Below are 54,814 nucleotides of genomic sequence, written 5' to 3' on the forward strand. Positions count from 1 at the left end.
CCATAATCTGGCCCACCATATTTCTGTATATAAATACAGTGTAGACACAGTTAACTCATACATAGCCAATGTAATTGGTATAATGCCTAAAATCAGCCCGCTACCGCCTGTGCCCGGACGGCGGGGAAATCACCCGATAACCACGCTGATAGGAACGATAGTAATTACCGCCGTGATAGTAGTAAGGGTCTCCACCCAGGCTGAAGCTGACATAACCACCGGGCAGGCCATGCACTATGGTACCCAGCGGCAGGGTCACCGAGATATGTGCTCGCGAAGAATGCTGCTCACGATAATAGTGACGAGGCGGCTGATAATAATACTGCTCCACCACCCTTGCCCTGCGCGGAGCGTACCGATAGTGACGATGATGCCTGTGATGCCGAGCGTGTTTACGGTGCTTGAAATGCTTGCCGTAGTGCTTGCCATAGTGCTGATTCTGGTGCCTGTCGTAGCCCTGCTTATATCCTCGGCCATCACCGCGCCCCTCTCTGTCTGCCAGCACCTGCGGTGCCATCAGGCCAAAGGTCAGCGCCCCGAGCAGAGGCAACAGCCAGCGACGACGTTTGAAAAGTTGCAGTGTCATGGGTGTCTCCTCCTCTTGACAACTATCGGCATGGGGTAACCGATGAGTGTGGAGATACCTTGATTATGGGCCAGATCCAAAGATAACGACAGCCCGGCCTGACCTTGATGGTCAGCCTGTATCAGGAGTAATCGAGAGCTATTGCCCCGTTTGACTCACGTTGTGCTTATTGATCGAGAAAACGTCCCTGCAGCATTTCACGCTCACGCTGACATTCGGCCAGATAAATGGCGGCAACAACGGCAGAGTGAGTGTGATAATCATCAACGGCTTTGGATACCATTAATTCCAGTGTCTTGTCATTCTTGGCCATGCGAAATTTACGCAGCCAGTAAAGCTTGTCGGTCAATTCCCGATCAAGGGTGTTTTCTTCTATCATAGATGGGAAATAATCCAGTGAAGTTATCGAACCGGTGAGACTGTCGGTTCGGCAAAATAATCGAAACAATGAAACCGTCGAAAAAGGAGCCTTGACGGCTCCCTTAAGTATTAACGGCTTTTGGGTACAAAGCCAATCACATCATATACCTTTTCCAGGGTCTGTACAGCTTTCGCCCGGGCCTTGTCGGCACCCAGCGTCAGTATTCTGCACAGCTCTGCCTCGTCTTCCCGCAGCTCGTGAAAGCGGCGCTGAATCGGCTCCAGCATGGCCAGCACCGCTTCGGCCGTCTCGGTTTTGAGGTGGCCGTACATCTTGCCTTCGAAGTGCTGTTCCAGCTCGGGAATGGAGCGACCGCTGGCGCCGGCCATCAGCGTCAGCAGGTTGGAAACCCCCGGCTTGTTTTCCACATCGAAACGTACCACTGGCGGATCTTCGGAATCGGTGACCGCCCGCTTGAGTTTCTTGGCGATGACCTTGGGGTCTTCCAGCAGTCCGATGAAGTTGTTGACGTTATCGTCGGACTTGGACATCTTTTTGGTCGGCTCCTGCAGGCTCATGATGCGCGCGCCGTCTGCGGGAATGAAAGGCTCGGGCACGGTGAACACCTCACCGTAAAGCTGATTGAAACGGTAGGCCACGTCCCGGGTCAGCTCCAGGTGCTGCTTTTGATCGTTACCTACCGGCACCTGGCTGGTCTGGTACAGCAGTATGTCCGCCGCCATCAGCGCCGGATAGGTGAACAGGCCGGCGTTGATGTTTTCGGCATAGCGGCTGGACTTGTCCTTGAACTGGGTCATGCGCGACAGCTCGCCGAACTGGGTATAACAGTTCAGAATCCAGGAAAGCTCCGCATGCTCGGGCACATGCGACTGCACGAAAATGGTGCTCTGGGCCGGATCCAGGCCGATGGCCATATAAAGTGCCGCCGCATCCAGACAGGCCGAGCGCAGTGCTTGTGGGTCCTGACGTACGGTAATGGCATGCATGTCCACGATGCAGTACAGGCAGTCGTAGTCCTGCTGCATCTTCACCCACTGGCGCAGGGCGCCCATGTAGTTGCCGATGGTCAACTGCCCGGAAGGCTGGGCGCCGCTGAAAACAATTGGTTTAGCCATGATTATCCTTTCTGTGTTCATTTTTTAGCAACAGGTCGAGCAGCCCGCGAATATCGCTCATCACCCAGTCCGGGTGGCTTTCGGCGATATCCCGGCCATAGTTGTAACCATAAGTCAGACCCACCACCGCCATGCCGGCCGCCTTGGCCGCCAGCACATCATTTTCGGAATCGCCGATCATCAAAGAGCGCGCCGGCGTAATATTCAGCTCACGACACACATGCAGCAGCGGGGCCGGATCGGGCTTTTTCTGCGCCAGGCTGTCACCGCCCAGCACCAGGGAGAAGTAATCGCTCAGATCCGCCGCCGCCAGAATGGCAGGAACAAAGCGGTAGGGCTTGTTGGTGACGATAGCCAGCGTCTTGCCGGCCTGGTGCAACTGATGCAGGGTATCCAGCACACCGGGATAAAACACCAGCTCGTGCTCGGCTACCCCTTCATAGGCAACGTCGAACGCCGCTCGCGCTTCTTGCTGCTGTGTGGCGTCCGGCTCGCACTCGAGCGCATTGATGAGGGCGCGACGCACCAGCATGTCGGCCCCGTTACCCACCCAGTGGCGCACCGCCAGCTCGTCTGCCGACGCATGGCCCAGCTGTTCCAGCATGCGGTTTACCGCCAACGCCAGCTGGGGCACGCTGTCGATCAGGGTGCCGTCCAGATCGAACTGGATAAGCTCGATGTTATCCACGAACGCTGGCCAGTTCATTGCGCATTCGGTCGATCACCGTCTTGTAGTCGGGCTGGCTGAAGATGGCGGAGCCGGCCACAAACATGTCGGCACCGGCCTCGGCGATGGCACGAATATTGTCGACCTTGACGCCACCGTCGATTTCCAGCCGAATGTTGCGACCGCTTTCATCGATGCGACGACGAGCCTGGCGCAGCTTGTCGAGGGTGCCGTCGATAAAGGACTGGCCGCCAAAACCGGGGTTGACCGACATCAGCAGGATCACGTCCACCTTGTCCATCACGTAATCCAGGTAGCTCAGCGGTGTAGCCGGGTTGAACACCAGGCCGGCCTGACAGCCCTGCTCCTTGATCAGCCCCAGGGTGCGGTCGATATGATCGGACGCCTCGGGGTGAAAGGTGATAATGGAGGCGCCGGCCTCGGCAAACTGGGGCACCAGGCTGTCTACCGGCTTGACCATCAGATGAACATCGATGGGCGCCTGAATGCCGTAGTCGCGCAGCGCCTTGCACACCATGGGGCCTATGGTCAGGTTGGGCACATAATGGTTATCCATCACATCGAAGTGCACCACGTCGGCGCCCGCTTGCAGCACCTGGGCCACGTCGTCACCCAGGCGGGCAAAGTCGGCAGAAAGAATAGAGGGGGCAATCAGGTAATCGGTCATCAAAGTTCCCTTGAGCGCAAAAAACCGTCCAATTCTACCCCAGTGCCCGGTGATTCTCTAGCAAGCCGTCTATGCTTGGCTGACATTCGCCAGGACGAGGAAATGATGAGCTGGAAACACAGGCTACAGGCGGTGGCGGCGGCGCTGTTCGGGGTGCAGTCACAAAAGAACCGGCAGCAACAGTTCAGCGGCAGCCCCTGGCCCTATCTGGGCCTGGGGGCACTGGCCATCGTCGGGCTGGTGCTTGTCTTGCTGCTGGTGGTACGGCTGGTGCTTGATACCTGAGGAGTGAAGCGTGAGGGATAAAGGCTGAAGAGCGAGGGGTGAGGGATTGTCACCTCACGCCTGTTTCTCACTCCGATTCCTCACCGCCGCCGGGTGCGAACAGGGCCAGCAGTTCGTCTACTTTCTTGCGATTGTGCGCATGGCGGCTAATGGTACGCTTGACCGCCACCACTTCCAGATCCGCATCTCGATACAGTTCCCGCGTCAGCGGAATATCATGGTTGCTGATCAGCACCGGTACGCCACGGGTGGCGGTTTCCCGCGCCAGCCGGGCCAGAATCGCCTGATCATCCAGCGTAAAGCCGTTGGCGGCGTAGGTGGTAAAGCTGGCGGTGGACGACAGCGGCGCATAGGGCGGGTCGCAGTAAAACACCTGATCCGCATCGGCCCGGGCAAACACCTCGGTATAGCTCTGGCAGACGAAGGTGGCCCTCTGTGCTTTCTCGGCAAAGAACCACAGCTCCCGTTCGGGGAAATAGGGTTTTTTATAGGCGCCGAAGGGCACGTTGAAACCGCCTTTCTTGTTATAGCGGCACAGGCCGTTATAACCATGCCGGTTCAGGTACAGGAACAACAAGGCTCGCCGGTAGTGATCCCGTTCCTGATTAAAATCGACCCGAAAGTCGTAATAGGTGGTCTTGTCGTTGTTGGCGGCGGTAAACAGGGCGGCGGCATCGCGGATAAAGGCGTCCGGCCGGGTCTTGAGCAGCTGATACAGATGGATCAAGTCCGCATTGATATCGGCCAGTACATAGGCTTCAAAGTCGGAATTCAAAAATACCGAACCTGCGCCTACAAAGGGTTCCACCAGCACTCGGCCTTCGGGTAGACGCCGATTGATGCTGTCTACCAGGCCGTATTTACCGCCGGCCCATTTCAGGAATGCCCGAGTTTTAGTCATTGTCGTCATCAAAGCCTAACCGGTGAAGGGCGCGCATTGTAACCTCAAGCCAACCCCATGACTATGGTTTGACTTCTTTTTGCACCTGAGCGAAGGGTTTGGGCCAGGGTTTGGCCGCCTGCAGCTCGGATGGCAGAGAGCCGATACCGCGACGCGCCAGCTCCGGTGACACAAAATCGCCAAATACCAGTACAAACCAGGGCTGTCCGTTGATGCTGCGGGGATACACCCAGCTCGGGGCCAGGCGATGGCGCGTGGCCACTTTCTCCAGTGCCGTCCGATCACGACTGGCCATCAGCTGCAGCGTATAACGGCCACCGGACTTTTGCATCAGCGCCGACAGGGGGCTCAGCCCCCCGGTGTTGGCCGACTGCCGAGCGGCAGGTGCAGGCTGCGCCGAACCTGCCGAGGTATCCGGTCTGGCCGTCGGCTCGGGGGTCGCCTTGCGCTGCATCAGCTTGCTGACCACCTTGTCTTCGATCACCACCCGCTCCTTGTCGCTGTCGTCCGGTGTTTCGGCAACGCGCGTACTGATGGCCGGGGTATCGGGCAAGGATTCGACCGGCCATTCCCGCACCACGCTATCACCCGCAGGCTCGGGTGTAGACGTTTCGGTATCGGGTACCGGAGTCGGTATCGGCGGCGGTAACGCCAGCTCTTGCTCCTGCTCGAAAGGCTGAACCAGTTCGGGCGCAGACGACTCGGAGTCATCCAGCAGACTGACGATAATAATCAACAGCACCACCACGATCAGCGCGGTGAGCAGTATCTTGACGGACTTCTGCTCCACCAGCTGGCGATAACCTTGTGTTTTCATCTGCGGCTCCACGGTGTCAATCACATCGCCGGGATATTGAATATCATGCGATGTGGCGGGGGGGGATTGGTATCCCAAAGCGTGCCATAAGTCCTGCTTGTCCGTCGTGGTCAACGGCGGCACTTCCACTTCAAGCACCCGGGATCTCATCGTATCATCAAGCTGATGACACACCTGCCCGGCCCAGCCGGCCGAGCCGATCAGCACCATGAAAGGCCTGACCGAAGCCGGCAACGCCAGATACAGCTCCACTAGCTCCTGTAACAGTATATCGGTCAGCCACTCGGCATTGTCCACCACCAGCAAGCGTTTGTGCAGACTGGCCGGCAACAGCCTGGCCATGGAGTCCGATAACGAGTCTTCGGAGTCGAACACGGTTCCCGGAAACCAGCGGCCAAGCAGTGCATCACGAAAACGGGCATGACTGTCGAGCGCTTCGGCATCCAGCAGCACCGGCAGCATCAAGGCCGTTTCTTCGGTCAGCCGGTGGGCCAGGTAGGACTTGCCGGCACCTTCGGGCCCGGTGAGCAGAATAAAATCGGTATCGAGGCGGGAAAGGTGCAGCAGCCGCGCCAGCAGCTGCTGCTGAGAGGAGAAGGGAAGATTAACCGCGTCGGTCACGGTGTCCGTTCCGACGCCACCACCTGCGCCAGCTGCTGCTCGGTGACATCATCCACCACCTGAGCGCGGCCGATGCCGACCGGCAGCACCAGGCGCAACTTGCCGGCCAGCACTTTCTTGTCACGCAGCATATGCGGCAGATAATGGTCGAGTGTCATCTCGGCAGGCCCCAGCACCGGCAGATGCGCCTTGATCAACAGGCTTTCTACCCGGGTAACCTCGGCAGCACTCATTTCACCGCGCAGGTGGGCGGTATGGCAGGCCTGCATGGTGCCGGCGGCGACCGCCTCGCCATGCAACCAATTGCCATAACCCATTTCCGCTTCGATGGCATGGCCGAAGGTATGCCCCAGATTGAGCAGGGCACGAACGCCATGTTCCCGTTCATCAGAGGCCACCATGTCCGCCTTGATTTCACAACAACGACGAATGGCATAGCTCAGCGCATCCGCCTCGAGCCGTTGCAGGCGCGGCAGATTCTGCTCCAGCCAGTCGAAGAAGTCGGCGTCCCAGATAATGCCGTACTTGATCACCTCGGCCAGGCCGGCGGCAAATTCCCGCTCCGGCAGCGTTTGCAGGCACAGGGTATCAATCAACACCATTTGGGGCTGATAGAAGGCACCGATCATGTTTTTGCCCAGCGGGTGGTTCACCGCTGTCTTGCCACCGACGGAAGAGTCAACCTGCGCCAGCAGGGTGGTCGGCACCTGAATAAAGGGTACCCCGCGCTGGTAACAGGCGGCGGCAAAGCCGGTCAGATCACCAATTACGCCGCCACCGAGGGCAATCAGGGTGGTATCTCGCCCGTGATTACCGGCCAGCAAGGTTCCCATCACCTGATTGAAGGTGTCCAGGGTCTTGAACTGCTCGCCGTCGGGTAACACCAGTGACTCGACCTGCAGCGGCGCCAGCGCCGTCAGCAGGGTATCGAGATACAGGGGTGCCACCACTTCGTTGGTCACGACCAGCACCTTGTTGCCCTTGACCATGTCCCGCAGCAGCGAGCCCTGTGACAGGGTGCCTTCGGCAATAACAATGGGGTAGCTGCGCTCACCCAGATTGACGGTTAACCTTTCCATGGAGCTCCTGTCCGTTACAGGCCGATCAATTCGGCTATCTGATTGGCGACCAGTTTGGCGCCCTGTTCGTCGGTGCGCACCACATAATCGGCAATTTCCAGATACAGGGCGTTGCGCTCGGCAGCCAGTCGCTCCAGCACTTCCTGCGGCGGCTCTTCGGTTTGCAGCAGCGGACGGCGCTTGTCTTTCTGTACCCGGGCCAGCTGCTTCTCGACCGGCGTTTCCAGATACACGACGATGCCACGAGCCGACAGCCGGTTACGGCTCTCTTTGCTCTTGATGGAACCACCGCCGGTAGCCAGCACTATGCCCTGCAGTTCGCTCAGATCGTTGATCACCTTTTCTTCGCGTTGGCGGAAGCCTTCTTCGCCTTCGACATCAAATACCCAGCTGATATCGGCACCGGTACGATGCTCGATCTCATGATCGGAGTCATAAAACTCCATATGCAGTTGCTGCGCCAGGTATTTACCGATGGTGCTCTTGCCCGCACCCATAGGCCCTACAAGGAAGATATTGCGTTTCTCAGCCATGTTACACGAAATTCTCACAAACAAATGCGCCCCACGAACACCGCAGGGTCGACGATGGACCTGACCTTAACTTTCTGAAATTGGACGCCGAATTATCGCAACTGCGCCGGTCGCTGGCAAGGGTAATACCCGCCACGGGGCCAAAGAAGCCCGGAGCGAGACACGGCTCCATGCAGTTGCCCTTGCGCCCAAGTTCCCGTTTCTGGTCTGTTTGATGACGGCTTTGCCCCGGCTTGCAGGGGCAAAGCGTCCTGGAGTTCAAATACTGTCGTGCACAATACGGGGGGTGACGAAGATAATCAACTCGCGTTTCTTGTTGCTGTCACTGGTGGTTTTAAACAACCGGCCCACCACCGGGATGTCGCCAAGCCAAGGCACCTTGGTCACACTACGCAGGATATTTTGCTGAAATATTCCCCCCAGCACCAGGGTTTCACCGTCGTTCACCAGCACCTGGGTAGTGATCGACTGGGTATTGATCGCCACCGCCTCTCCCCCCGTCGCCTGGGGAATGCGCTCTCCAATAGAGTCCTGAGTAATGGTCAAATCCAGTACCACCCGGTTATCGGGGGTGATTTGCGGCGTGACCTTGAGGCTGAGCACCGCATCCTGAAACTCGACTTGAGTGCCACCGTCACTGGCAGAGGAAAACGGTACCTGGGTCCCCTGCTCGATCAACGCCGGCTTCTGACTGGAGGTGGTGACCCTTGGACTGGCAATAATCTCTGCCCGGTTCTCCCGCTCCAGCGCCGACAATTCCAGATCGAGCAACCGGCCGCCGCCGAGCTTGGCAACCTGAAAGGCGATGTTACCCGCCGCTCCCGCCGCCGGCAGATTCACGTTCAGCGAGTTGTCATCATCACCGGCACGAATGCCCTCCAGGGTACCGCTCACCGACTGTTCATTACGGCCGGAACTGCTGTCGTTGCTGTAGCCCCAGCGCACCCCGAACGCCTCCTCGAAACCGTCGTCGATGGTCACCATGCGCGCTTCGATCACCACCTGCTTGATGGGAATGTCGAGCAGAGAAAGCATGCGCTTTATGCTGTCGATGCTTTGCCGGGTATCCTTGATCACCAGCATGTTGGTTCTGTCATCGACCGCGATGGCGCCCCGCTCGGTCAGTAAACCGGTGCTTTCATTGGTCAGCAAGGCCACCACATCCACCGCCTTGGCATAATTCACCTGCAAAAACTCGGTGACCAGCGGTGCCAGCACTTCCTTGGCCTGACGATTCTCGAGCTGTTGCTGCTCTTGTTGCGCCAGCTCTGTCGCCGGCGCCACCAGCAGAATATTGCCGTCCAGCCGCTTGTCCAGCCCTCGCACCTGCAATATGGTGTCCAGCGCCTGCTCCCAAGGCACCCCATCGAGCCGCAGGGTCAGGTTGCCCTGTACCGAGTCGGTGGTGACCAGGTTGAAGTTATTGAAATCGGCGATCAGCTGCAGCACGGTGCGTACCGGAATATCCTGAAAATTCATCGAGATCGGCTTGCCGGTATAGTGTCGGCCCGATTTCACCGAGGACTTAGCCTCGGTCGGTCTGGCCAGCTCCAGCACAAACAGACGCGCCGATTGATCGTAGCGATAATCGAAGCGGCCAGAGGTCTCGACCATCACCAGCACATCGCTCCCTTCACGGCGGCTGCGAATACGGTTGACCAGGGTGCCGAAATCGTTGACATCCAGCACCTGCAGCAGGGCATCGTCAATATGGGTGTTGTGAAATTTGGCGGTCAGCCGGTTTCCCTTGACCTGCATGTCGACTGCGGCGGTGGACTTGTCCAGTTGCACCAGCACCTGCCCCTGACCATCGCGACCACGACGAAAATCGATACCGGTAATGACATTGATCGCCCCCGGCGGCAGAACAGAACCCTGGTTGTCGACACCGCTGACGCCCTCGCCCAGCAGCAGCAACACGCGATTATCCTCGCGTTGTAACCGGTATGGCTGCATGGACTCCATCATCAGGGCCACCTCCAGATTGGAGCCAACCCGGCGCACATCCACGGAGCTGACCCCCTGCCGTTCGATAGGCAGCAGGTTATCCGGTAATGCGGAGAAACCATCGGGAATTTGCAGCACCAGTCGATCCGGGTTCTGGCGCACCACATCGGTCAGCAGTGACGGAGGAGCATCAAACTCCAGCTCCAGCATCAACTGATTTCCAGCCAGAGGATTGACCCGCAGGCTTTCCAGGCTAACGGCGGCCAGTAGCTGGCCAAATGGAACCAGGCTGAGTGCCAGGCTGCACATCAGCTTTATCACCATCTGTCTTGTCATAGCGCACTCCATGCCTATTGTTTTTATTTTGCTTCGGATAACACCAGCCGGGTTGTCCTGGTTTCCCAACAGCCTTCGCCATCGGGAATATATTCTTTAAGCGTTAACTCGTTGGTGGTGATCCCCACCACCTCACCGAGATTCAGCCCCATGCGTTGTCCTGTCTTTACCCGATGCGTCACCCCGTCCTGGGTACGGATCAGTGCCGACAGACCTCGCTTGTCACCCAGGGTACCGCGCAGTGACAGATTATCGAGCGAATAACGTTCCAGTACCTCTGCCGGTCGCTCATGATCGGGCAGATCGCAATCGGCCGTTGAATTGTCCGGTTTTTTGATGTTCTCCGGTTGTGGGTGTCCAAAGGGGCTGCGTTGCGAGTCGGGCTGATAGGTCTCGGGTACAAACGCCTCGGTCTTGGGCTCTGGCTCCGGTGGCGCGACGGGACGCGCTTTCACCTCGGCCACGTAGTGATTCAGATCCTGATCATCGATGCACGCCGTCAACAGCAGCCCGGCCAACAGGAGGAAGATTCTCATTTGGCCTCCTGCTCGTTATATTTGTAGGTCTTGGCCAGCATCGACATGCTCAGCTGATCGGCCCCGGCCCGGGACAAATTGAAGCTGTCGATGATCACGATGCGGGGCAAGGCCGCCACATCGGCCACAAAATGCCCCAACTGATGATAATCACCGCTGACAATAATGCGCATCGGCAACTCGGTTGAAAACTCGCTCGGTTTTTCCGCCTCCCAGTTGATGCGCTCCAGGCGCAGACCATTGTCGGTCGCCATAAAGCTGATGTCATCAAGCAGGCCGGCTATTTCCAGCGTGTTGGGCAGCTTGCGTAACTGGGCGTTCAACTCCGCCTGCAACTCCTCCAGTTGCAGCCTGGAGCCGGGCAAACCACCCGCCTGCTGTGCTTTTTCCTCGAAGGTCAGCTTCAGCTTTTGCTCCTGCGCCTTGCTCCGGTCCAACCGGGCGAGGCTGTCGGTAATCAGAAAATAACCGACCGCACCGGCCAGCAGCGCACACGCAAGAGCAATGGCAATGATCTTGGCCAGCCGCGGCCACTGGCCGATATTCTCGAAGTCCAGTTCATTCAGCTGTTGCCAGTTCATTGGATGACTCCCGGTGTTTGCGCCTGCACCCTGAGCTGCATCGAAAACTGGCTCAGGGCAATAGGCTGCCTGTCGCTGGCAAAAATGGAGCTGATACGGGGTTCATACAGCCAGTCACGGCGCTCTACCTGTCGAATCATGTTGGCCACCCGAGGATAGGCTTCGGTTTTGCCGACAATATCGATACGATTGTCGACCACATTGAGCGAACTGAGATAAACCCCGGGCGGCACCAGCTCGGGCAACTGATTGAACAGCCGCACCGAGAGGTTACGTCGCTGCTGAAAACTGTCGATCAGACTCATTCGCTCCAGCAGTTTGATACGCTGCTCCCTGATATCGTGCATCTCTCCCAGTATCAGATCCAGTTTGGCCGTCTCGTTCTGTAGAAACTGATTTCGCTGCTGCTGTCGGGCGGTCTGCTGATTAATCCACATGTTCACCATCAGCATCACCGACACCGTGATCAGGGAAGCGACCGCCAGTGCCACCATGAATTGTTTTTTCTGTGCCGCACGAACGCTTTCGCGCCAAGGTAACAGGTTTATATTGGACATGGGGTAAAACTCCTCAGGGCCAGCCCCAGCGCCGTGGTAAAGGCCGCCGCATCGGGGGAGTGCTGCGGCATACCGTGAAACAGCCGCTCAAAGTCCGGCAGCAGTACCGGCAGGCTCAGCTCCTGTTGCAGTATCTGCGCCAGCTCCGCCAACTGGCTCCCGCCGCCGCTGAGAAACAGGGCTGAAGGGGGCTTATTACCGGAGCTGCTGCAAAACAGCTGAATATTCCGGCGAATGTGCTGCAGCAAGACATTGATATACAGCTGTTCGATATCTTCCCGCAGTTCGGCGGGAAAGGTGTTGTCTACCTTGGCCTGCTCCACACGCTCTGCCGGCATATCACTCATTCTGGCCAGATCCCGGCTCAGCTGGGCGCCCCCGAAGTTTTGCAAGCGACTATGAATGACTTCGCCCTCGTCCATCACCGCAAAGGTCAGGCATTCGGCGCCGATGTCCACCACGGCCAGCAGACTGGCTTCGGTCTTTTCTGCCGCCAGACAGGCATTGACTCCTCGCGCCAGGGCATGCACACCGATATCCACCACCCGAGTGTTCCAGCCTGCCAGCTCCAGGGCACTGACGCGACTGTTGATGCTTTCGGTACGGGCGGCACTCAACAGAATATTATCCCGGTCCGGGTGGTTGTCATTGATGCCAAGGCGTTCGTAATCCAGGCTGATCTCGTCGAGCGGAAAGGGAATATGCTGTTCCGCTTCCAGTAATATCTGGGTTTCCAGCTCTTCGTGCGACAGACTGCGCGGCACCAGAATCGTCTTGGTGGTCACACTGCTGCCGGTCACCGCGGTTGCAACCTGGTCACAACGGCTGTTCAGTTTTCGCCGTAACAGCTTGAGCGCCATCACTACCTGCTCCATATCCTGTAACTGGTGATCGACGATACTGCCCTTGGGCGTGGGAACACTGGCCATGGCTTCGAGCTCATACTGACCCGGTTTTCCTTTCAGGGCCAGTGCCTTGATGCTGTTCATCCCGAAATCGATTCCAATCATTCCCTGGAAGCCTTTGCGTCTGTTCAGGTTCAACATAATCATCCATGTGGTTGTTATGATGGGTCTTGATAATAATATATAGACTCAAATAAATCGCTAAGGTTAACGCAGTATAAAAACAAAGCACTCGAACAATACCGCCGACACAGGATATACTTGCTCACTATTTGATTAAAAAATGATTATCGGGTGTTATCTTCATGCTCAAATGGCTCATTCGCCTGTTTTTATTCGGTCTCTTTCTGGCTCTGAGCGGCGTGGCCGCCGTGTTTGTACTTTATCAACAGATCAAGCCCGAACTTCCCGATGTGTCCGCGCTCAAGGACATACGCCTGGAAACGCCGATGCGTATCTTCAGTCAGGACGGCGAACTCATCTCTCAATATGGCGAACAGCGCCGCTATCCCCTTACCGTGGCACAGATGCCCCCCTTGCTGATCGACGCCTTTCTGGCCACCGAAGACGACCGCTTCTATGAACACCCGGGCATCGATCCCATCGGCATCAGCCGGGCAGCATTCGTCTGGCTGACCACCGGCGAAAAACGCCAGGGCGCCAGCACCATTACCCAGCAGGTGGCGAGAAACTTCTTCCTCACCCGGGAAAAGACCGTGATCCGCAAGATCAAGGAAATTTTCATTGCCCTGCATATCGAATCGCTGCTCAGCAAAAACGAAATCCTCGAGCTCTATCTCAATAAAATTCCGCTCGGCCATCGCTCTCATGGGGTCGGTGCCGCCGCCCAGGTGTATTACGGCAAGGAAGTCGGCGACCTGACGCTGGCGGAAATGGCGATGATCGCCGGTCTGCCCAAGGGGCCGTCCATCTTCAACCCCATCAGCAACCCCCGTCGCGCCGAAGAGCGCCGGGCCGTGGTACTGGGTCGCATGCTGGACACCGGCAAGATCAACCGCTCGCAATATAACGAGGCGATGGCAACGCCGGCGGCGGCCCGCTATCACGGTGCCGAAATCACCCTCAAAGCCCCCTATCTGGCAGAGATGGCGCATCAATTTGCCCTGACAATGTTCGGTAAAGAGGCCTACACCCGCGGCCTGAGCGTGTACACCACGGTGCAGTCAAATGAGCAGATGGCCGCCAATACCGCTTTGGTCGATGGCCTGCTGGCCTATGATCTGCGCCATGGTTATCGTGGCCCGGTGGCCAGCCTGTGGCAAAACAGTCCCTGGAGCCTGGAGCAGATTGAACAGCATCTTGAGCAACAGCCGAGCTACTGGCCGCTGGAGCCGGCGGTAGTGACCGCCGTGGCCGAGCGCAGCGCCACCCTGATCATCAAGGACAGGGGCGAGGTGCAACTCGACTGGGATGGCATTAAATGGGCTCGTCGTTACATCACCGACAAGCGTCAGGGCCATGCCCTGCGCCAGGCCAAAGAGGCGCTCAGTCCGGGCGATCAAATCTGGGTGCGCCCGCGGGAAGAGCAACAGTGGATGCTGACCCAGGTGCCCGAGGTCAACGGTGCCCTGGTGGCACTGGAGCCGTCCAGCGGCGCGGTCACGGCGCTGGTGGGCGGCTTCAACTTCACCCTCAACAAGTTCAACCGCGCCCAGCAAGCCGAGCGCCAGATGGGCTCCAACATCAAGCCCTTTATCTATTCGGCGGCACTGGACAGCGGCTTCACCCTGGCCAGCATGATCAACGATGCGCCCATCAACCACTGGGACGCGGGCAGCGGCAATGCCTGGAAACCGCGCAATTCGCCCAATGTCTATGATGGCCCGATCCGCATTCGGGAAGCGCTGGCCCGCTCCAAGAACGTGGTGTCCATTCGCCTGCTGCGGGATACCGGCATTCCGGTGGCCATGCAGCGGCTGAATGACTTTGGCTTCGACACCAGCAAGATTCCCGCCACCGAAAGTCTGGCGCTGGGCTCGCCTTCCGCCACCCCGCTGCAGATGGTGACCGGCTATGCGGCCTTTGCCAATGGTGGCGCGCGGGTGACGCCCTTCGTGGTACAGCGCATCGAAGATGCCCAGGGCATTGTGCTGTATGAGGCCGAACCCGGCCGAGTGCCGGTGATCAGCGAAGAAAATGCCTTTCTGGTCAGCCAGGCACTGAACTCCGCCATTCTGGGCGGAACCAGTAACGGCCGACGCTGGAACGGCACCGGCTGGCGTGCCGGTCGGGCGCTGCAACGCCGGGACATCTCCGGCAAGACCGGTACTACCAACGACTCGCGCGACGCCTGGTTTTCCGGCTTTACCCCCGATAGGGTAGCCACCGCCTGGGTCGGGTTCGACGATTTCGGTCGTCCGCTGGGCCGCACCGCGCACAATCCCAATCTGGGCGCGAAGCAAACGGCCGGAGGCGAGTTTGGCGGCAGTACCGCCCTGCCCATCTGGGTTGATTACATGAAGGTGGCGCTGAAAGAGCATCCGGAGCAGCCACGCCCGGTGCCGGAACATCTGGTGACCGCCACCATCGACACCGGCAGCGGCCTGCTCAGCCATGGCGATGGCATGACCGAGTACTTTATCGAAGGCACGGAGCCAAAGCGTTACGGTCGTCCGGAGAACCGGCAACAGTTTGGCGGCACCAGCCTGACCGACGAGCTGTTCTGAACTACCGGCATATGATCAGATGGGTATTATACCAAACAGATTAAATAACTGATCTATTTGGTGGCTCTGTACAAGTCGGATAAAAGACCCGCTCCTCCGACACGCCGTGAATACCTCCATGTAGGCTCCGCCGCGCCGTCCTTGGCGCGGAGGGTCGGCGGAGCAGATCCCTTTATCCTCCCTGATGCCAGCGAGTTGCCTGTTGGCACCGTCTACAGACAACTCGGTATTTGAGAAGAGGCAACAGAGATCGACTCCCACGACCGTGAAATGCCAGGGACGGCATTTCCGAGCTTACAGGGAAGTACTTGTAGCGTGTCGTGGGAGGTGGCTGTGTTGCCTCTGATCTCAGATTTAAATTAATGATCAGATCTTTATGCAAATTGGTATTACAACAGCCCCTTGATCAACTGCCTGATCACCTTGGCCATTTCGTTGAAACAGGGTCGTCGCACCGAATGAATGCGATACAGCAGGGAGATGGTGCGGTGGGGCTCGGGATTCACTACCGGCAGGTAATTCACCCCCAGATTGCCATTGTGCAAACCAACCGCCAGCTGCGGGATCAGGGTCAGCCCCGACCCTGCCGCCACCATGTTGCGCAGGGTTTCCAGGCTGGTGGCCTGAAAATGGTTATCTTCACCGATACCGGCGGCAAAGCAGAAACCCATGGCCTGATCCCGCAGGCAATGGCCGTCTTCCAGCATCAGCAACTTTTCTCCCTGCAGCTCGTTCAATGCAATCTGTTCACGACCGGCCCAGGCATGCTCGGTCGGCAACGCCAGCATCATTGGCTCGTCATATAATGGCAAGGAGCCGAAGTTATCCATGCTATCAAGCTGAGCCAGGATCAGGCAGTCCAGATCGCCGTCGGCCAGTTGCTTCAGCAGGGTATGGGTCTGGGCTTCGTACAGGTAGATGTGCAGCTCGGGGAAATGCTGTTTCAGTACCGGAATGATATGGGGCAGCAGATAAGGGCCGACGGTCGGGATCAGGCCGATGTGCAACTCGCCCGACATCGGCTCGGTAAAGGTGCGGGCGGTATCGCGCAGTTCCTTGGTTTCTGCCAGTACCCGGCGGGCCTGGGCGGTAATGGCGTCACCGGCCGGGGTAAACAGCACCTTGCGCGAGGTGCGTTCCATCAGCACCACGCCCAGCTCGTCTTCCAGCTTGCGCAGCTGGCCGCTCAGGGTCGGTTGACTGACAAAACATTTTTCCGCCGCCTTGCGAAAGTGGCGCTCTTCGGCCAGCGCCACCAGATATTCCAGATCCCTTAAATTCACGTCTTCCCCGTTATCAGCATGCGCGTTTGCGGCCATCATTACCGATTTAACCGCAAATGAAAAGCCGGCCCGGGGCTAGCTCCCCACCCCGCACTCCATGCAGGGATCCCCCATGGCGGCTCCCTGCCGCAGGCTGGTGTGCAGATCCCGCAGTGCGGTTCTGAGTCCCTCTTCCACGACCGGGTGATAAAACGGCATGGTCAGCATTTGCGCTACCGTCATTCGACTCTGATGCGCCCAGGCCAGCAGGTGAGCCAGGTGCTCCGCATCCGGCGCCGTCATTTCGGCACCGAGAAACAAGCCGCTGCCCGGCTCGCCATAGAGCCGCAGCAATCCCTGATTACGCCGCATCACCCGGCTGCGGCCCTGATCCTCAAAGCTCGCCTGACCGATGGCGAAACCGCCATCCCCGTAACGCCGCTCAAGCTCAGCGAAACTGTTGCCTACCATGGCGATTTGCGGCGCGGTAAACACCACCGACAGAGTGCTGTGGCGCAAACCGGCCCGCACCTCGGGATAACGACCCGCGTTATCCCCGGCGATGCGTCCCTGATCGCTGGCCTCGTGCAACAGCGGCAACAGGTTACTGGCGTCACCGGCCACAAAAATATGCGCCACACTGGTCTGCATGGTGCAGGGATCCACCACCGGCACGCCCCTGTCGTCCCGCTTGATGTTCAGCGACTCAAGGTCCAGGCGGTCAACATTGGGCTGCCGACCGGTGGCGGCAATCACATAGTCCACCGTAATGCCTTCGGTCACGCCTTCGGCATTGCAAAAGTCGATGTCCACCTGCTCGCCGTTGCGCTCCATGCGCTGCACCTCGGCATCCGCATCGAGAAAGAATTCCTGCTGTAAATGATGTTCGGCGCAGGCCATCACCCGAGGATCGGTAAAGGGGCCAGTCTTGCCTCCCATGCCAAACATCCAGACGCGAACGCCCAGCCGGTGCAGCGCCTGCCCCAGCTCCAGGCCGATAACGCCGGGGCCGAACACCGCCACCGAGCTCGGCAACCTGTCCCACTCGAACACATCGTCGTTGATCAGCAGTCGATCACCGAGACGACGCCAGTCATCCGGATAGACGGGCCGGGATCCGGTGGCGATCACCACGGTTTTCGCCTCGATTCGAGTATGATCATCCACCAGCAGTGTGTGTTCATCCTGGAAACGTGCATGACCGACGATCTTGTGCTCGTCCGCTATCGAGGCCACCGAGTCGAGCACAAAGCCGACGAAGCGATCCCGCTCGGCCTTGAGCCGGGACATGACCGCATGCCCATCGATGACCAACTCGCCCGGATAAATGCCAAAACCGGGTGCCTGACGCACCTGATGCGCGCTGTCGGCGGCGGCAATCAACAACTTGGAAGGCATGCAGCCCACCCGGGCACAGGTGGTGCCATAGGGACCGTTTTCAATCATGATCACATGCTTATGATGGGCACGGGCGGCACGCCAGGCCGCCAGCCCGGCGGTACCGCTACCAATAATGGCGACCTCGGCGCTGATATGCTTGAGCACGACGAACCTCCGGGATGGAAAGCGGGAATGGGAATAACCGGAACAGGAAAAAGGGGCTTTCGCCCCTTTACTCTAGTTTATGCCAGATGCTCTGCCAGCTCGTCGCTGCCGCCGATATGTCGGCCATCGATGAAGATTTGTGGCACCGTGCTGCGGCCCGATACCGCCTTCAGGCTTATGCTGGTGGCATCCTGACCCAATATCACTTCTTCATAGCGCATGCCCTTCTCCAGCAGCAGTTGCTTGGCGCGGGCACAGAAGGGACAACCCGGCTTGCTGAACAGGGTAATGGCAGATGGCTTGGCCGCCTGCGGGTTGATGTGCGCCAGCATGGTATCGGCGTCCGATACTTCGAAGGGGTCACCCGGCTTGTTGGGCTCGATGAACATTTGCTCTATGATGCCGTTTTTCACCAGCATGGAATAACGCCAGGAGCGCTTGCCGAAGCCCAGATCCTGCTTGTCGACCAGCATGCCCATGCCATCGGTGAACTCGCCATTACCATCGGGAATTACCCGAATGTGCTCCGCCTCCTGATCCTTGAGCCAGGCGTTCATGACAAAGGTATCGTTGACGCTGATACAGATAATGTCGTCCACGCCGTTTTCAAACAACACCGGCGCCAGCTCGTTGTAACGCGGCAGGTGAGTGGAAGAGCAGGTCGGGGTAAAGGCGCCGGGCAAAGAGAACACCACCACCGTCTTGTCCTTGAAGAGCTCGTCAGAGGTCACGTCGACCCAATGCTCGCCCTGACGGGTTCTGAAGGTAACCTGGGGAATGGCCTGGCCGGTTTTATCAGTCAACATAGAGTGATCCTTATTCGGTACGTTTCGCTTGAGTAGGGTCATTATGCCTACAACCAACCCATTGCTGAAATCGTTATAACCAACAACTTTGATAATCTTTAGCTATCAACAACCATAAAAAGCGGGAACCCTGTGCGACCAGGGTTCCCGCTTAAATACCTCACGCCTCTATGTCGGCATGGGAGAGCATTATGCTCAGCCGGCAACACCCAGGCCAGGTTCCGGCATGGTCTCGGGTACCGACTCCGGCACCCTGGCCATGGCCGCTTCTACCACCTCCGGGCCGGCACCGGGTTTATGGGCGTTTTCACTCAGGTGACGTCGCCAGGCCCGCGCGCCCGGCAATCCCTGAAAGATGCCCAGGGTATGGCGGGTAACATTGCCAAGATAGGTGCCCCGGGTCAGCTGCTGCTCTATGTAGGGCAGCAGGTTGCGCACCACCTGATGGCGGCTGGGCACCTCATGCCGGTCACCGAACAGCGCCGCATCCACCTGCGCCAGCAGGTAGGGGTTTTGATAGGCTTCGCGGCCCAGCATAACGCCATCCAGATGCGTCAGATGCTGTTTCGCCTCTTCCAACGTCTTGATGCCACCGTTCACGGCGATGGTCAGCGCGGGATAGTCGCGCTTGAGCCGATACACCCGTTCGTAGTCGAGCGGCGGGATTTCGCGGTTTTCCTTGGGGCTAAGGCCCTTGAGCCAGGCCTTGCGGGCATGTACCACCAGCGCATCGACTCCGGCGTCCACCAGTCCGTCGACCAGAGTACAGAGAAACGCGTAGCTGTCCTGTTCATCGATGCCGATGCGGGTTTTCACCGTCACCGGAATCGCCACCGCCGCTTTCATGGCGGCCACGCTGTCGGCCACCCGCCGGGGCTCGGCCATCAGGCAGGCACCAAACATGCCGTTTTGCACCCGATCCGAGGGGCAACCCACATTGAGGTTGATTTCGTCATAGCCGCGCTGTTCGGCAAGCTCCGCACAACGGGCCAGCGCTTGCGGATCACTGCCACCCAGTTGCAGCACCAGTGGATGCTCCTGCTCGCTGAATGCCAGATAATCACCCTTGCCGTGAATAATGGCGCCGGTGGTCACCATTTCGGTGTACAGCTGGGCATGGCGGCTGAGCAGGCGATGAAAATAACGGCAATGACGATCCGTCCAGTCGAGCATGGGAGCAACGGAAAAACGGGCGCTGGGATAATGACTCATGAAGGTGACGACTTTTTGACCAAAGAGCCGGGCATTATACCCAAGCTGGCTCACAGACCCAACCTTGATCGGGTGAAGGCGGATCCGGCTGTGGTAAGATGCGACCAGAAGTCATTAAAGGTCATCATCATTCATGTCGATTCAACACCAGCTTGAGCGTGCCGAGCAATTGTGTCAGCAGCGTGGCGTGCGTTTTACCCCCACCCGCCGCCACGTTTTTACCCTGATGGCCGGGCACAAGGGTGCGGTCAGCGCCTACGATTTGCTGGACCGGCTCAAGGAGCTGGAGCCCAACGCCAAGCCGCCCACCGTGTACCGGGCGCTGGACTTTTTGCTGGCGCAGGGGTTCGTACACAAGGTGGAATCGCTCAATGCTTTTTTGTTCTGTGATCATTTTGCCGAGCATCATCCCATGCAATTGCTGATTTGCACCCACTGCGGCCAGGTGGTCGAGCTGCACGACGAAGCCATCAACAATGCGTTCGAGCATCAGGCCCGACTACACGGCTTTGCCATCACCAGCCAATCCATCGAGGCGCATGGTCATTGCCAACAGTGCCAGGCGGAACATTCGAACTGCTGATATAGTTAATGTATTCCATCTCGACAAGGATGCACGATGGGTACGCTAATCAAAGGACTGTTACTGCTGCTGGTCGCCTTTTTACTGGCGAGCGAGGTCAACATGAGTACCTCGCTCTACCGCTACCAAGATAACCAGATTGAAATCACCTTCCCGGTCTGGCAGACCGATACTCCCTGGTATTATCTGAAATGGAACCCGGCCAAGAACGAGTTTATTCATCGTCGTGGATCCGAATCATGATCCGGATCAGCCCATAAAACACCGGCCATGCTACCCTCGCCTGTTGTTCATCAACAACTGTCGAGGCCATGGCCCCTGTGCTGACCATACTGTTGCCCCTGATGCTGGCGCTGATGACCCTGGTGATGGGCATGACGCTGGAAACTCACCACTTCAGCCGTTTACGGCAAAAACCTCGGCCCCTGATACTGGGGCTGGCCATGCAATGGGGATTGCTGCCACTGCTGGCTTGGTTATTGATTGTGGCTCTGGATCTGCCTACCACCACCGCGGCGGCACTGATCCTGATTAGCGCCGCGCCCGGCGGCGCCACCTCCAATATGTTCAGCTTTCTGGCCGACGGCGACACCGCCCTTTCCATCAGCCTGACCGCATGTGTCGGCCTGCTGGCCCCACTGTGGATGCCGGTGGCCATCATGATCCAGTTACCCTGGCTCGGCATCGACAACGGCACCCTGGCGCTGCCACTGGGGCCGACCATGACGCAGCTGGCCTTGATCTGCATCGTGCCGGTGGTGGTTGGCATGATGATTCGCCGCTACCACCGCACCTGGGTGGATCGGCATCAACCTCGCTTGAAACAGCTGGTCGGGTTTCTGTTCATGCTGCTGCTGCTGGCGCTGGTGGCCCGCAACCTGCAGCAGCTGCCGTCGCTGCTGGGTCGCTCGGCGCTGGCCATGTTGCTGTTGTGCGCCCTGGCGCTGAGTGCCGGGTATCTGCTGGCCAGGCTGGCCCGCTGCCCGGCGGCAAGCTGCCGCAGTCTGGCGTTTGAAGTCGGCATTCAGAACGGCGCCATCGCCATTCTGGTGGCCTATACCCAACTGGGATCCGACGAGCTGGCGATGATGGCGCTGCTGTACGGCATTCTGATGAACCTGCCGGCGCTATTGCTGCTGGCCTGGTTTCGATCCCGGACACCGGCCCCCTTGTTCAGCCGTCAATAACCCTATTACCACAGACGTAAGCAGGTACAAAAAAGGCCAGCCCCTAACGGGGCTGGCCTTCTCCTTCTGGCAACCAACGGCGGCGTCAGTCGACGTATTCGAGTCGAGGACGCGCCGTCATGCGGGTGACCAGCTCGTAGGCGATGGTGCCTATGTGACGGGCCACTTCTTCCGCTGCCAGGCCTTCGCCCCACAGCAGCACCTCGTCACCCACCTGGTCGGTGGCATCCGGACCCAGATCGACGGTGGCCATGTCCATCGACACCCGGCCCGCCAGCGTGACCCGGCGACCGTTGATCAGCACCGGGGTGCCGGCAGGTGCCATGCGTGGATAGCCGTCGCCGTAACCGACCGCAATCACCCCGATCCGGGTATCGCGCGGGCTGACCCAGGAGCCGGCATAGCCCACCGGCTCCCCGGCCTTGTGCTCGCGCACCGCAATCAGGCTGGTAGTGAAGTTCATCGCCGGACGCAGGCCGAAATCGGTGCCCTGCCGATCGCCAAACGGGGTAATGCCATAGAGCATGATACCGGGACGAATATAGTCGGCGTGGGCGTCGGGAAAGGCGATAACGCCGGCAGAGTTGCACAGGGCGGTATGCTTGACCTTACCGGCGGTCACCTGCTTGAAGCGGGCAATCTGCGCCTCGGTCACCGCCTGCTGATCTGGCTCGTCGGCCCGGGCGAAGTGGGTCATGGCATTCACCGGCTGCACCACCTGAGCGATGGCCGCCAGCCGGGCAAAGACTTCATCGGCCTGCTCGGGGGCAAAACCGACACGGTGCATGCCCGAGTCTATTTTCACCCACACCGTCACCGGTGCCGCCAACGGCGTCTGTTCCAGTGCCTCGAGCTGGGCATACTGATGAATGCAGAGGTGGAAGTTGTTCAGCGCAGAGAATTCCAGCTGGGCCGGGTTGAAAAACCCTTCCAGCAGCAGAATCGGCTGGCGAATGCCGCCGGCGCGCAATTTTTGTGCTTCTTCAAACCGGGCCACCGCAAACAGGTCGGCGTCGTCCTTGAGCGCCGCCGCCACGGTCAAATCGCCGTGGCCATAGGCATTGGCTTTCACCACCGCCATGGCTTTGGCCGTGGGTGCCAGCTGCTTTGCTACCTGCAGGTTATGTCGAACTGCCTCCAGACTGATGCGGGCCACCGCCCCATGTGCATCCATCTCTGCTCCTTAATAATCATCATCGAAATCCGGCCCGGCATAGTTATCGAAGCGGGAAAACTGCCCCTGAAACGTCAGCCGAACCTTGCCTATGGGTCCGTTCCGTTGCTTGCCGATGATGATTTCGGCGATGCCTTTCTCCGGGGTGTCGTCGTGATAGACCTCGTCCCGGTAGATAAACATGATCAAGTCGGCATCCTGCTCGATAGAGCCGGATTCCCGCAGATCCGAGTTAACCGGCCGCTTGTCGGCCCGCTGCTCCAGGCTTCGGTTAAGCTGGGACAGCGCAATCACCGGTACCTTCAACTCCTTGGCCAGCGACTTGAGCGAGCGGGAGATCTCGGCGATTTCCAGCGTACGGTTATCGGACAGACTGGGCACCGTCATCAATTGCAGATAGTCGATCATGATCATGCTGATGCCGCCGTGCTCCCGCGCCACGCGCCGGGCGCGGGAACGAACTTCGGTCGGCGTCAGGCCGGAAGAGTCATCGATATAGAGCTGACCTTTTTCCAGCAGCATGCCCATGGTCGAGGACAAACGAGCCCAATCTTCATCATCCAGCTGCCCGGTCCGTATGCGGGTTTGATCGATACGTCCCAGGGAAGCAAGCATCCGCATAATAATCTGCTCAGATGGCATTTCCAAGGAGAATATGAGCACAGGTTTGTCACTTGTCAGTGCAGCGTGCTCGCAAAGGTTCATTGCAAAAGTCGTTTTACCCATAGAAGGTCGGGCTGCCACTATAATCAGGTCCGAAGACTGGAAGCCCGCAGTTTTTTTATCCAAATCCGAGTAACCGGAAGACACACCGGTAATGCCCTGATGAGGATTTTTATACAGCTCTTCGATGCGATCTATGGTCTTTTCGAGCAACACCCGCAGCGGTTGCGGCCCCTCGTTGGCATTGGTTCGGCTTTCGGCAATCTTGAATACCTTGGTTTCGGCCAGATCCAGCAGCGCGGTGGAGTTGCGCCCCTGAGGATCGAAACCGGCCTCGGCAATCTCGTTGGCCACCGAGATCATTTCCCGTACCACCGCCCGCTCGCGCACTATGTCGGCATAGGCACCGATGTTGGCGGCGCTGGGGGTATTCTTGGCAATTTCCACCAGATAAGAGAAGCCGCCCACCGTGTCCAGCGACTCGTGCCGTTCCAGCTCTTCCTGCACCGTGATCAAGTCGATGGGGTTGCTGAGCTGGCTCAGTCGCTGCATGGCCTGAAAAATCAGCCGGTGCGGCCGACTGTAAAAGTCCGGCTCCGAGACCTTTTCCGCCACTCGATCCCAGGCATTGTTATCCAGCAGCAGCCCACCCAATACGGACTGTTCCGCCTCGAAGGAGTGAGGCGCCATCTTCAGCTGGGCCACGGCCTGATCGGCTTTGGTGACGGTTTTCTCGCTCATCGGTTCTCTCTCTGGTTTGGCAGCAGACCCTATTATCAGGATTTTTCATCGGCTCTGAAAGGCCCATTCTTGTCTCTGCACTCGGCAATAGCCACGCAATTTCGCTGCAAGGTCGATGTCGTATCGCTGCCATGCTGTTCCGGGCTCGGAATGACCGGCATCATCCTCAGCCGTCACCGTTCGCCCGGGTCAGGCAGGCTGGGGCTTTATTAATCACCAGTTGACATAACATGTCGCTGCTTTAGGATGTTGCCTGTCTGTCACTCAAGGAAACTACAATGCGTAAACTTCTTGCCCTGTTTACCCTGATTTTCGCCGTTGGCATCACTGCCACCGCCTTTGATGCCGAGGCCCGTAAAATGGGTGGCGGCAGCCGTTCCGTCGGCAAATCCTACAAAACCGCGCCCAGCCAGCCGGCTGCCCAGCAACAAACCGCCGGTAAAAACACCGCCGGCCAGACCCAGCAACCGAAAAAATCGGGCCTGATGGGTGGTCTGCTCGGTGGCCTGCTGGCCGGTGGCATGCTGGCCTGGCTGATGGGCTCCGGCGCCTTCGAAGGTTTCCAGATCATGGACTTCCTGATGATAGCGGGCCTGGCCTTTGCCGGCGTCATGGTGTTCAAGGCTCTGCGCAAGAACAAGGCGCCAGCCCCCAGAGCGGCTTACAACGGCCCGCAGCAGTTTGAAGCACCCAAGCCGTTTAACGCGCCCGGTCAGTCTGCTACCGGTGGCAACGCCGCTTCCGGCTTTGTGCCCAGCGATGTCCCCTTCGACCTGCCTCAGGGCTTCGACATGCAGGCATTTCTGCAAGGCTCTCGCGAGCACTATCGCACCCTGCAGCAAGCCTGGAACCAGAACGATCTGGAGAAGATTCGCGAATACGTGACGCCCGAGCTGTTTGCCGAGCTGAGCCAGGAACGCGCCAAGCTGAGCGGTGACCAGCACACCGAGGTGATGTTTGTGGATGCCGAACTGGTACGCGCCGACCACACCTCTTATCAGGCCCAGGTCAGCATCCAGTTCAGCGGTCGCTACCGCGACAGCAGCGAAGGCGTTGAGCAGGACATTCGCGAGGTATGGCACCTGGAACGCGATCTGACCAAGGACAATGCGCCCTGGTTGATCGTCGGTCTGGAAGACAACGCGTAAGCGTAACTGCCATTGAATGACAAAGGCGCCCTCGGGCGCCTTTTCTGTTTCTACATGCTTGGGGCCTTGGGGCTTTACGATAAGTCGGACAAAGGGCCCGCTCCGCCGACTCGCCGTCATAACAATCCAGTTAGATACCTGGTCATCTATTGGTTCTCAGCTCCAGAGGCAACACAGCCTCCTCCCTCGACACGCCATAAACCCATCCATGGGGGCTCGGAAATGCCGTCCATGGCATTTCACGGTCGTGGGAGGCAGTCTCTGTTTCCTCTTATTGAACATCGAGTTTGCTGCAGACGGAGCCAACAGGCGATGCCGGAGCTTCAAGGAGGATAAAGGGATCTGCTCCGCCGACCTTCTGTTTCAGGGATGAAACAGAGAGCGTAGATGGGGCGAGCTTGTCTCGCCATGACGAACTGTATCAGCCTGACCGAACATCCAGTGAATGTTCGCAGCAGGCAGAAACAGTGAGCGGCAAGTCCCATAGCGAGTCGGCGGAGCGGGCCCTTTGTCCGAGGTGTGAATAGCCCTACACAGGTTTGATCTTATGGGTATTACAAAAACGAGGTGCCGTAATCCATCGGGCTGGTGCCGAAGTAGTGGGCCAGACTCTGGCCGATGTCGGCGAAGGTGTCGCGTTTACCGAGCGCTCCCGGCCTGAGTCCGCCGCCGAGGCAGATCACCGGCACATGTTCGCGGGTATGCTCGGTACCGGGCCAGGTGGGATCACAGCCGTGATCCGCGGTCATGATCAGCAGATCTTCCGGCTGCAATTTCGCCAGCAGCTCGGGCAAGCGGCGATCAAAGGCTTCCAGCTCGGCGGCATAGCCGGCCACGTTGCGTCTATGCCCGAAGCTGGAGTCGAAGTCGACGAAGTTGGTCATGATCAGGGTTTGATCACCAGCTCCTTCCAGCGCGTTCAGGGTGGCCTCGAACAAGGCATCCAGCCCGGTGGCCTTGATCTTCCGGGTGATGCCGCAATGGGCGTAGATGTCGGCTATTTTGCCGATAGACACCACCTCGCCCTGTTTTTCCTCCACCAGCTTCTGCAGCACCGTCGGTGCCGGCGGCGCTATGCTGTAATCCCGCCGATTGCCGGTGCGGGCGAAGTCGGCGGCGCTGTTACCGATGAAAGGCCGGGCGATGACCCGACCTATGTTGTAGGGCATCAGCAGCTCGCGGGCAATGTTACAGACCCGATAGAGCCGCTCCAGGCCGAAGCGTTCTTCATGAGCGGCAATCTGAAACACCGAGTCGGCCGAGGTGTAGCAGATAGGCTTGCCACTCTTGATATGCGCTTCACCCAGTTGTTCGAGGATGGTGGTGCCCGAGGCATGGCAATTACCCAGAATGCCGGGCAGCTGCGCCTGTTCGATCAACGCCTCAATCAAGGACGAAGGAAAGCTGTGCTCGAGTTCGAGAAAATAACCCCAGTCGAACAGCACCGGCACGCCGGCCATCTCCCAGTGGCCGGACGGCGTGTCCTTGCCGGAAGACAGCTCCTGCGCGTAACCGTAACTGCCCACCACCTCGGTCGGCAGGGTCACGCCCTCGGCTACCCGGCCTGTGCTGTCGGCATGGGCATGAAAAAGACCCAGCCGGGCCAGATTGGGCAAGCTCAGCGGCCCCTGACGACCCTGATTGGCTGTTCCGCTGGCGCAGGCGGCGGCGATATGACCCAGGGTGTCGGCACCTTCGTCACCGAAGCGGGCGGCATCGGCGGCGGCACCGATGCCGAAGGAGTCGAGTACCAGCACAATGGCGCGTTTCATGTTTTCTCCTGTGACTTATGGTCATTCAATGTCGGCCAGGCTTCAAAGCCGGAGTCGACAAACCATCAAGACCGGCTCAGTAACCGGTTGCTTGCGTGTTCACATCATCGGCACCCAGGGTCTGCAGCAGGTGATTCAACAGGCTGGAGGCACCGAAGCGAAAATGCCGGGGGCTGATCCAGTCCGGCCCCATGATGCGAGCCGCCAGCCGTAAATAGTCTTGCGCCTCTTCGGTGGTACGCACCCCGCCGGCGGCCTTGAAGCCGACTTCTCTGCCTGAATCGCGAATGGTGTTCAGCATGATTTCCGCCGCCGCCAGGGTGGCATTGACCGCCACCTTGCCGGTAGAGGTCTTGATAAAGTCGGCGCCGCCCTCGATGGCAAGCTCGGCGGCGCGGCGAATCATGACGGCGCTGTTCAGCTCACCGCTTTCGATAATCACCTTGAGCTTCACCTCGCCACAGACGGCCTTGCAGGCGGTGACCAGCGCCAGCCCCAGCTGTTCTTCGTTACCTGCCAGCAGGGTACGCCAGGGAAACACCAGATCCACCTCGTCGGCGCCGGCCGCTACCGCCGCTCGGGCTTCCCGCACGGCAACGTCGATATCGTCACCACCGTGAGGAAAATTAATGACGGTGGCAATCTTTATCTGCCCCGTCGATTCCGCCTCATTCAGGGTCTGGCGCGCCACACCGATAAAACGCGGATAGACACAGACGGCGGCGACAGCACCAAACGGAGTCACTGCCGCTCGGCACAGGTCGGCCACCTTTTCATCGGTGTCGTCGTCATTAAGGCTGGTCAGATCCATCAGGCTCAGGGCCTGGCGGGCGGCAGCCTGCAATAGGGTGTCAGTCATCTTTTCTCCTGCCGTCATGTCATGACGATGTTGGCCCGGTGCAATTACTGCATTCCTGCCAGCGCCAGGAAGAAACCGGCGATGGTGGCGGACATCAGATTGGACAGGGTACCGGCCAGTACCGCCTTGAGGCCGAAACGGGCGATATCGTGCCGACGACCGGGCGCCATGCCGCCGAGGCCACCCAACAGAATGGCCACCGAGGCCAGGTTGGCAAAACCGCACAAGGCAAAGGAAATAATAGCCTTGGTATGATCAGACATCATCTGCCCGGTGCCTTCCACCAGCAGTTTATTGTCGAGGTAGGGGGCAAAGTTGATATAGGCAACAAATTCGTTAAGCACCAGTTTCTGGCCGATGAAAGAGCCGGCGATAATCGCCTCTTCCCAGGGCACGCCGAGTAAAAAGGCCAGCGGCGCAAACAACCAGCCAAGCAACAGCTCCAGGCTCAGGCTCTCCATCCCCACCCAGCTACCAAGCCCGCCCAGCATACCGTTAACCAGCGCAATCAGACCGATAAAGGCAAGCAGCATGGCCCCCACATTCACCGCCAGCCTCAGGCCGGAGCTGGCGCCGATGGCGGCGGCATCGATGATATTGGCGGGCCTTTCGTCTTGTTCATGCTCAACCTGGTCCAGAGATCCATTGGTGGCGGGCATTTCAACTTCGGGCATGATCAGCTTGGCGAACAGCAGGCCGCCCGGCGCCGCCATGAAGGAAGCGGCAATCAGATACTCCATCGGCACCCCTATGGCCGCATAACCGGCCAGCACCGAGCCGGCCACCGAGGCCAGGCCGCCGCACATCACCGCAAACAGCTCGGAGTCGGTCATGTTGGCGATAAAGGGACGCACCACCAGCGGGGCTTCGGTCTGACCCACGAAGATATTGGCGGTAGCCGACAGCGACTCGGTGCGCGTGGTACCCAGCAGCCGCTGCAAGGCGCCGCCCAAAAGGCGGATCACCCATTGCATGATGCCAAGATAATAAAGCACCGCGATCAGCGAAGAAAAGAAGATAATGACCGGCAGCACCCGCAGCGCAAAAATAAAGCCCAGACCGCTGTTAGAGGCCGCCTCCCCCACCAGACCGCCAAACAGAAAGTTTATGCCGTCGTTGCCGTAGGCAATCACCTGGGTTACCCCTGCCGACAGTGACTGCAGCATCTCCTTGCCTATCGGCACGTACAGCACCAGCGCACCCAGCCCGGCCTGCAGGGCGAAGGCGCCACCCACGGTACGCAGCCGAATGGCCGCCCTGTTGCTTGAGAACAGAATGGCGACAAACACCAACACCATCATCCCTACCAGACTCATGAGCAAGGTCATATCTCTATCCTTTCAGCGCCAGCCAGAACCGTCACCTTCATTCGACAGTCATTGTCATCTGGCTCAGCTTATACGAAGTCGTTGCTCACAGAATAGGTAACCGGCGGTAATAATCGATAAAAAAGTCAATAAAATTATCATGTTCGGAATGAAGGCACTGCCAAAGCAGATTCAGCGCCAGCCGAACAGCCGGTTCACGTTGTCTTCCAACTGCCCGGCCAGGGTGGTCTGATCCTGCCGGCGCAACCCGGCCAGCGCGCTCAACACGCGTGGTAATTGTGCCGGGTGATTGGGTTGGCCCTGAAAGCCGCACAATGGCATGTCCGGCGCATCGGTTTCCAGCACCAGGGCCTCCACCGGCATGGCGGCGATGGTCTTGCGGGTTTTACTGGCGCGCGGATAGGTGATGGTGCCGCCGATGCCGAGATGAATACCCAGCTTCCAGAATGCCTCGGCCTGCTGCAGAGAGCCGGAAAAACCGTGCAGCACGCCCCCCACCGGTGGCGTACGGCGCAGCCATTTCAGCAGTTGATCGTGGGTTTTGTGGCTGTGCAGTATCACCGGCAACGCCCGCTCCCGGGCCAGCCTGAGTTGAGCATTGAGCGCCGCCTCCTGCTCGGTCGCCGACAGTGCCAGTGTGCCATCCAGCCCCATCTCGCCCAGGGCGACGCAGCGCGCATCGGCCCGGTCCAGCGCCTGCTCCAGTTTTTTCTGCCAGCCGGCGGAGGCATCGGCCACCCACCAGGGATGCAGCCCCAACGCATGGTAAACACCGGGCAGCGAGGCACACAGTCCCGGCAGTGCCGGCCAGCGTGCTTCCTCCACCCCCGGTATCACCAGCCGGCGCACGCCCACGGCCTGCGCCCGCCGCCAGTGGCCGGCACGGTCGTCATCGAAGGCGGCAAAGTCGAAATGGCAATGGCTGTCGGTCAAGATCATCGGGCAATTCCAAAGTCGGTTTAGATTCAGCTTAACCGCCGGGCGAAAATAAAAAAGCCCCGGCACAAAGGCCGGGGCTGTTATCGGGAGCGACTAGATCAATGTTCGCGGGTCTTGCTGAACTGAATATCCGGGTAGCGTTCCTGCGCCAGATTCAGGTTGACCATGGTCGGCGCTATGTAGCTGAGGTTGTCACCGCCATCCAGCGCCAGGTTGTTCGACACCTTGCGCCGGAACTCGTCCAGCTTCCTGGCATCATCACAGTATACCCAGCGAGCAGTGGAGACGTTGACCGACTCGTACAGGGCGTCCACGTTATATTCGGACTTCAGTCGTGCCACCACCACTTCAAACTGCAGCACACCGACGGCGCCGACGATCAGGTCGTTGTTGTCGAGCGGACGGAACAGCTGTACCGCCCCTTCTTCCGACAGCTGAACCAGGCCCTTGAGCAACTGCTTCTGCTTGAGCGGATCCCGCAGCCGAATGCGACGGAACAGCTCAGGGGCGAAGTTGGGAATGCCGGAAAACTTGATGTCTTCCCCCTGAGTGAAGGTGTCGCCAATCTGGATGGTGCCGTGGTTGTGCAGACCTATGATATCGCCGGCGAAGGCTTCTTCTGCCCGCTCTCGATCGCCGGCCATGAAGGTCACCGCATCGGAAATGCTGATGGTCTTGCCCAGGCGCACATGCTTCATTTTCATGCCCTGGCTGTATTTGCCGGACACGATACGCATGAAGGCGATACGATCCCGGTGACGGGGATCCATGTTGGCCTGGATCTTAAACACGAAACCGGAAAACTTCTCTTCGCTCGCGTTCACCTCACGGTCATGGGTAGCACGCGGCATCGGCGCCGGCGCCCAGGTGCTCAGGCCGTCCAGCACATGATCCACACCGAAGTTGCCCAGGGCGGTACCAAAATAGACCGGCGTCAGTTCACCACGGAGAAACAGCTCGTGATCGAACTCGGTAGCGGCACCCAGCACCAGCTCCAGCTCTTCACGCAAGTCGGCAATTTCTTTTTCATCCATCACCTCATCCAGCGCCGGATTATCGAGCCCCTTGATGATTTTCACATCCTGGATGGTATGCCCCTTACCCGGCTGGTAGAGAATGACTTCATCGCGGTGCAGGTGATACACCCCCTTGAACCACTTGCCACTGCCAATGGGCCAGGTGATGGGCGCGCACATCATGTTCAGCTCGGTCTCGACTTCGTCCAGCAGCTCCATCGGATCGCGAATATCCCGGTCGAGCTTGTTGACGAAGGTGACGATGGGGGTGTCGCGCAGCCGGGTTACTTCCATCAGCTTGCGGGTTCTGTCTTCTACGCCCTTACCGCCGTCAATCACCATCAGGCAGGAATCCACCGCGGTCAGGGTGCGGTAGGTATCTTCCGAGAAGTCTTCATGCCCCGGGGTGTCGAGCAGGTTGATCAGGCAGTTGTTGTAGGGAAACTGCATCACAGAGGTGGTGACCGAGATGCCCCGCTCCTTTTCCATTTCCATCCAGTCGGACTTGGCATGCTGGTTGGAGCCCCGGCCCTTGACGGTACCCGCGGTCTGAATGGCATGCCCGTGCAACAGTACCTTTTCGGTGATGGTGGTCTTACCCGCATCCGGGTGCGAAATAATGGCGAAAGTACGGCGCTTGGCGACTTCCTGCTGGAATTGCGGTGATGACATGGTCGGCTTTCTTCTACTTTGATGAAGGAGCAAAGGGCAACGGTCGGCGCTTCACTCGGGGAACGACAGATAAAACGGAGGCTATTGTCCCCGATCCGCGCCGGATCCTCAATCGGCAGTTACGTTCAGCCTGCCTGAAAAGTCGATTTTATCACCGGCCTTCATCCCGGAACCGCTTGTCGTTATCATGCTCTTTTGTACTCGTGAAGCTCACCGTATCATGTCCCGATCCTACTGCCACGCCTGCCACCTGCCCCAGAGCGCCTGCCTGTGCGCCCATGTTTTGCCCCAGCCCTGCCCCTTGCCGGTGCTGATACTGCAGCATCCGCTGGAAGCCAGGCACGCCAAGAGCACTGTGCCCCTGTTGCGGCTGGCATTACCCGACATGCAACTGGCCATCACCGAATACCTGGATCCCCTGCCTCCACCGGCCAGGGGACGCTGGTGGCTGCTGTATCCGACCGAGCAGGCGCTGGATGTGGATGCCGAGGGAGCGACACTGCCGAAGGCCGACATCGGAGGATTGATCGTACTGGACGGCACCTGGCGCAAGACCCGCAGGCTGTTGCATCTCAACCCCTGGCTACGCGAACTGCCGACGCTGAGTTTCAGCCAGGCACCGGCCGGCGAATATGTCATTCGCAAGGGGCCCGGTGGCCAGGCACTGTCGACGCTAGAGAGTCTGGCTCATGTGCTGAACCGGCTGGATACCGGTTTTGACCCGGCGCCATTACATCAGTTGCTCAAGGTCAGGGTCGATCAGTTCAAGGCCCATCAAGCCCCTGCTAACGGCCGGGGCTAGCCCACGCAACGGCGATCGAGAAGCGGTACAGGGCAGGCCGACAAGATTTGATGCAACATGTAGCCATCTTCGATACATTTTTTTCGGAATTTAACTGCTCATTTGATCACAAGATCCGCTATTATTATGCCGCTTGGTTTCAGCTGGGCATTTTTTAGCCTGAAACCGATTCCTGAACGCTTTCATCGAGGGTAATCACCAAGGCTTTGATATATATAGCTTTTACCTTTGTCGAAAACGTTAATTCAGGATTTGCAATAGGTTTAATATGATTTCACTGTTAAATAACATTGACATTCATCATATAATTGAAAAAAATCTACACACAAATTGTCAACATTTTGAATTTCAATCCGTACACAATTTGAACACGAGAAGGCAGCGCATGTGGTCTCAGCACCCGGCTCAACGCAAGCTGGGCATCTGTTTCGATGCGCTAGGGTCCCAACTAAAAATATGAAACAGAGAAGGTAAGACCATGGAAGCGTATCTGCTGGATTTTGGTAACTTATTAATAAGATGGCTGCACGTCATCGCGGCCATCGCATGGCTGGGTGAGTCAATTTACTTCGTTATGCTGGATAACGGCCTCAAGCCACCCAAGGGTGAAGCCTGTAAGAAAAAAGGCGTATTTGGTGAAATGTGGGCGGTGCACGGTGGTGGTTTTTACCACAACCAGAAGTATGCGAGCAGCCCGGAAGATCTGCCGGAAGATCTGCACTGGTCATTCTGGAAGGCCTACACCACCTGGTTGTCAGGTTTTGGTCTCTTCACCCTGTTGTATCTGACCAAGCCGAGCTTCTACCTGGTTAATCACAACAGCCCGTGGGAATGGGCCGCCAACATGACTGGCACCCAGGCAAACATTGCCGCTCTGGCCTTCCTGGCGCTGGGTTGGATTGTGTATAACGAGCTGTGTAAGCGCATCAGCCCCAACATGACCCGCGATGGTATCCTGAGTGTTGCCGTTGCCGTGATGATGGTTGTGGTGGCTTACCTGAGCACGCACATCTTCTCTGGCCGTGCCGCCTTCCTGCTGACCGGTGCCGTTATGGCCACCGCCATGTCTGCCAACGTGTTCTTCTGGATCATCCCGGGCCAGCGCCGCATGGTTAATGCCATGAAGGCCGGTGAAAAACCAAACCCGATTGATGGTTTGCGTGGCAAGCAGCGCTCGGTACACAACACCTACTTCACCCTGCCCGTTGTATTGCTGATGCTGAGTAATCACTACTCCTTCACCTTCACTCACTCGCTGTCCTGGGTGATCATGGTGCTGTTCATCTTTGCCGGTGCCTTGATTCGTCAGTACTTTGTATTGATGCACGGTGGCAAAATCCGTCCTGGTTACCCGATTGCCGGTGTGGCACTGATTCTGGTTGCCGTCTGGGTTGGCGCTCCCAGCACTTCCAAGACCGTAGCGGCGCCTCAGGCTCCGGCTCAAAACAGTGCTACCGTGACCGACGCCGAACAGGCAGGTGACGCCGTGCAAGCAGTTGAAGGTGCGGCCTCTGGTGAAGTCACTCTGGCGCAAGTAGAAACCATCATGGACAACCGTTGCGTACAGTGCCACGCAGTCAACCCGACTCAGGCCGGCTTTGCCGCCGCCCCTCTGGGTGTGATACTGGACTCTGCCGAGCAGATTAAACTGCAGGCCGATCGCATCAAGCAGGTCGTTGCCAGCAAGTACATGCCGCTGGGTAACATGAGCGGCATGACCGACGACGAGCGCGCCATGATTGCCGCCTGGAACGGTCAGTAAGCTAGAAATGACGTAGCTATTCGCTAATGTCAAAAGGCCCGCATGATGCGGGCCTTTTTTATTGGCCGCCCGCCGGCACCCTGCACTTCCCTCCTCTCGGACTGACCATACGGTCATAAACGCCTTTCGCTTTTTCATCCGGCAATAACTACACTGCAGCGCACAATCGAAAGCACAGTGGCGACTGAAAACCGCTTTCTTTCAACATTAAATTAATATTATTTCTACCTCATTCAACAATGCACCGCAAAATAAAGGGTAGACTCCAGAGTGGGCCATGAGTAACTGCCCCCGTCACTCACACACAAGGACTCGCCAGCATGAATACGCCAAACCTCGATATGAATGAAAAAATCTGTGTTGTCACCGGTGCCGCCAGAGGCCTGGGCCGCGCCATCAGTGAAACCCTGGCCCAGGCCGGTGCGGCACGCGTCTATGCCTGCGACATCAACATGGCACCGGCCGAAGACTGGATTGGCGACTACGCCAATATCACCGCCATTACCCTGGATGTATGCGACCCGGTCGCCCTGAGCGCCTTGAACAGCCGTATCATGGACGAACAGGGCCGGGTCGATGTGCTGGTCAACAATGCCGGTATCACCCGCGACGCCCTGCTCGAAAAAATGACCGAATCCGACTGGGATCGAGTGCTGGACGTCAATCTCAAGGGCGTATTCATGATGACCCAGGCCATGCTGCCGCTGATGAAGCTGCAGGCCAGGGGCAGCATTGTCAGCATCTCGTCGGTGGTGGGTACCGACGGCAATATAGGCCAGAGCAACTACGCGGCCAGCAAGGGCGGCATTATCGCCATGACCAAGGGGTGGGCGAAAGAATTCGTCTATGGTGGCGCCCAGATCCGCGCCAACTGCATCGCCCCCGGCTTTATCAATACCGAGATGACCCAGGCGGTACCGGAAAAAGTACTCGAGAAAATGACGGCCCGCATTCCGCTGGGCGCGTTGGGTGAAGCACAGGATATTGCCGAAGGGGTGCTGTTTCTGGCCGGTGACCGGGCCCGTTACATCACCGGTCAGGTACTGAAAATAGACGGCGGTCTGGTGCTGTAATTAATCAACCTACAGGGCCCATAAAATAAAAGCAGCGGCCTGGGCCGCTGGTTTTATTATCTCGCTTGCAGGACTGTTTACAGGGTTTCGCCGGGGAAGTTCTTGCGATAGCGGGCTTCGCTTTTTTCCATCAGTCGCTGACCTTTTTTGACCATGCTCTGTCCATCCTTGATGTTGTCTTTGCCGTCCTCGACCTGACGCTCACCCTTGGCCTGCAGCTTCTCGCCTTTCAGCACCAGCTCGTTGCCCTGGTTCCACTGCTTGCCGATGTCTTGTGCCGCCTCGCTGCGAGACAGCATTTTTTCACCGGTGGTCGGGGTTCCCGCACAGCCTGCGGCCAATAATACCACCACGCCGAGCACTCCCGGCTTCAATGTATTTTTCATGCGAGTTACCTTTATCTTATTGGTACGAATGAGACCACGATCCCATAAGACTTGCTTGGCGTCACCCTGAAATGCATTTTGCCACCCAAGCAGCCCATGCCGTCACAGCATTTCGGCTCTACTGCTCAGGTGCAGCCGACGCCGCAATCGTCGCGCCAGCGAGTCCACCAGCATGTTCAGCCCGGCACAAACCAGCAGCAGCACCATGGCCCGGTCGAAACGAAATTCGCTGAATGCCGAGTCGATAAAAAAGCCCAGCGTCGGAATGCCCAGCATGCCGAGGATGGCGGTTTCCCGAATCAGATTTTCGAAGCGATACAGGCTGTAGGCCAGAAAGGCCCGGTACAAACGGGGCAATACCTCGAAGCAATACAGATTAAGCCCCCTGGGCGCGTCTTCACGCAACGTCAGGGTATTGAGGTGATGGCCGAGCAGGTGAGCGATGATGGCGCCGTTATGCAGCCCCAACGCCAGCACCGCCGGCAACATGCCCGGCCCCAGCAGCAGCATGCCGATAAAGGCCAGCAGGTATTCCGGCAAGGAACGCATCAGCACCAGCCAGCCATGGCTGCCGGCGCGAGTCAGGCCATTGCCGAAGCGGCGTGAAATCGCCGGAAACCACAACAGCGCCAACACCCCGGTCACCAGCAGCGCCAGCATGGCCAGCACCAGGGTATTGAACAGGCCGGGCACAATTTGCTGCAGCCACAGCTCCTGCAGCCAGGGCAGCAGCCCGGCCCAGTCACCGCTGCGCAGGGGGGCTGGCACCACATCTTCGGTAAAGAAACGCGCCATCAGCGACCCGTTCAGGCTGGCCACCGGCGGCAGCCAGAGCAGCGCGGCCAGCAGATACAGCGGCACCAGCCGGGGCCTGAGCCACCATTTGAGGGTGGCGATAATCAGCACCAGCGCATAAAAAAAGCTGGCCGCCTCGCCGTAATAGCCCTGGCGCAGCAAGGACTCCAGGTGATAACCCAGGGTGGGCAGGCCGATAAAGCCCAGCACCGCCGAGCTGCGAATGCCACACTCCAGCCGGTAACCGGTGTAGGTCGCCATCTGCCGCCAGCACAGCGGCAACTGTACAAACAGCAGCCGCGAGGCCCATCCCAGTCCCGGCTCCAGCGCCTGCTCGGGCGACGGATCCGCCTCTTCAAACAGCTCGCCGTAGATCTTGGCGAAGGTGCCCGCATAGGGCAGCGCGATGGCCAGCATGCCGGCCGGGGCCGACAGCCCCAGCAACTGAATGAACAACAGCGCCCAGAACAGCTCGTGCACCGCCCGAAGCCCCGCCGACAAGCGCCGAATGGCCGCATGCCGATACCCCGCCGCCAGCCCCAGGCCCAGCACGGCGCCCAGCGCCACGCCCTGCAGGGCAAAAGCCAGGGTGTTGGCGATGGCGCCGCCCAGCGTGGCCAGCGCCGGCAATTGCGGCTGCAACAGTCCGGCGCCCAGCCGGGCAAGCTCACCCCAGGGATCCACCGCCGTGATCGACAAGTCGGCCCAGGGCAGGCACAGCAATGCCAGCAGCACCAGCAACAGGCTGCTGTGCACCATGGCGCGAGCGGGTTCTGGCCGAGCCTTCAGCATATGCGTTCCATCAACGCCATTGGTACTGGGTGTGCTGCTGATACAGGGTATGCAGTTGGCCCGCCGTCAGCGTCTGGCTGGCGGCATCCAGCACCACCCGTCCCTCGCGCAGACCCACCACTCGCGTGCAGTGAGTGAGTGCCTGCTCCACGTTATGCAGCGCCAGCACCACGGTGTCGTGCCGACGACAGATCAGCCGCAACAGCTCGTCGGCCTGGCGCTCGTCCAGTGCCGACACCGGCTCATCGCCGATGAAGATGGGCTTTTGCTGATACAGGGCCCGCCCCAGGCTGACCCGGCTCTGCTGACCGCCCGACAGCCGCTCGGCGGCAGCCCATAACTGGTGTTGCAAGCCCAGCTCCGCCGCCAGGGCGGTAATGTCTGCCTTGGGCTTCGCCAGCGGCCGCACCAGATTGGCCAGGTTGTACCAGAACGGGTGACGATTCAGCCGCCCCATGTAGATGTTGTGAAAGGCCGACAGCATGGGCACCAGTCCCGGCTGTTGCGGGCACCAGGCCACCTCGGCCGGGCGCAGCTCACGCAACCGACGCAGCAGGGTGCTCTTGCCGGTGCCGGACTCCCCCAGCAGGGCCACTTTTTCACCCCGGCGCAACTCGAGCGACAACTCGTGCAGCACAGGGCTGCCCGCATAGCCGAGGGACTCCTGCCGAAAGCGGAACAGACAGCTGTCGGCACTCATTTACTGGGCGGGATCCATGATGCCGATGGCCACGGCGGTGTCACGAATGGGCGCGTAATCGGCGTTGGTAGCCTTGACGAAGCCGGAACGGGGAAAGGCCGCCAGCAGTGCCGGATCGGTCATTTCCAGCAGTGCCTGCTGTACTTTTTCCTTGAAGCCGTCACCGAAGCGAGCATTCACATCGCCGCGAATGCTCCACTGGTAATCCGGGTAGCTTGGCGTGGACCAGATCACACCGACCTTGCTGTCGTCGATGTTGCCCTTGGCTTTTTCCGCATCCCACACCGCGTAGTTCACCGCACCCACTTCAAAGGCACCGGACTGCACCAGGCTGATGGTGCGGTTGTGATCACCGGAAAAACCGACCCGGGAAAACAGCTGCTCCGGCGCCTGACCGAAGTGCTGACGCAGGAAGAACTCGGGCATCAGACGGCCGGAGGTCGAGCCCTTGTCGCCGAAGGTAAAGCGCGTGCCGGCCAGTTCGGCAGGTAATTGCTCACTTTCGGTCAAACCCGTGCTGTGGTGGGCGATGATGTAGCTGACGAAGGTGGTGTCTTCCTTGCCCTGGGCGATGGCTTCGCTGCCGGGGACCAGTTCGCGTGCCTGCACACCGGTCAGGCCACCAAACCAGGCCAGTTGCACCTGATCGTTACGAAAGGCGCTCACCGCCGCCGGGTAGCTTTTTACCGGAATGTACTGCACTTCCACGCCCAGCTTGTCGGTCAGGTAATCGGCGATCTTGCCGAAACGCTCGGTCAGGTGGCGCTCGTCCTGATCCGGAATGGCGGTAAACACGAAGGGGTCGGCTTGCGCCGGTACCAGGGCACTCAGGCACAGGGCGGTGAGGCCCAGCAGACGGGTTCGAAGAGCAACAGCAATGGTCATGATCACGGGTCCAAAAAATGGGGGGCCCGGATTATAACCGATGACGGGCCCGGATCAGAGTCCGAACCAACCGTTCATCTGCGTCATGTACACCAAAGTGCCGGCAAGAATGCTGAGCAGCGCCTGCCGACGCCACACCTGCAACACCGCCACCACCATTACCGCCACTATCTGGGCCCGGCCGTCGGCCGGGCTGCTCCAGTTGTGCACCCCCATGGCATAGAGGGTCAGCAGCACCATCATCGCCACCGGCAGGCGCCGCCCCAGGATCTGGATGCGGCGGTGATGGGCAATGAAGCCCCGCGCCACGAAGGGAAAGGCGCGCAGGCCAAAGGTGACTGCCGCCATGATCAGCGCCGCCAGCAGATAATCCAGTTCAGTCATGGGCGGGCTCCGGTTGTGATTCCGGCCAGGCCAGCAATACCAGCACCAGCATCACCGAGGCCGCCAGCAGGAAGTACTCACTTATCCAGATACCGGCAACGACGGCGGCCACCAGCCCGAGCAAGACCGCCCCCCAGTCACGCCGGGCACGGATTTGCTCTACCGCCAGCACGGTAAAGAGTGCGGTCAGGGCGAAGTCCAGCCCCTGCAGCCCCGGCGGCAAGCCACGCGCCAGCACCATGCCGGCCAGGGTGCCGAGCACCCAGTATGACTGATTGAACAACACCACCAGCAGCGCTGTCTTGCTGTCGTTTACCTGACCCGGCGCACTGAGCAGGGAATAGGTTTCGTCGGTAATGCCGAAGATGAAATAGGGTCGGCCCAGCACGCCTTTCGGCAACAGGTGATAGAGCGACAGGCCGTAAAACAGGTGGCGAAAATTGACCAGCAGCGAGGCCACCGCCAGATCAAGCCAGCCGATTCCCGCCGACAGCATGCCCACCGCCAGATACTGCAACGCACCGGCATAGACGACAATGCTCATCAGCGGGGCCCAGTACCAGCTGAGCCCGGCATCAATCCACAGCACCCCGAACACGGCGCCCAGCGGCAAATAGCCCATCATCACCGGCAGGGTAAGCGGCAGTACGCCGCGCCAGCTTGTCATCACCTTATACTCCGACATCCATAAGACATTAGAAAATAAGGGTTTTGTCGACGAGTAGCAAGGCGCGACCGCTTAATGGCGTAAATCAGTCGACCGCTTCAGTTTTCTCCGGAAAGGCCAGCATGAAGGCGGTGCCGCCTTCATCACTTTCCACCTGAACCCGCCCCTCGTGCAGTTGCATGATGGAGCGAACAATCGCCAGCCCCAGACCACCGGTATTACCGGAGTTGGTACGCGAGGCGTCACAACGATAAAAGCGGTCAAACAGCCGTGGCAGGTGCTCGGGACCAATCGGCATTCCCTGGTTATGCACTCGAACCACACAGTGCCCCTGCTCTACCGAACTGCTGATCACCACGGCGCCGCCGGCACGACCGTAACGCAGGGCGTTGGCCAGCAGATTGGCCAATGCCCGACGCAGCAGATCCGGATCGGCCCAGACGGTGCCTTCGGCCTGGTTGAGCAGCAGCATGTCTTCGTCTTCCGCCACCCCTTCAAAATACTCGCACAACTGCTCGACCAGCTCGTTCAGATCCAGCGCCTGTCGATTGATCGAGGCCTTGGGTTGTTCGGCACGCGCCAGAAACAGCATGCTGTCGACCATTCGCGCCAGCCGCTCGTATTCTTCCTGATGGGAGGCCAGCAGGCTTTCGTATTCCTCGGTGGAGCGCGGCTTGCGCAGCGTATGCTCGGTGTGGCCCATCAGGTTGCTCAGCGGGGTGCGAATTTCGTGGGCCAGATCCTCGGAGAAACGCGACAACTGTTCGAAGCCGCCTTCCAGCCGGGCCAGCATCTGGTTAAGGGTGCTGCCCAGGGTTTGCAGCTCCCGGGGCAGATGGGCGGTATTCAGCCGACGGTGCAGGCGCTGCACATCAATGGTCTCGGCCTGGCGCGCCAGCAGGCGTACCGGCCGCAATCCGCGCCGGCTGACCAGCCAGCCAAGCATAAAGGCCGCCAGGGCACCGGCCGCCATCGCCAATAGCAGCTTCAGCTTGTAGGCCGCCAGCATCTGATTACGGGGCTCCAGCTGTTTACCAGCGATCAGCAGCAGGGGCTGCTGTTCGTATTCCACATAGCGCCAGGCCAGTCGCGCCTGATGGTCCTTATCGAAACCCAGCTGGGACTGATCACTCTGCCCCAGGGTCGGCAATGGCAGGTCGGCGGGATTCACCGAGATCAGCACCTCGCCTTCAGAATCCAGCACCCACAGCAGGCTGTCCTGATTGCCCAGCATGTTGGCGTACAGCTGGGGTCGGTTACGCAGGGTGGCAATGCTGTCGCTGTCGCTGAGCAGCGCCTGCATGTGCTCGAGCCGCCCCAACAGGCTTTGATCGTCTCGCCAAATCAACTCTCGCTGCAGCGAGTAATACAGATAAAAACCGATGCTGCCGAGCAGCAAAGTGCTCACCAGGGCAAACATCACCGCCAGCCGCACACTCAGCGACGAACCGATTTTACTCACGCTCTTACCTCGCACACGTAGCCCATGCCACGCACCGTGTGGATCAGCTTTTGATCATAGGCATCGTCTATCTTGCCGCGCAGGCGGCGAATGGCCACGTCCACCACATTGGTGTCGCTGTCGAAGTTCATATGCCAGACCTGAGAGGCTATGTAGGTGCGCGACAAGACTTCACCTTCGTGGCTGAGCAGCAGCTGCAACAGGGTAAACTCCTTGTTGGTGAGATCGATGCGCTGGCCGCCACGGGTGACGCGCCGGCTCAATGGCTCCAGTTGCAGATCGGCCAGCTCATACAGGGACACCTCGCGTTGAGGTCCGCGCCGCAGCAGCTTGCGTGCCCGCGCCAGCAGTTCGGCATAGGAAAATGGCTTGGCAAGATAATCATCCGCGCCTTGCTCCAGCCCACGCACCTTGTCTTCTACCGCATCGCGGGCACTCAGGCAGATAACCGGGGTGTCCGAGGTACGGCGAATGGTTTTCAGCAGTTGCCAGCCATCGAGACCCGGCAGCATGATGTCGAGAATAATGAGGTCGAAGTTCCCCTCTTCTATCATGTACTTGCCTTCCAGTCCGTCCTTGGCCACTTCCACCAGATAGCCGGACTCGCTGAATCCCTTCTTCAGGTAATCGGCCGTTTTTGGCTCGTCTTCCACCACTAGAATTTTCATCTGCTGCTCCTCTCGCCCGCCGGCTGCTGTTGATGGCGCCGACTGTATCACTCAATACACAAGCCCGGGTAATGCCTCGACCCAAGATGACAACTTTGTAATCCAGAGGTAATGGGTTTGATATGCCGACTAAGGCACTATGGCTCCATCAACAGGCAAGCACATCGGCAGCGCGACAAATAACCCGTTGCAACCACTGCAGACCACCTTGTCTTATTTAATGTAGAAACTGACGAACCTCAGGAGAAATAATATGAACAAGCTTAAATCTGTAATGGCCGGCGTGATGCTGACCGGTGCTTCTACTCTGGCCGTTGCTGCCGGCAACCCGCTGAGCGTTCACGTACTGAACCTGGAAAACGGTCTGCCTTCACCCGGCGTTCAGGTGGTTCTGGAACAGCAGCAAGGTAACGAGTGGACTCAGCTCAGCACCGGTGTGACCAACGAGCAGGGCCGTATTACCGCCCTGTTCCCCGAAGGCCAATCGCTGGAAAACGGCAACTACCGCGTGACCTTTGAAACCGGCGAATGGTTCAAAGAGCACGACACCGCCACCTTCTTCCCGGAAGTACCGGTGATCTTCTCTGCCGACGCCAGCGTAGAGCACTACCACATTCCGCTGCTGCTGAGCCCTTACGGTTTCTCTACCTACCGCGGCAACTAAGCCCTGCCACTGTAGTCAACACCAATTCCTGTGTATAAAAAAAGAGAGCCTCTGGCTCTCTTTTTTTGATCTTTAGTGGTGATGCTTGGCTTCGGTGAGGGTGATGGCCGGCGCCGGATGAGGCAGATCGTGAGGATCCTGCCCGTCGGCGGGGATTTCGGTCCAGCGCAACTCGCCCTGGGTGCATTCCTGAATGGTGTTCAGATACAGAGTCTCGCCCGGCTCGCCGGCCAGACGGGCGGTAAACACAAACTCGTCGTAGTGATCATCGCTCAGGTTGCCCCCGGTCCACACCAGCTCGCGCACATCCTCGCTCACTTGTGTGCCGTAATAATCGTAGGGAACGTCAAGTTTTTCCCGCTTCAGCTCCAATTGCCAGCCGGCCTTGGGCATAGGCTTGGCATGCTGTACTTCCAGCGGCAGCTGCACCCGCAGCGTCTGGGTGGCCGCACCGTCACAGCCGTGACCAATTTTAATCACACCCTTGTAATGACTGCCCGCCGGGGCGGTTTTGGTTTCCAGTGAGGCATGGGCAAAGGCGGCCTGGGACACAACCAGAGAAGACAGGGCGGCAAGAGCAAGGGGCAGCAAGGGTTTCATGAAAGGCATCCTGACAGATAAAAAGAAGCCTTATCATAGGGATTACATACTCTGTGACCATGCGACAAATTGTCGCACCCTGCCCTTTCAAAAAACAAAAGGGGCGCCGAAGCGCCCCTTGAGGTTCATGATGCGAGAGGATTACAGCGCCTTGAGGATGTTGTCCACGCTGTCTTTGGCATCACCAAACAGCATGACGCTGTTTTCGCGGAAGAACAGCGGGTTCTGCACCCCGGCGTAGCCGGTGTTCATGGAGCGTTTGAACACTACCACCTGCTGAGCCTTCCACACTTCCAGTACCGGCATGCCGGCAATGGGGCTGGCCGGATCTTCGGCCGCCGACGGGTTGACGGTGTCGTTGGCGCCAATCACCAGTACCGTATCGGTATCGCTGAAATCGTCGTTGATCTCGTCCATTTCCAGCACGATATCGTAAGGCACCTTGGCTTCGGCCAGCAGCACGTTCATGTGCCCGGGCAGACGGCCCGCTACCGGGTGAATACCGAAACGTACCGTCACCCCGGCTGCGCGCAGTTTGGACACCAGCTCCGCCACCGGATACTGGGCCTGGGCTACCGCCATGCCGTAGCCGGGAGTGATAATGACCGAGCTGGAATTCTTCAGCATGTCGGCCACGTCTTCGGCGTTCACTTCGGTGTATTCGCCGTCTTCTTCGTCACCACCGCTGCTCACGGCACCGTCGGAGCCGAAGCCACCGGCAATGACCGAAATAAACGAACGGTTCATCGCCTTGCACATGATGTAGGACAGAATGGCACCGCTGGAGCCCACCAGGGCACCGATGACGATCAGCAGGTCATTGGACAGCATGAAGCCCGCCGCCGCCGCCGCCCAGCCCGAGTAGGAGTTGAGCATGGAGATCACCACCGGCATGTCGGCACCGCCGATGCTGGCCACCAGATGCCAGCCAAAGGCCAGGGCAATCAGGGTCATCACCAGCAGCGGGAAGGTAGCGCCTTCCACCTGCACAAACCAGATCAGCAGAATGGCAGAGAGCACCACCGCCAGCAGGTTCAACTTGTGGCGATGCGGCAGCATCAGCGGCTTGGAGGACACCAGACCGCGCAGCTTGCAGAACGCCACTATGGAGCCGGTAAAGGTAACGGCACCGATGAAGACGCCGAGAAAGACTTCGGTGTTGTGAATATTCAGCATGGCGCCAGACATGTCGCCGTGGCTGATGTAGGTGTTGATACCCACAAACACCGCCGCCAGACCAACAAAGCTGTGCAGAATGGCGATCAGCTCCGGCATTTCGGTCATTTCGACTTTAAGTGCCAGACGAATACCGATGGCGGCACCGATGGCCATGGCCACGATAATCCAGCCCAAGCCGGTGACCTCGGGGTTGAAAATGGTGGCCAGCAGGGCGATGGTCATGCCCGCAACACCATACCAGTTACCGGCCTTGGCCGACTCCTGCTTGGAAAGACCGCCCAGGCTCAAAATAAAGAGCACGGCGGCGATAAGATAAGACGCAGTTACAAGTCCTTGTGACATTTATATTAGCCCTTTCTAAACATCTTCAGCATGCGGTGCGTAACGGTAAAACCGCCAAACACGTTGATTGACGCTATCAGTACCGCCACGAAGGCGAGGAAACTGACAAAGCCACCGGCTCCAACCTGGGACAGGGCCCCCACCACTATGATCCCGGAAATGGCGTTGGTGACCGACATCAGCGGCGTATGCAGCGAGTGAGACACGTTCCAGATTACGTAATAACCCACGATGCAGGCCAGCACGAACACGGTGAAGTGCGACAGAAACTCCGCCGGGGCAACCGCCGACAGCCAGGCAAACAGCAGGATGCCAACGCCACCGAGGTAATACTTGAGGTTGCTCGGTTTCTTGGCATGGGGCTCGGCCTGAGGTTGGGCCTTGGCGGCCGCCTTGGGTGCGGCAGAGACGCTGATGGCCGGCGGCGGGAAGGTCACTTCACCGTCTTTGACCACCGTCATGTTACGCAGTACCACGTCGTCGAAGTCGACCTTGATATTGCCGTCTTTTTCCTTGCACAACAGCTTGGCGAGATTGACCAGGTTGGTGGCGTACAGGGTGGAAGACTGGGTGGGCAGGCGACCGTTGAGATCGGTATAACCGATGATCTTGACGCCGTTATCGGACACAAACAGCTCGCCGGGTTTGGTCAGCTCGCAGTTGCCACCGTTCTGGGCCGCCAGATCCACAATCACCGAACCCGGCGCCATGGCCGCCACCATGTCGGCGGTAATCAGCTTGGGTGCCGGTTTGCCGGGAATAAGCGCGGTGGTAATGATGATGTCGACTTCTTTGGCCTGGGCCATGAACAGCGCCATTTCGGCGTCGATGAAGGCCTGGCTCATTTCCTTGGCATAGCCGTCGGCAGAGTCGGTGTCTTCTTCATACTCGAGTTCCAGGAACTCGCCACCCATGGAGTTGATTTGTTCCTTCACTTCGGGACGGGTATCGAAGGCACGCACGATGGCGCCCAGTGAACCGGCGGCACCAATGGCGGCCAGACCGGCCACACCGGCACCAATCACCAGCACCTTGGCGGGGGGTACCTTGCCGGCGGCGGTGATCTGACCGGTAAAAAAGCGGCCAAATTCATGGGCGGCTTCCACCACGGCACGATAGCCAGCAATGTTGGCCATGGACGACAGGGCATCCAGTGACTGGGCGCGAGAAATTCGCGGCACCATGTCCATGGCCATGACGGTAACGCCCTTGCTTTTGAGCTGCTCTACCAGCTCGGGGTTTTGTGCCGGCCAGATAAAGCTGACCAGCGTAGTACCGGCCTGCAACCGCTCGATTTCTTCGGTCGTGGGGGCATTGACCTTGTAGATAATGGCGGCTTGCCAGATTTGCTCGGCGGCGACCAGTGTGGCCCCTGCCGCTTCATAGGCCGCATCGTCAAAGCTGGCCTTGCTGCCCGCGCCTTGTTCGATACTGACCTCAAAACCCAGCTTGCGTAGCTGCTCGACCGACTTGGGGGTCGCTGCCACCCGTGTCTCGCCGCTAAGCGTTTCCCTTGGAATCCCGATTAACATAATAAATCCCTGATTAATGTTGATATCACAACCGGATACGCAGAGCGGATCCGGCTCAGGACAAGCTGTTCCCTCAACCTTCAGGCAGCCTTGCCGTTGATAATGACAGTCTGAATAACCTGTTCAGCCTGGGTGTCTCTTTTATGGCTATACCAAAACGACGCATTGATATTTTTTAATGCTACAAACATCGAAATCTCGATATTTATCGCTAAAAAGCGTGACAAGATAAGGAGATAGCACAACAAAAAGACAACACCACAAGCACTATACTGCCTCTTTCATAAAAAGATAAATCGATCTTTCCTCGAGGCTTAATAGGTAATGACTTTCAATCTCTAAAACATCATCGATTGCAGGGCCATATCGCGGAGATTGAGTGATGGGAATCACAGAAATAACAGCAATGAAAAAAACAGGGGCTCAAAGGCCCCCGCTTACCGGTGATTCAGCGCACCGCTGGTATTTGACCAAGCGCTGTTACTTCACAAACAGATACCAGTAACCGAACAGCACATTGAAGCCGGCAAAGAACAGAATACCCACCCAACTCAGTACCTTGATGCCGCCGCCCAGACGATACTGTTCTGGCACTTGCGGCAGCATCATCAAGCGGAAGTTGAGCCAGGAAAACACCAAGGCACTGACAAAGGCCGAGATCATGGCAAATTCCAGCATCGCCAGCAGGGCGCCCTTGAAGAACATGATGATCAGGGCGCCGACGATGCCCATTACCACCATCAACGGATAGGTATAACGGCTGCCGTGGCCGGTGGGGCCGCTCCCCTGCGGCTGGCCCAGTTGCACCAGACACTCGCTCAGAGCACGGCTGTAGCCATCGAGCACCGTTACCGTGGTAGAAAACATGCACAGGAAGGCAATCAGGGCAATCAACCAGCGGCTCCACTCCCCCATCACACTGGCATACACGTTGACCAGCTGATGTGCGAAGGCGATGCCCGATGTCGCCAGGCTCTCGCCGCTGCCATGCAGCACCAGAGCACCCAGGGCAACGAAGGCCAGCGCCAGCAGGGTAGATGTGACATAACCGACGTTAAAGTCAACCAGGGCGTCTTTGTAGTCCAGCTCGCCGCCCAATGCTTTTTTCTTCTGCCGTAACCAGACGCTGTTCCAGGAAGAAAGCTCGATAGGGGCCGGCATCCAGCCCATCAACGCCACCAGAAAACCCACCGAGGCCAGGTTCCAGGGGCTGGGAGAGACAAAGTCGGGCGGCGCCACGCCACCTTTATTCAAGGCAATAAACACGGCGCTAACGGTGGCCACCGCCAACCCCACGATAATCCACTTGGTTACCCGATCCAGGGTCTTGTAATGGCCGGTGATTAAAAATGCCAGGGAGCCCGCCAGTACTATCATGCTGAGCTGGGTCACGTTCAGGCTGTCGCCGACAAAGAGCCCCAGTATGCTGCCGCACAGCATGGCGACCCCGGCCGTGCTAATCACGGAGGCGAAGAGGTTCAAGAGGGTGAAAAAATAGAGATAGCCCCGGCCGATGCGATCATACCCCTGGATCAGGGTTTCATCCGCCGCCATGGTGTAACGGGCGCCGATTTGAAAGAAAGGATATTTAAGCAGGTTGACCAGCAGGATTAATCCCACCAGCTGCCAGCCATAAATGGCACCGGCCTGAGTGGATGCCACCAGATGCGATCCGCCGATGGCGGCGGCAGCGCCAAGAATTCCCGGCCCCAACACTCGCATATAGTGGCTTATGCTGCGTGAGCCTCCGTTTTCCGCTTCGACTAACTCTGTCATCTTGCTTTCCTGCCTGTTTACTTTGATTTTAAAGATGAAAACAAAGTAAAAGGCCACAGCAATATGGATAAATCAACTGATTTATCCATCCACCAATAGAAACGAGAAAAACAAAAAACTACCGAATAAAAGTATTAAGGTGGATAACTTCAAATACAAAACACAGCGCTTACCTATACTGATCGCCATCAGTTAAATAGCCACATATAACTCCAATCAATAAATTGCAGGATATAATACTATTCATCTCCCCATTCACCGGCCAGTAGCCAGCGTCCGGCAACGGGATAGCTCCCTTGCAGAGTAAAGGGAACCGACTCCCTTTTTCCCTGATTATCGATCTGTAGTGCCAGATGCAAATGCGGCCCCGAGCTGTAACCGGTATGACCGGACGCCGCTACCCGCTGCCCGGTTTTGACCTTGTCGCCTTTTTTCACTCGCAGCGAACCGGTTTGCAGATGCGCATAAAGGGTCATGGTGCCGTCGGCATGGCGCAGTCGCAGGTGATTGGCTTTGCCCCGATATTTAGCCTTCAAGCCTCCTCCCACGTGATGGTCCACCGCCGCCATTACCACGCCGTCTCGAGTGGCGTAAAGAGGGGTGCCCACCGGCAGGGCAATATCCAGCGCATAGCGATTGGACGGCTTGTTGTGGCTGAACTCGCCATTAAAGCCCTGAGAAACCCGGTAACGACCCGCCACCGGTGACGCCAGGTCCACGGTTCGAGCAAGGTAGGAGGGCGGAAACGATGACTGACGAGAAGCGGGTGCCGAGCGGATAAAGGTAGCACCGGCAATTTTCTGCACCTGCTGCGCACTGGCCGCCGGCCGTAATGCCGCGTTGCTGTAGGCAAAACCGTAGTCGTAACGCCAGCTGCCGGCTTGTTTGGCGGTCAGCTTACCGACAAATTTTTCTTCTCTTGCCGGCAGGCTGATCATCTGCTGCATGGCGTCGGGAATGGCCACATTCTGCATGCCGGAAAAACGCAAACTCAGTTGAGTGTTGGTAGGCAGGCGGTTCAGGGCAAAAAAGTAGTGGCCGTCTTTCTTTTCCACCACCCGCACCAGCACGGCGTCGCGATTGACCGCATCCTGCTGCCAGCGCGTGGTCGAGTGTTTGACGGCATGCAGCCGGTTATCGGTGTAGTGCACGCCACCGCCGGCATCCTGATAACGGTAGATGCCGGCGTGTGACCCGAGTGGCCATATCAGGAAGGTACTCAGCAGGCAAATCCATGAGCCTCTCATTCTTCATCCTTGTAGAACAGAGTGTTTGCCCCTGAGTATAGGAGCAAGCCGGCTATTTGTTCATCGGCACTTTATTCATCGACACCTTGTGCATCAATACGGCATCTTCAAAACCGGTATCGGTTCGATAATAGTGCCGTCGGCGACCGCCTTCCGTATAGCCACAAGACAGATACAGCGCCTGTGCCGACGTGTTCGACGCCCTGACCTCCAGCCACAGCCGAGTGAGGCCCTGCTGTTCACAAAGACGCAGATAATGCGCCATCAGCTGGCGACCCAGGCCCTGCCCTTGCCAGGCGGGAGACACGCAGATGTTCATCAGGGTACTTTCATCGAGGATGCGATCGGCAATAAAATAGCCGAGCAGCTGTTCCGGCTCCTGCCGCCGCGACTCTGGAAGCCCCTTATCCTGCAGCCCCGGTCCTGAAAGCCAGAGCGAGCCGGTAAAATAACGTTCGCCGAAGCTGTCGGCCAGCAGGCTGCGGCTCCAGGGGTACGTATGAGCCGCTTGCTCCACCACCAGCATGGCATCCAGATGGCCGGCGCTCAGTGGGCGAAAAATAGGTGACATAGCCGGTTCCAGAGTTCTTGTTTTTTGGCGGGCGTCAGTGGCAGGCAATCATGCCAGCCGAAAGGGGTAGTATCGCCGGTCAGATTCAGCCCCAGCAACACCTTCGCCGACGGCATGCCGGCCGCCAGCCAGGCTGCTTCATCCATTACCTGCAACTGTGTTTCATTCAGCGACAGGGCCTGCATCAAGTCCCGACTCAGGCAAGGTGGCAACAGCTTGCCCTGCCCGGTCACCAGCAGCACTTCTGCCATCTCAAGCGGGGGGGCAGGCGCATGTGGCAATCGCTCGGGATGAGCACAGCGCCAGGCGGGCAGTTTCAGCAATTGCCATAATTGCGATTGTAACGGCGTCATAAATACTCCATAACGCAAAAAGCCAGCTGTTAAGCTGGCTTTTCGAGAAGAAGTTGGCAGGGGCGGAGGGATTCGAACCCCCAACCGTCGGTTTTGGAGACCGCTGTTCTACCAATTGGAACTACGCCCCTGCAATGCGAACGAATTATAACGATCGGTTTTTAAAGGTAAAGCGCTTTTTAGCAGGCATGGGTTCGTTCGCTTGTATTTTCGCCGCATCAAGGCCGACGGCCTGTCAGATTTTGCTTTGCGCGCGCATTTCTCTATAATCTGCTCGATTTGCAAGTGCCCGGAGTAAGTGGAATAAATGCTCATTTCTGAACCCGAACGTCTGGCTGGTTTTACGCCCGTACGTCGTGAAAACGGCGGCGCTTGCACTGATTTAGCTCTAATGGCCCCCTTCAGGGGCTTTTTTATGGTCTTCACTTTACACCTTAAAGAGCGTTGCTGATGGCAAATCCCCTATATCAAAAGCATGTAATCTCCATATCCGACTTCACCCGTGCCGAGCTGGAACTGATCATCGACACCGCCGTGATGCTCAAGACCCATCCCAGACCCGATTTGCTCAAGCACAAGGTCGTGGCCAGCTGCTTCTTCGAAGCTTCTACTCGAACCCGCCTGTCGTTTGAAACCGCCATCCATCGCCTGGGTGGCGGCGTTATCGGTTTTTCCGACAGTGGCAGCACCTCGCTGGCCAAGAAAGGGGAAACCCTGGCCGACTCGGTGAAGATCATCAGCTCCTACAGTGACGCCTTTGTGATGCGCCATCCGCAGGAAGGAGCCGCGCGACTGGCCGCCGAGTTTTCTTCGGTACCGGTGATTAACGCCGGGGATGGCTCTAATCAACACCCTACCCAGACGCTGCTGGATTTGTTCACCATCTACGAAACCCAGGGCACCCTGCAGGGACTGACGGTGGCCTTTGTGGGTGACCTGAAATACGGCCGCACCGTGCATTCGCTGACCCAGGCCCTGAGCCTGTTCGGCTGCAAGTTCTACTTTATCGCGCCTCAGGCGCTGGCCATGCCCGACTACCTCTGTGACGAGCTGACCGAAAAAGGTATCAATTTCGAGTTCCGCGACAGCATGGAAGAGGTAATGGACGAGCTGGATATTCTGTACATGACCCGAGTACAGAAAGAACGCTTCGACGAAACCGAATACGTGCATGTGGCCTCAAGATACGTGCTTACCCCCGAGGTGCTGGACGGCGCCAAAGACAGCCTCAAGGTACTGCATCCCCTGCCCCGGATTGATGAAATCTCCGCCGAGGTGGACGACATGCCTTATGCCTATTACTTCGAGCAGGCGGAAAACGGCGTCTATGCCCGCCAGGCCCTGCTTGCCCTGGTGCTGAACGAGAGTCTGTGAGAGAGATGATGAACAAGAGCCAATTGCAAGTCGAAGCCATTCACAACGGTACCGTGATCGATCACATTCCCGCCGGTCAGGGCATCAAGATCCTGCAACTGTTCGGCCTGGTGCAGACTCACGAGAAGATCACCGTGGGCCTGAACCTGCCCTCGAAGGAACTGGGCGCCAAGGACATCATCAAGGTGGAAAACACCCGCCTGACTCCCGCCCAGGCCAACCAGCTGGCACTGTTTGCACCCGATGCCACCGTTAACCTGATCGAAGACTTCGAAGTGGTGAAGAAGTTGCAACTGCAGCTGCCCGAGCGGGTAGAGGGGGTATTTTCCTGCCCCAACTCCAACTGCATCAGCCATAACGAACCGGTGACCAGCAAGTTCAAGGTACGCGCCGTGGCCGGCCAGGTGCGTTTTCGCTGCAACTACTGCGAAAAGTCGTTCCACCAGGATTTCATGACCATATAACAACGACAAGCCGTCGGCGATAAACCATCAGCAGCCCCCTGTGGGCTGCTGATTTCGCCGTTTCCTTTCACTCTCCAGTCTTTTCCCCTCCCGGCTCACAACCGGCGTTTTCGGTTGCCAAAGCCGGTACCGCACGCCAAGCTGTGTGCATCGGTATTTCAAGGTTTCAACTCCATGACTCTGCTCCACACCCTGCAACAGCATTTCGGCTTTTCCTCGCTTCGTCCCGGCCAGCAACAGGTGATCGACACCCTGATGGCCGGGCACTCGGCGGCGGCGATTTTTCCTACCGGCTCCGGCAAGTCACTCTGTTACCAGCTACCCGCGCTGCTGTTGCCACAGCTGACGCTGGTGATATCCCCCTTGCTGGCGTTGATGCAGGATCAACTGGCTTTTTTGCAGCGGATGAACATTCCCGCCGCCAGCATCGATTCCACCCAAAGCTGGGAGGAAAGCCGCCGCATCATGCAGGAGGTGCGCGAGGGGCGCATCAAGGTATTGATGATCTCCGTCGAACGACTGAAGAACGAGCGCTTTCGCCAGTTTATCGGCCAGATACCGATTTCGTTACTGGTGGTGGACGAAGCCCACTGTATCTCCGAGTGGGGTCACAACTTTCGTCCCGACTACCTCAAGCTGCCGGATTATCGCCGGCAGCTCAATATTCCCCAGGTGCTGTTGCTGACCGCCACCGCGACCCCGAATGTGATCGATGACATGCAGCAAAAATTCGGCTTGTTACGGGAAAATGTGGTGATCACCGGGTTTTACCGTCCTAACCTGCATATTGAGGTCATCCCGGTTACCGAGGCAGAAAAAATGCCCGCCCTGATCGAACAGCTGCGTGAAGATCCGACGTTGCCCAGTATCGTTTATGTCACCCTGCAGCACACCGCCGAGCGAGTCGCCGAACAGCTGGCGGCGACCGGCATTGCGGCTCAGGCGTACCATGCGGGCATGGATCAGGATCGACGCCGTCAGCTGCAGCAGGCATTTATGGCGGGCAAGGTGCCCTGCATCGTCGCCACCATCGCCTTTGGCATGGGAGTCGACAAGGCCGATATTCGTCGCGTGATCCATTACGATCTGCCTAAATCCATCGAAAACTACAGCCAGGAAATCGGTCGCGCAGGGCGAGATGGCAAGCCATCTCGCTGCATACTGCTCGGCAACCAGAGCGGGTTGAACGTGCTGGAAAACTTCGTCTACGGCGACACGCCGGAATCGGAAGCCATCACGCGCCTGCTGCATGAATTGCAGCAGGCAGGAGAACAGTGGGAGCTGATGCCACTGCGGCTGTCCAACAGCACCAACATTCGTCTGCTGCCGCTGAAAACCCTGCTGGTTTACCTGGAACTTAACCGCACCATAGAGCCACAATATAGCTATTTTGCCGATTATCGCTTCAAGTTTATCAGATCTAAAGAAGAGATCCTGAGCAGCTTAAACCCCGAGCGTCGAGCATTTCTCACCGCTGTTTTCGATGGATCCCCTCTCGCCAGAAGCTGGTGCCAGGTCAATTTTGACGCCATCTGGCAGCAGTATGGAGGCGAAAGAAAACGGGTGATCAGTGCGCTCGACTATCTGCACCAACAAGGCTGGATCAGCCTGGAAAGCAAACAGATGATTGAAGTCTATCGAGTGTTACAGCGGAACATCGACTTGCAAGCCGAAACGGCTCGACTCCACGAACTGTTTCAGCAGAAAGAAAAAAGCGAAATCACCCGGCTTGCGGAAATGATCGGCTTCTTCGAAAGTGATCGCTGCCTGAGTCATCGACTGGCCGGCTACTTTGCCGATCATCAAGCGCCGGAACGCTGTGGTCATTGCTCTGTCTGCACCGGCCAGCCGGCGCAGCTACCCACCCCCAAGCGGCCGCCACTGCCCGCTGCCGAACAGTTACTGCACTGGTGCCAAACGTTACAGGCCGACAGTGAAAGTGAACAGCACTTGAGTAATCATACTCTCGCCTGCTTCTTATGCGGCATATCCACCCCGCTGCTCAACCGCCTGAAAGCCAGAAAAAGGCCCGGTTTCGGCCGGCTGGAGCAGCAGCGCTTTGGCGAAATACAGCAGCTTTTGAGCCAGCTGGGCTGATACAAATCACATTGGCGATGTCCTGATTCCGTGAGTTTGTAGTGGTCAACAAAAAGTGGCCACGGTTTTAGAGCTTTTCCAGAACCGCCGTTCAGACTCGTTTGGTGTG

Annotated in this window: 53 protein-coding genes and 1 tRNA gene; 13 read left to right on the top strand and 41 right to left on the bottom strand. The window is 58.3% G+C overall.

The window, feature by feature from the left end; all coding sequences use genetic code 11:
- Positions 1–100: 100 nt before the first annotated feature.
- The 5 genes from ABD827_RS09970 to rpe form a co-directional block, all read right to left on the bottom strand.
- Entirely contained in the window at positions 101–586 is a 486-nt protein-coding gene (locus tag ABD827_RS09970; protein ID WP_344964585.1) for a DUF6515 family protein, read from the bottom strand.
- A 166-nt stretch (positions 587–752) separates the two neighbouring features.
- A complete protein-coding gene (locus tag ABD827_RS09975; protein WP_298719467.1) occupies positions 753–965 on the bottom strand; it encodes a hypothetical protein in 213 nt (70 codons plus the stop codon).
- 110 nt (positions 966–1,075) lie between these two features.
- A complete protein-coding gene (gene trpS / locus ABD827_RS09980) occupies positions 1,076–2,083 on the bottom strand; it encodes a tryptophan--tRNA ligase (protein ID WP_344964588.1) in 1,008 nt (335 codons plus the stop codon).
- On the bottom strand, positions 2,076–2,789 hold the full coding sequence (locus ABD827_RS09985; protein WP_344964591.1) for a phosphoglycolate phosphatase: 714 nt from the start codon (positions 2,787–2,789) through the stop codon (positions 2,076–2,078). The genes trpS and ABD827_RS09985 overlap by 8 nt, the downstream gene beginning before the upstream one ends.
- Complete coding sequence (gene rpe, locus ABD827_RS09990) at positions 2,764–3,438, bottom strand: ribulose-phosphate 3-epimerase (protein ID WP_344964593.1); 675 nt, start codon at positions 3,436–3,438, stop codon at positions 2,764–2,766. Before rpe ends, ABD827_RS09985 begins: the two co-directional genes overlap by 26 nt.
- Positions 3,439–3,540: 102 nt before the next feature.
- On the opposite strand from rpe, the gene ABD827_RS09995 reads away from it, so the two are divergent.
- The gene (locus ABD827_RS09995; protein ID WP_344964595.1) at positions 3,541–3,723 is read left to right on the top strand and encodes a DUF2970 domain-containing protein; all 183 of its coding nucleotides are present in this window, start codon (positions 3,541–3,543) and stop codon (positions 3,721–3,723) included.
- Positions 3,724–3,790: 67 nt separating this feature from the next.
- Here ABD827_RS09995 and ABD827_RS10000 read toward each other — a convergent pair whose 3' ends face one another.
- The 9 genes from ABD827_RS10000 to pilM form a co-directional block, all read right to left on the bottom strand.
- On the bottom strand, positions 3,791–4,624 hold the full coding sequence (locus ABD827_RS10000; RefSeq protein WP_344964596.1) for a Dam family site-specific DNA-(adenine-N6)-methyltransferase: 834 nt from the start codon (positions 4,622–4,624) through the stop codon (positions 3,791–3,793).
- Between the two features lie 61 nt (positions 4,625–4,685).
- The gene (locus ABD827_RS10005; RefSeq protein WP_344964598.1) at positions 4,686–6,062 is read right to left on the bottom strand and encodes an AAA family ATPase; all 1,377 of its coding nucleotides are present in this window, start codon (positions 6,060–6,062) and stop codon (positions 4,686–4,688) included.
- The gene (aroB, locus tag ABD827_RS10010) at positions 6,059–7,141 is read right to left on the bottom strand and encodes a 3-dehydroquinate synthase (RefSeq protein WP_344964600.1); all 1,083 of its coding nucleotides are present in this window, start codon (positions 7,139–7,141) and stop codon (positions 6,059–6,061) included. Before aroB ends, ABD827_RS10005 begins: the two co-directional genes overlap by 4 nt.
- A gap of 14 nt (positions 7,142–7,155) precedes the next feature.
- Entirely contained in the window at positions 7,156–7,674 is a 519-nt protein-coding gene (aroK, locus tag ABD827_RS10015) for a shikimate kinase AroK (RefSeq protein ID WP_104486184.1), read from the bottom strand.
- Between the two features lie 258 nt (positions 7,675–7,932).
- A complete protein-coding gene (locus tag ABD827_RS10020; RefSeq protein WP_425567985.1) occupies positions 7,933–9,957 on the bottom strand; it encodes a type IV pilus secretin PilQ in 2,025 nt (674 codons plus the stop codon).
- 23 nt (positions 9,958–9,980) lie between these two features.
- Positions 9,981–10,493 carry a pilus assembly protein PilP gene (locus ABD827_RS10025; protein WP_344964604.1) on the bottom strand — a complete coding sequence of 171 codons (513 nt, stop codon included), beginning with the start codon at positions 10,491–10,493 and terminating at the stop codon, positions 9,981–9,983.
- A complete protein-coding gene (locus tag ABD827_RS10030) occupies positions 10,490–11,074 on the bottom strand; it encodes a type IV pilus inner membrane component PilO (RefSeq protein WP_344964606.1) in 585 nt (194 codons plus the stop codon). The genes ABD827_RS10025 and ABD827_RS10030 overlap by 4 nt, the downstream gene beginning before the upstream one ends.
- Entirely contained in the window at positions 11,071–11,631 is a 561-nt protein-coding gene (locus ABD827_RS10035) for a PilN domain-containing protein (RefSeq protein ID WP_298719492.1), read from the bottom strand. The genes ABD827_RS10030 and ABD827_RS10035 overlap by 4 nt, the downstream gene beginning before the upstream one ends.
- Positions 11,619–12,641: a type IV pilus assembly protein PilM gene (gene pilM, locus ABD827_RS10040; protein ID WP_344964609.1), complete on the bottom strand. Its 1,023-nt coding sequence runs from the start codon at positions 12,639–12,641 to the stop codon at positions 11,619–11,621. Before pilM ends, ABD827_RS10035 begins: the two co-directional genes overlap by 13 nt.
- Before the next feature lie 200 nt (positions 12,642–12,841).
- On the opposite strand from pilM, the gene ABD827_RS10045 reads away from it, so the two are divergent.
- The gene (locus ABD827_RS10045; RefSeq protein WP_298719496.1) at positions 12,842–15,223 is read left to right on the top strand and encodes a penicillin-binding protein 1A; all 2,382 of its coding nucleotides are present in this window, start codon (positions 12,842–12,844) and stop codon (positions 15,221–15,223) included.
- Between the two features lie 389 nt (positions 15,224–15,612).
- Here ABD827_RS10045 and oxyR read toward each other — a convergent pair whose 3' ends face one another.
- From oxyR to dusA, 4 genes are all read right to left on the bottom strand, one after another.
- Complete coding sequence (gene oxyR / locus ABD827_RS10050; RefSeq protein ID WP_344964611.1) at positions 15,613–16,506, bottom strand: DNA-binding transcriptional regulator OxyR; 894 nt, start codon at positions 16,504–16,506, stop codon at positions 15,613–15,615.
- Between the two features lie 75 nt (positions 16,507–16,581).
- Positions 16,582–18,030, bottom strand: a complete 1,449-nt coding sequence (locus ABD827_RS10055) for a dihydrolipoyl dehydrogenase (RefSeq protein ID WP_344964613.1) — start codon at positions 18,028–18,030, stop codon at positions 16,582–16,584.
- 77 nt (positions 18,031–18,107) lie between these two features.
- Positions 18,108–18,836: a glutathione peroxidase gene (locus ABD827_RS10060; protein WP_344964615.1), complete on the bottom strand. Its 729-nt coding sequence runs from the start codon at positions 18,834–18,836 to the stop codon at positions 18,108–18,110.
- A gap of 195 nt (positions 18,837–19,031) precedes the next feature.
- Positions 19,032–20,048, bottom strand: coding sequence for a tRNA dihydrouridine(20/20a) synthase DusA (gene dusA / locus ABD827_RS10065; protein WP_344964685.1), 1,017 nt, complete (start codon positions 20,046–20,048; stop codon positions 19,032–19,034).
- Positions 20,049–20,181: 133 nt separating this feature from the next.
- Here dusA and zur point away from each other — a divergent pair, with 133 nt between their 5' ends.
- The 3 genes from zur to ABD827_RS10080 all read left to right on the top strand — a co-directional run bounded on the left by zur (position 20,182) and on the right by ABD827_RS10080 (position 21,818).
- Entirely contained in the window at positions 20,182–20,631 is a 450-nt protein-coding gene (gene zur, locus ABD827_RS10070) for a zinc uptake transcriptional repressor Zur (protein ID WP_298719500.1), read from the top strand.
- Between the two features lie 36 nt (positions 20,632–20,667).
- Positions 20,668–20,874: a hypothetical protein gene (locus ABD827_RS10075; RefSeq protein WP_298719502.1), complete on the top strand. Its 207-nt coding sequence runs from the start codon at positions 20,668–20,670 to the stop codon at positions 20,872–20,874.
- Positions 20,875–20,942: 68 nt separating this feature from the next.
- Positions 20,943–21,818, top strand: coding sequence for a bile acid:sodium symporter family protein (locus ABD827_RS10080; RefSeq protein WP_344964618.1), 876 nt, complete (start codon positions 20,943–20,945; stop codon positions 21,816–21,818).
- 85 nt (positions 21,819–21,903) lie between these two features.
- Here the strand turns inward: ABD827_RS10080 and alr are convergent, their stop codons facing one another.
- Together alr and dnaB are read right to left on the bottom strand one after the other, a co-directional pair.
- A complete protein-coding gene (gene alr / locus ABD827_RS10085; RefSeq protein ID WP_344964621.1) occupies positions 21,904–22,992 on the bottom strand; it encodes an alanine racemase in 1,089 nt (362 codons plus the stop codon).
- Between the two features lie 9 nt (positions 22,993–23,001).
- Entirely contained in the window at positions 23,002–24,396 is a 1,395-nt protein-coding gene (gene dnaB / locus ABD827_RS10090) for a replicative DNA helicase (protein ID WP_344964623.1), read from the bottom strand.
- A 278-nt stretch (positions 24,397–24,674) separates the two neighbouring features.
- On the opposite strand from dnaB, the gene ABD827_RS10095 reads away from it, so the two are divergent.
- A complete protein-coding gene (locus tag ABD827_RS10095) occupies positions 24,675–25,544 on the top strand; it encodes a Tim44 domain-containing protein (RefSeq protein WP_344964625.1) in 870 nt (289 codons plus the stop codon).
- A gap of 554 nt (positions 25,545–26,098) precedes the next feature.
- Here the strand turns inward: ABD827_RS10095 and ABD827_RS10100 are convergent.
- The 5 genes from ABD827_RS10100 to prfC form a co-directional block, all read right to left on the bottom strand.
- The gene (locus ABD827_RS10100) at positions 26,099–27,316 is read right to left on the bottom strand and encodes a phosphopentomutase (RefSeq protein WP_344964627.1); all 1,218 of its coding nucleotides are present in this window, start codon (positions 27,314–27,316) and stop codon (positions 26,099–26,101) included.
- A 76-nt stretch (positions 27,317–27,392) separates the two neighbouring features.
- Complete coding sequence (gene deoC / locus ABD827_RS10105; RefSeq protein WP_344964629.1) at positions 27,393–28,175, bottom strand: deoxyribose-phosphate aldolase; 783 nt, start codon at positions 28,173–28,175, stop codon at positions 27,393–27,395.
- Positions 28,176–28,219: 44 nt separating this feature from the next.
- The gene (locus tag ABD827_RS10110; RefSeq protein ID WP_344964631.1) at positions 28,220–29,503 is read right to left on the bottom strand and encodes a NupC/NupG family nucleoside CNT transporter; all 1,284 of its coding nucleotides are present in this window, start codon (positions 29,501–29,503) and stop codon (positions 28,220–28,222) included.
- A gap of 171 nt (positions 29,504–29,674) precedes the next feature.
- The gene (locus tag ABD827_RS10115) at positions 29,675–30,442 is read right to left on the bottom strand and encodes a TatD family hydrolase (RefSeq protein WP_344964633.1); all 768 of its coding nucleotides are present in this window, start codon (positions 30,440–30,442) and stop codon (positions 29,675–29,677) included.
- Positions 30,443–30,540: 98 nt separating this feature from the next.
- The gene (gene prfC, locus ABD827_RS10120; RefSeq protein ID WP_344964635.1) at positions 30,541–32,130 is read right to left on the bottom strand and encodes a peptide chain release factor 3; all 1,590 of its coding nucleotides are present in this window, start codon (positions 32,128–32,130) and stop codon (positions 30,541–30,543) included.
- 220 nt (positions 32,131–32,350) lie between these two features.
- On the opposite strand from prfC, the gene ABD827_RS10125 reads away from it, so the two are divergent.
- The 3 genes from ABD827_RS10125 (at position 32,351) to fabG (ending at position 35,767) form a co-directional block, all read left to right on the top strand.
- The gene (locus tag ABD827_RS10125) at positions 32,351–32,932 is read left to right on the top strand and encodes a tRNA-uridine aminocarboxypropyltransferase (protein WP_344964638.1); all 582 of its coding nucleotides are present in this window, start codon (positions 32,351–32,353) and stop codon (positions 32,930–32,932) included.
- 478 nt (positions 32,933–33,410) lie between these two features.
- Positions 33,411–34,694 (top strand): urate hydroxylase PuuD, encoded by a 1,284-nt coding sequence (locus tag ABD827_RS10130; protein WP_344964640.1) that lies wholly within the window; start codon positions 33,411–33,413, stop codon positions 34,692–34,694.
- A 320-nt stretch (positions 34,695–35,014) separates the two neighbouring features.
- Complete coding sequence (gene fabG / locus ABD827_RS10135) at positions 35,015–35,767, top strand: 3-oxoacyl-ACP reductase FabG (RefSeq protein WP_344964642.1); 753 nt, start codon at positions 35,015–35,017, stop codon at positions 35,765–35,767.
- Between the two features lie 77 nt (positions 35,768–35,844).
- Here the strand turns inward: fabG and ABD827_RS10140 are convergent, their stop codons facing one another.
- The 8 genes from ABD827_RS10140 to ABD827_RS10175 all read right to left on the bottom strand — a co-directional run bounded on the left by ABD827_RS10140 (position 35,845) and on the right by ABD827_RS10175 (position 42,506).
- Positions 35,845–36,153 carry a hypothetical protein gene (locus ABD827_RS10140; protein ID WP_344964644.1) on the bottom strand — a complete coding sequence of 103 codons (309 nt, stop codon included), beginning with the start codon at positions 36,151–36,153 and terminating at the stop codon, positions 35,845–35,847.
- A 102-nt stretch (positions 36,154–36,255) separates the two neighbouring features.
- Positions 36,256–37,740 carry a PhnE/PtxC family ABC transporter permease gene (locus tag ABD827_RS10145; RefSeq protein ID WP_344964646.1) on the bottom strand — a complete coding sequence of 495 codons (1,485 nt, stop codon included), beginning with the start codon at positions 37,738–37,740 and terminating at the stop codon, positions 36,256–36,258.
- Between the two features lie 10 nt (positions 37,741–37,750).
- Complete coding sequence (locus tag ABD827_RS10150) at positions 37,751–38,440, bottom strand: ATP-binding cassette domain-containing protein (protein ID WP_344964647.1); 690 nt, start codon at positions 38,438–38,440, stop codon at positions 37,751–37,753.
- A complete protein-coding gene (locus tag ABD827_RS10155; protein WP_344964649.1) occupies positions 38,441–39,325 on the bottom strand; it encodes a putative selenate ABC transporter substrate-binding protein in 885 nt (294 codons plus the stop codon).
- Positions 39,326–39,379: 54 nt separating this feature from the next.
- On the bottom strand, positions 39,380–39,709 hold the full coding sequence (locus ABD827_RS10160; protein WP_344964651.1) for a branched-chain amino acid transporter permease: 330 nt from the start codon (positions 39,707–39,709) through the stop codon (positions 39,380–39,382).
- Entirely contained in the window at positions 39,702–40,376 is a 675-nt protein-coding gene (locus tag ABD827_RS10165) for an AzlC family ABC transporter permease (protein WP_344964653.1), read from the bottom strand. Before ABD827_RS10165 ends, ABD827_RS10160 begins: the two co-directional genes overlap by 8 nt.
- Positions 40,377–40,461: 85 nt before the next feature.
- Entirely contained in the window at positions 40,462–41,838 is a 1,377-nt protein-coding gene (locus ABD827_RS10170; protein WP_344964655.1) for a heavy metal sensor histidine kinase, read from the bottom strand.
- Positions 41,835–42,506, bottom strand: a complete 672-nt coding sequence (locus ABD827_RS10175; protein WP_344964657.1) for a heavy metal response regulator transcription factor — start codon at positions 42,504–42,506, stop codon at positions 41,835–41,837. The genes ABD827_RS10170 and ABD827_RS10175 overlap by 4 nt, the downstream gene beginning before the upstream one ends.
- A gap of 253 nt (positions 42,507–42,759) precedes the next feature.
- Between ABD827_RS10175 and uraH the strand changes: the two genes are divergently transcribed.
- Positions 42,760–43,170, top strand: coding sequence for a hydroxyisourate hydrolase (uraH, locus tag ABD827_RS10180; RefSeq protein WP_344964660.1), 411 nt, complete (start codon positions 42,760–42,762; stop codon positions 43,168–43,170).
- A gap of 72 nt (positions 43,171–43,242) precedes the next feature.
- Here the strand turns inward: uraH and ABD827_RS10185 are convergent, their stop codons facing one another.
- The 8 genes from ABD827_RS10185 to ABD827_RS10220 all read right to left on the bottom strand — a co-directional run bounded on the left by ABD827_RS10185 (position 43,243) and on the right by ABD827_RS10220 (position 50,901).
- The gene (locus ABD827_RS10185; RefSeq protein WP_344964662.1) at positions 43,243–43,770 is read right to left on the bottom strand and encodes a YcnI family copper-binding membrane protein; all 528 of its coding nucleotides are present in this window, start codon (positions 43,768–43,770) and stop codon (positions 43,243–43,245) included.
- 141 nt (positions 43,771–43,911) lie between these two features.
- Complete coding sequence (gene pntB / locus ABD827_RS10190) at positions 43,912–45,291, bottom strand: Re/Si-specific NAD(P)(+) transhydrogenase subunit beta (RefSeq protein ID WP_344964665.1); 1,380 nt, start codon at positions 45,289–45,291, stop codon at positions 43,912–43,914.
- 5 nt (positions 45,292–45,296) lie between these two features.
- Positions 45,297–46,823: a Re/Si-specific NAD(P)(+) transhydrogenase subunit alpha gene (locus tag ABD827_RS10195; RefSeq protein ID WP_344964667.1), complete on the bottom strand. Its 1,527-nt coding sequence runs from the start codon at positions 46,821–46,823 to the stop codon at positions 45,297–45,299.
- A 480-nt stretch (positions 46,824–47,303) separates the two neighbouring features.
- Positions 47,304–48,599, bottom strand: a complete 1,296-nt coding sequence (locus ABD827_RS10200; protein ID WP_344964670.1) for an Nramp family divalent metal transporter — start codon at positions 48,597–48,599, stop codon at positions 47,304–47,306.
- A gap of 239 nt (positions 48,600–48,838) precedes the next feature.
- Positions 48,839–49,846, bottom strand: a complete 1,008-nt coding sequence (locus ABD827_RS10205; RefSeq protein WP_344964672.1) for a peptidoglycan DD-metalloendopeptidase family protein — start codon at positions 49,844–49,846, stop codon at positions 48,839–48,841.
- Positions 49,847–49,898: 52 nt separating this feature from the next.
- Positions 49,899–50,417 carry a ribosomal protein S18-alanine N-acetyltransferase gene (gene rimI, locus ABD827_RS10210; RefSeq protein ID WP_344964675.1) on the bottom strand — a complete coding sequence of 173 codons (519 nt, stop codon included), beginning with the start codon at positions 50,415–50,417 and terminating at the stop codon, positions 49,899–49,901.
- Complete coding sequence (locus tag ABD827_RS10215) at positions 50,393–50,770, bottom strand: hypothetical protein (RefSeq protein WP_344964677.1); 378 nt, start codon at positions 50,768–50,770, stop codon at positions 50,393–50,395. The genes rimI and ABD827_RS10215 overlap by 25 nt, the downstream gene beginning before the upstream one ends.
- Positions 50,771–50,824: 54 nt before the next feature.
- Positions 50,825–50,901: transfer RNA gene (locus ABD827_RS10220), tRNA-Trp, on the bottom strand.
- A gap of 319 nt (positions 50,902–51,220) precedes the next feature.
- Between ABD827_RS10220 and pyrB the strand changes: the two genes are divergently transcribed.
- The 3 genes from pyrB to ABD827_RS10235 all read left to right on the top strand — a co-directional run bounded on the left by pyrB (position 51,221) and on the right by ABD827_RS10235 (position 54,705).
- Positions 51,221–52,144, top strand: coding sequence for an aspartate carbamoyltransferase (pyrB, locus tag ABD827_RS10225; RefSeq protein WP_298719559.1), 924 nt, complete (start codon positions 51,221–51,223; stop codon positions 52,142–52,144).
- A gap of 5 nt (positions 52,145–52,149) precedes the next feature.
- Positions 52,150–52,608, top strand: coding sequence for an aspartate carbamoyltransferase regulatory subunit (pyrI, locus tag ABD827_RS10230; protein ID WP_298719573.1), 459 nt, complete (start codon positions 52,150–52,152; stop codon positions 52,606–52,608).
- Between the two features lie 174 nt (positions 52,609–52,782).
- On the top strand, positions 52,783–54,705 hold the full coding sequence (locus ABD827_RS10235; protein WP_344964680.1) for a RecQ family ATP-dependent DNA helicase: 1,923 nt from the start codon (positions 52,783–52,785) through the stop codon (positions 54,703–54,705).
- The last annotated feature ends 109 nt before the right edge of the window (positions 54,706–54,814 follow it).

Source organism: Oceanisphaera sediminis (assembly GCF_039539745.1).
Lineage (GTDB): Bacteria > Pseudomonadota > Gammaproteobacteria > Enterobacterales > Aeromonadaceae > Oceanimonas > Oceanimonas sediminis.

Excerpts from the sequence above, each read along its gene's own strand:
- ABD827_RS10025 (WP_344964604.1), bottom strand. The coding sequence starts at position 10,493 with ATGAGAATCTTCCTCCTGTTGGCCGGGCTGCTGTTGACGGCGTGCATC.
- ABD827_RS10130 (WP_344964640.1), top strand. The coding sequence starts at position 33,411 with ATGGAAGCGTATCTGCTGGATTTTGGTAACTTATTAATAAGATGGCTG.
- ABD827_RS09985 (WP_344964591.1), bottom strand. The coding sequence starts at position 2,789 with ATGAACTGGCCAGCGTTCGTGGATAACATCGAGCTTATCCAGTTCGAT.
- deoC (WP_344964629.1), bottom strand. The coding sequence starts at position 28,175 with ATGACTGACACCCTATTGCAGGCTGCCGCCCGCCAGGCCCTGAGCCTG.
- alr (WP_344964621.1), bottom strand. The coding sequence starts at position 22,992 with ATGGATGCACATGGGGCGGTGGCCCGCATCAGTCTGGAGGCAGTTCGA.
- ABD827_RS10140 (WP_344964644.1), bottom strand. The coding sequence starts at position 36,153 with ATGAAAAATACATTGAAGCCGGGAGTGCTCGGCGTGGTGGTATTATTG.
- ABD827_RS10095 (WP_344964625.1), top strand. The coding sequence starts at position 24,675 with ATGCGTAAACTTCTTGCCCTGTTTACCCTGATTTTCGCCGTTGGCATC.
- pilM (WP_344964609.1), bottom strand. The coding sequence starts at position 12,641 with ATGATTGGAATCGATTTCGGGATGAACAGCATCAAGGCACTGGCCCTG.
- aroB (WP_344964600.1), bottom strand. The coding sequence starts at position 7,141 with ATGGAAAGGTTAACCGTCAATCTGGGTGAGCGCAGCTACCCCATTGTT.
- ABD827_RS10155 (WP_344964649.1), bottom strand. The coding sequence starts at position 39,325 with ATGACCATTGCTGTTGCTCTTCGAACCCGTCTGCTGGGCCTCACCGCC.
- ABD827_RS10045 (WP_298719496.1), top strand. The coding sequence starts at position 12,842 with ATGCTCAAATGGCTCATTCGCCTGTTTTTATTCGGTCTCTTTCTGGCT.
- ABD827_RS10185 (WP_344964662.1), bottom strand. The coding sequence starts at position 43,770 with ATGAAACCCTTGCTGCCCCTTGCTCTTGCCGCCCTGTCTTCTCTGGTT.
- ABD827_RS10215 (WP_344964677.1), bottom strand. The coding sequence starts at position 50,770 with ATGACGCCGTTACAATCGCAATTATGGCAATTGCTGAAACTGCCCGCC.
- ABD827_RS10100 (WP_344964627.1), bottom strand. The coding sequence starts at position 27,316 with ATGAAACGCGCCATTGTGCTGGTACTCGACTCCTTCGGCATCGGTGCC.
- zur (WP_298719500.1), top strand. The coding sequence starts at position 20,182 with ATGTCGATTCAACACCAGCTTGAGCGTGCCGAGCAATTGTGTCAGCAG.
- ABD827_RS10060 (WP_344964615.1), bottom strand. The coding sequence starts at position 18,836 with ATGTTGACTGATAAAACCGGCCAGGCCATTCCCCAGGTTACCTTCAGA.
- trpS (WP_344964588.1), bottom strand. The coding sequence starts at position 2,083 with ATGGCTAAACCAATTGTTTTCAGCGGCGCCCAGCCTTCCGGGCAGTTG.
- aroK (WP_104486184.1), bottom strand. The coding sequence starts at position 7,674 with ATGGCTGAGAAACGCAATATCTTCCTTGTAGGGCCTATGGGTGCGGGC.
- ABD827_RS10115 (WP_344964633.1), bottom strand. The coding sequence starts at position 30,442 with ATGATCTTGACCGACAGCCATTGCCATTTCGACTTTGCCGCCTTCGAT.
- ABD827_RS10000 (WP_344964596.1), bottom strand. The coding sequence starts at position 4,624 with ATGACTAAAACTCGGGCATTCCTGAAATGGGCCGGCGGTAAATACGGC.
- ABD827_RS09975 (WP_298719467.1), bottom strand. The coding sequence starts at position 965 with ATGATAGAAGAAAACACCCTTGATCGGGAATTGACCGACAAGCTTTAC.
- ABD827_RS10205 (WP_344964672.1), bottom strand. The coding sequence starts at position 49,846 with ATGAGAGGCTCATGGATTTGCCTGCTGAGTACCTTCCTGATATGGCCA.
- ABD827_RS10150 (WP_344964647.1), bottom strand. The coding sequence starts at position 38,440 with ATGAGTGCCGACAGCTGTCTGTTCCGCTTTCGGCAGGAGTCCCTCGGC.
- uraH (WP_344964660.1), top strand. The coding sequence starts at position 42,760 with ATGAACAAGCTTAAATCTGTAATGGCCGGCGTGATGCTGACCGGTGCT.
- ABD827_RS10160 (WP_344964651.1), bottom strand. The coding sequence starts at position 39,709 with ATGACTGAACTGGATTATCTGCTGGCGGCGCTGATCATGGCGGCAGTC.
- ABD827_RS10020 (WP_425567985.1), bottom strand. The coding sequence starts at position 9,957 with ATGACAAGACAGATGGTGATAAAGCTGATGTGCAGCCTGGCACTCAGC.
- ABD827_RS10175 (WP_344964657.1), bottom strand. The coding sequence starts at position 42,506 with ATGAAAATTCTAGTGGTGGAAGACGAGCCAAAAACGGCCGATTACCTG.
- dnaB (WP_344964623.1), bottom strand. The coding sequence starts at position 24,396 with ATGAGCGAGAAAACCGTCACCAAAGCCGATCAGGCCGTGGCCCAGCTG.
- fabG (WP_344964642.1), top strand. The coding sequence starts at position 35,015 with ATGAATACGCCAAACCTCGATATGAATGAAAAAATCTGTGTTGTCACC.
- ABD827_RS10235 (WP_344964680.1), top strand. The coding sequence starts at position 52,783 with ATGACTCTGCTCCACACCCTGCAACAGCATTTCGGCTTTTCCTCGCTT.
- ABD827_RS10035 (WP_298719492.1), bottom strand. The coding sequence starts at position 11,631 with ATGTCCAATATAAACCTGTTACCTTGGCGCGAAAGCGTTCGTGCGGCA.
- ABD827_RS10165 (WP_344964653.1), bottom strand. The coding sequence starts at position 40,376 with ATGACAAGCTGGCGCGGCGTACTGCCGCTTACCCTGCCGGTGATGATG.
- ABD827_RS10110 (WP_344964631.1), bottom strand. The coding sequence starts at position 29,503 with ATGACCTTGCTCATGAGTCTGGTAGGGATGATGGTGTTGGTGTTTGTC.
- ABD827_RS09995 (WP_344964595.1), top strand. The coding sequence starts at position 3,541 with ATGATGAGCTGGAAACACAGGCTACAGGCGGTGGCGGCGGCGCTGTTC.
- dusA (WP_344964685.1), bottom strand. The coding sequence starts at position 20,048 with ATGAGTCATTATCCCAGCGCCCGTTTTTCCGTTGCTCCCATGCTCGAC.
- ABD827_RS10195 (WP_344964667.1), bottom strand. The coding sequence starts at position 46,823 with ATGTTAATCGGGATTCCAAGGGAAACGCTTAGCGGCGAGACACGGGTG.
- ABD827_RS10030 (WP_344964606.1), bottom strand. The coding sequence starts at position 11,074 with ATGAACTGGCAACAGCTGAATGAACTGGACTTCGAGAATATCGGCCAG.
- ABD827_RS10200 (WP_344964670.1), bottom strand. The coding sequence starts at position 48,599 with ATGACAGAGTTAGTCGAAGCGGAAAACGGAGGCTCACGCAGCATAAGC.
- rimI (WP_344964675.1), bottom strand. The coding sequence starts at position 50,417 with ATGTCACCTATTTTTCGCCCACTGAGCGCCGGCCATCTGGATGCCATG.
- prfC (WP_344964635.1), bottom strand. The coding sequence starts at position 32,130 with ATGTCATCACCGCAATTCCAGCAGGAAGTCGCCAAGCGCCGTACTTTC.
- pyrI (WP_298719573.1), top strand. The coding sequence starts at position 52,150 with ATGATGAACAAGAGCCAATTGCAAGTCGAAGCCATTCACAACGGTACC.
- rpe (WP_344964593.1), bottom strand. The coding sequence starts at position 3,438 with ATGACCGATTACCTGATTGCCCCCTCTATTCTTTCTGCCGACTTTGCC.
- ABD827_RS10075 (WP_298719502.1), top strand. The coding sequence starts at position 20,668 with ATGGGTACGCTAATCAAAGGACTGTTACTGCTGCTGGTCGCCTTTTTA.
- ABD827_RS10125 (WP_344964638.1), top strand. The coding sequence starts at position 32,351 with ATGTCCCGATCCTACTGCCACGCCTGCCACCTGCCCCAGAGCGCCTGC.
- pyrB (WP_298719559.1), top strand. The coding sequence starts at position 51,221 with ATGGCAAATCCCCTATATCAAAAGCATGTAATCTCCATATCCGACTTC.
- ABD827_RS10145 (WP_344964646.1), bottom strand. The coding sequence starts at position 37,740 with ATGCTGAAGGCTCGGCCAGAACCCGCTCGCGCCATGGTGCACAGCAGC.
- pntB (WP_344964665.1), bottom strand. The coding sequence starts at position 45,291 with ATGTCACAAGGACTTGTAACTGCGTCTTATCTTATCGCCGCCGTGCTC.
- ABD827_RS10080 (WP_344964618.1), top strand. The coding sequence starts at position 20,943 with ATGGCCCCTGTGCTGACCATACTGTTGCCCCTGATGCTGGCGCTGATG.
- ABD827_RS09970 (WP_344964585.1), bottom strand. The coding sequence starts at position 586 with ATGACACTGCAACTTTTCAAACGTCGTCGCTGGCTGTTGCCTCTGCTC.